The organism is Natronobacillus azotifigens (genome assembly GCF_026805325.1).
GTDB lineage: Bacteria > Bacillota > Bacilli > Bacillales > Amphibacillaceae > Natronobacillus > Natronobacillus azotifigens.
Genome location: NZ_JAPRAT010000003.1, coordinates 1 through 57,671, shown reverse-complemented (window position 1 = coordinate 57,671; position 57,671 = coordinate 1). Strand labels below are relative to the sequence as shown.

Annotated in this window: 52 protein-coding genes, 1 tRNA gene, 1 other RNA gene and 1 riboswitch (1 of these 55 running past the window's edge); of the genes, 40 read left to right on the top strand and 14 right to left on the bottom strand. The window is 36.9% G+C overall.

Annotated features, from left to right (window positions below; all coding sequences use genetic code 11):
* Both OWO01_RS02430 and OWO01_RS02425 read left to right on the top strand, forming a co-directional pair.
* Positions 1-647, top strand: partial view of a (S)-benzoin forming benzil reductase gene (locus OWO01_RS02430; protein ID WP_268778834.1) — the 3' portion only. 115 nt of this gene lie to the left of the window's left edge; only the last 647 of its 762 coding nucleotides appear in the window; its start codon lies beyond the left edge, outside the window; its stop codon occupies positions 645-647.
* Between the two features lie 119 nt (positions 648-766).
* Positions 767-868 (top strand): YjcZ family sporulation protein, encoded by a 102-nt coding sequence (locus tag OWO01_RS02425; protein WP_268778833.1) that lies wholly within the window; start codon positions 767-769, stop codon positions 866-868.
* Positions 869-951: 83 nt separating this feature from the next.
* Here the strand turns inward: OWO01_RS02425 and OWO01_RS02420 are convergent, their stop codons facing one another.
* Positions 952-1,815, bottom strand: a complete 864-nt coding sequence (locus OWO01_RS02420) for a helix-turn-helix transcriptional regulator (protein WP_268778832.1) — start codon at positions 1,813-1,815, stop codon at positions 952-954.
* Between the two features lie 141 nt (positions 1,816-1,956).
* Here OWO01_RS02420 and OWO01_RS02415 point away from each other — a divergent pair, with 141 nt between their 5' ends.
* The 4 genes from OWO01_RS02415 (at position 1,957) to OWO01_RS02400 (ending at position 6,623) form a co-directional block, all read left to right on the top strand.
* Positions 1,957-4,236 (top strand): beta-L-arabinofuranosidase domain-containing protein, encoded by a 2,280-nt coding sequence (locus OWO01_RS02415; protein WP_268778831.1) that lies wholly within the window; start codon positions 1,957-1,959, stop codon positions 4,234-4,236.
* A 313-nt stretch (positions 4,237-4,549) separates the two neighbouring features.
* Positions 4,550-5,305 (top strand): type I methionyl aminopeptidase, encoded by a 756-nt coding sequence (gene map, locus OWO01_RS02410; RefSeq protein ID WP_268778830.1) that lies wholly within the window; start codon positions 4,550-4,552, stop codon positions 5,303-5,305.
* A gap of 294 nt (positions 5,306-5,599) precedes the next feature.
* The gene (locus OWO01_RS02405) at positions 5,600-6,334 is read left to right on the top strand and encodes an AzlC family ABC transporter permease (protein ID WP_268778829.1); all 735 of its coding nucleotides are present in this window, start codon (positions 5,600-5,602) and stop codon (positions 6,332-6,334) included.
* The gene (locus OWO01_RS02400; RefSeq protein ID WP_268778828.1) at positions 6,327-6,623 is read left to right on the top strand and encodes an AzlD domain-containing protein; all 297 of its coding nucleotides are present in this window, start codon (positions 6,327-6,329) and stop codon (positions 6,621-6,623) included. Before OWO01_RS02405 ends, OWO01_RS02400 begins: the two co-directional genes overlap by 8 nt.
* Positions 6,624-6,845: 222 nt before the next feature.
* Here OWO01_RS02400 and OWO01_RS02395 read toward each other — a convergent pair whose 3' ends face one another.
* Entirely contained in the window at positions 6,846-7,718 is an 873-nt protein-coding gene (locus OWO01_RS02395) for a cation diffusion facilitator family transporter (protein ID WP_268778827.1), read from the bottom strand.
* 772 nt (positions 7,719-8,490) lie between these two features.
* On the opposite strand from OWO01_RS02395, the gene OWO01_RS02390 reads away from it, so the two are divergent.
* From OWO01_RS02390 to OWO01_RS02375, 4 genes are all read left to right on the top strand, one after another.
* Positions 8,491-8,736, top strand: coding sequence for an IDEAL domain-containing protein (locus OWO01_RS02390; RefSeq protein WP_268778826.1), 246 nt, complete (start codon positions 8,491-8,493; stop codon positions 8,734-8,736).
* Positions 8,737-8,893: 157 nt separating this feature from the next.
* Positions 8,894-9,697 carry a M15 family metallopeptidase gene (locus OWO01_RS02385; RefSeq protein WP_268778825.1) on the top strand — a complete coding sequence of 268 codons (804 nt, stop codon included), beginning with the start codon at positions 8,894-8,896 and terminating at the stop codon, positions 9,695-9,697.
* Between the two features lie 149 nt (positions 9,698-9,846).
* Positions 9,847-11,229 carry a class II fumarate hydratase gene (gene fumC / locus OWO01_RS02380; protein ID WP_268778824.1) on the top strand — a complete coding sequence of 461 codons (1,383 nt, stop codon included), beginning with the start codon at positions 9,847-9,849 and terminating at the stop codon, positions 11,227-11,229.
* 94 nt (positions 11,230-11,323) lie between these two features.
* Positions 11,324-11,524, top strand: coding sequence for an alpha/beta-type small acid-soluble spore protein (locus tag OWO01_RS02375; RefSeq protein WP_268778823.1), 201 nt, complete (start codon positions 11,324-11,326; stop codon positions 11,522-11,524).
* A gap of 63 nt (positions 11,525-11,587) precedes the next feature.
* On the opposite strand, the gene OWO01_RS02370 is transcribed toward OWO01_RS02375, so the two are convergent.
* Both OWO01_RS02370 and OWO01_RS02365 read right to left on the bottom strand, forming a co-directional pair.
* Positions 11,588-12,691: an ABC transporter ATP-binding protein gene (locus tag OWO01_RS02370; RefSeq protein WP_268778822.1), complete on the bottom strand. Its 1,104-nt coding sequence runs from the start codon at positions 12,689-12,691 to the stop codon at positions 11,588-11,590.
* 307 nt (positions 12,692-12,998) lie between these two features.
* Complete coding sequence (locus tag OWO01_RS02365; protein WP_268778821.1) at positions 12,999-13,892, bottom strand: PucR family transcriptional regulator; 894 nt, start codon at positions 13,890-13,892, stop codon at positions 12,999-13,001.
* Positions 13,893-14,115: 223 nt separating this feature from the next.
* On the opposite strand from OWO01_RS02365, the gene OWO01_RS02360 reads away from it, so the two are divergent.
* Positions 14,116-14,463 carry a YlbF/YmcA family competence regulator gene (locus OWO01_RS02360; RefSeq protein WP_268778820.1) on the top strand — a complete coding sequence of 116 codons (348 nt, stop codon included), beginning with the start codon at positions 14,116-14,118 and terminating at the stop codon, positions 14,461-14,463.
* Positions 14,464-14,529: 66 nt separating this feature from the next.
* On the opposite strand, the gene clpP is transcribed toward OWO01_RS02360, so the two are convergent.
* Entirely contained in the window at positions 14,530-15,111 is a 582-nt protein-coding gene (gene clpP / locus OWO01_RS02355; protein WP_268778819.1) for an ATP-dependent Clp endopeptidase proteolytic subunit ClpP, read from the bottom strand.
* A gap of 535 nt (positions 15,112-15,646) precedes the next feature.
* Here clpP and OWO01_RS02350 point away from each other — a divergent pair.
* The 7 genes from OWO01_RS02350 to OWO01_RS02320 all read left to right on the top strand — a co-directional run bounded on the left by OWO01_RS02350 (position 15,647) and on the right by OWO01_RS02320 (position 21,136).
* Positions 15,647-15,719 (top strand) — tRNA-Arg (locus tag OWO01_RS02350).
* 220 nt (positions 15,720-15,939) lie between these two features.
* A complete protein-coding gene (gene sspO, locus OWO01_RS02345) occupies positions 15,940-16,098 on the top strand; it encodes a small acid-soluble spore protein O (RefSeq protein ID WP_268778818.1) in 159 nt (52 codons plus the stop codon).
* Positions 16,099-16,271: 173 nt separating this feature from the next.
* A complete protein-coding gene (locus OWO01_RS02340; protein ID WP_268778817.1) occupies positions 16,272-17,786 on the top strand; it encodes a TIR domain-containing protein in 1,515 nt (504 codons plus the stop codon).
* A gap of 165 nt (positions 17,787-17,951) precedes the next feature.
* Entirely contained in the window at positions 17,952-19,565 is a 1,614-nt protein-coding gene (gene glgP, locus OWO01_RS02335; RefSeq protein WP_268778816.1) for an alpha-glucan family phosphorylase, read from the top strand.
* A gap of 257 nt (positions 19,566-19,822) precedes the next feature.
* Positions 19,823-20,149 carry a four-helix bundle copper-binding protein gene (locus OWO01_RS02330; protein ID WP_268778947.1) on the top strand — a complete coding sequence of 109 codons (327 nt, stop codon included), beginning with the start codon at positions 19,823-19,825 and terminating at the stop codon, positions 20,147-20,149.
* 160 nt (positions 20,150-20,309) lie between these two features.
* Positions 20,310-20,813: a YehS family protein gene (locus OWO01_RS02325; protein ID WP_268778815.1), complete on the top strand. Its 504-nt coding sequence runs from the start codon at positions 20,310-20,312 to the stop codon at positions 20,811-20,813.
* Positions 20,814-20,962: 149 nt separating this feature from the next.
* Complete coding sequence (locus tag OWO01_RS02320; protein ID WP_268778814.1) at positions 20,963-21,136, top strand: hypothetical protein; 174 nt, start codon at positions 20,963-20,965, stop codon at positions 21,134-21,136.
* Between the two features lie 167 nt (positions 21,137-21,303).
* On the opposite strand, the gene OWO01_RS02315 is transcribed toward OWO01_RS02320, so the two are convergent.
* The 3 genes from OWO01_RS02315 to OWO01_RS02305 all read right to left on the bottom strand — a co-directional run bounded on the left by OWO01_RS02315 (position 21,304) and on the right by OWO01_RS02305 (position 23,318).
* Complete coding sequence (locus OWO01_RS02315) at positions 21,304-21,789, bottom strand: Dps family protein (RefSeq protein WP_268778813.1); 486 nt, start codon at positions 21,787-21,789, stop codon at positions 21,304-21,306.
* Between the two features lie 94 nt (positions 21,790-21,883).
* Positions 21,884-22,612, bottom strand: a complete 729-nt coding sequence (locus tag OWO01_RS02310) for a potassium channel family protein (RefSeq protein ID WP_268778812.1) — start codon at positions 22,610-22,612, stop codon at positions 21,884-21,886.
* A gap of 43 nt (positions 22,613-22,655) precedes the next feature.
* Positions 22,656-23,318: a phosphatase PAP2 family protein gene (locus tag OWO01_RS02305; RefSeq protein ID WP_268778811.1), complete on the bottom strand. Its 663-nt coding sequence runs from the start codon at positions 23,316-23,318 to the stop codon at positions 22,656-22,658.
* A 386-nt stretch (positions 23,319-23,704) separates the two neighbouring features.
* Positions 23,705-23,870: riboswitch (M-box (ykoK) riboswitch) on the top strand.
* 207 nt (positions 23,871-24,077) lie between these two features.
* Here OWO01_RS02305 and mgtE point away from each other — a divergent pair.
* From mgtE to OWO01_RS02260, 9 genes are all read left to right on the top strand, one after another.
* Positions 24,078-25,442 (top strand): magnesium transporter, encoded by a 1,365-nt coding sequence (mgtE, locus tag OWO01_RS02300; RefSeq protein WP_268778810.1) that lies wholly within the window; start codon positions 24,078-24,080, stop codon positions 25,440-25,442.
* Between the two features lie 663 nt (positions 25,443-26,105).
* Positions 26,106-27,059, top strand: a complete 954-nt coding sequence (locus tag OWO01_RS02295; RefSeq protein WP_268778809.1) for an L-lactate dehydrogenase — start codon at positions 26,106-26,108, stop codon at positions 27,057-27,059.
* A 212-nt stretch (positions 27,060-27,271) separates the two neighbouring features.
* A complete protein-coding gene (locus tag OWO01_RS02290) occupies positions 27,272-28,300 on the top strand; it encodes a sugar-binding transcriptional regulator (protein WP_268778808.1) in 1,029 nt (342 codons plus the stop codon).
* Between the two features lie 34 nt (positions 28,301-28,334).
* The gene (gene gap, locus OWO01_RS02285; protein WP_268778807.1) at positions 28,335-29,336 is read left to right on the top strand and encodes a type I glyceraldehyde-3-phosphate dehydrogenase; all 1,002 of its coding nucleotides are present in this window, start codon (positions 28,335-28,337) and stop codon (positions 29,334-29,336) included.
* Between the two features lie 164 nt (positions 29,337-29,500).
* The gene (locus OWO01_RS02280; protein WP_268778806.1) at positions 29,501-30,691 is read left to right on the top strand and encodes a phosphoglycerate kinase; all 1,191 of its coding nucleotides are present in this window, start codon (positions 29,501-29,503) and stop codon (positions 30,689-30,691) included.
* Positions 30,692-30,731: 40 nt separating this feature from the next.
* Positions 30,732-31,490, top strand: a complete 759-nt coding sequence (gene tpiA, locus OWO01_RS02275) for a triose-phosphate isomerase (RefSeq protein WP_268778805.1) — start codon at positions 30,732-30,734, stop codon at positions 31,488-31,490.
* Positions 31,487-33,022: a 2,3-bisphosphoglycerate-independent phosphoglycerate mutase gene (gene gpmI, locus OWO01_RS02270; protein WP_268778804.1), complete on the top strand. Its 1,536-nt coding sequence runs from the start codon at positions 31,487-31,489 to the stop codon at positions 33,020-33,022. The genes tpiA and gpmI overlap by 4 nt, the downstream gene beginning before the upstream one ends.
* Before the next feature lie 43 nt (positions 33,023-33,065).
* Positions 33,066-34,355, top strand: a complete 1,290-nt coding sequence (gene eno / locus OWO01_RS02265) for a phosphopyruvate hydratase (protein ID WP_268778803.1) — start codon at positions 33,066-33,068, stop codon at positions 34,353-34,355.
* A gap of 767 nt (positions 34,356-35,122) precedes the next feature.
* Positions 35,123-36,190 carry a glycoside hydrolase family 11 protein gene (locus OWO01_RS02260; protein ID WP_268778802.1) on the top strand — a complete coding sequence of 356 codons (1,068 nt, stop codon included), beginning with the start codon at positions 35,123-35,125 and terminating at the stop codon, positions 36,188-36,190.
* 236 nt (positions 36,191-36,426) lie between these two features.
* On the opposite strand, the gene ptsP is transcribed toward OWO01_RS02260, so the two are convergent.
* The 4 genes from ptsP to OWO01_RS02240 all read right to left on the bottom strand — a co-directional run bounded on the left by ptsP (position 36,427) and on the right by OWO01_RS02240 (position 40,309).
* Entirely contained in the window at positions 36,427-38,142 is a 1,716-nt protein-coding gene (gene ptsP, locus OWO01_RS02255; protein ID WP_268778801.1) for a phosphoenolpyruvate--protein phosphotransferase, read from the bottom strand.
* A 6-nt stretch (positions 38,143-38,148) separates the two neighbouring features.
* Positions 38,149-38,418, bottom strand: coding sequence for a phosphocarrier protein HPr (locus OWO01_RS02250; RefSeq protein WP_268778800.1), 270 nt, complete (start codon positions 38,416-38,418; stop codon positions 38,149-38,151).
* Positions 38,419-38,642: 224 nt separating this feature from the next.
* Positions 38,643-39,560 carry a 1-phosphofructokinase gene (gene pfkB / locus OWO01_RS02245; RefSeq protein ID WP_268778799.1) on the bottom strand — a complete coding sequence of 306 codons (918 nt, stop codon included), beginning with the start codon at positions 39,558-39,560 and terminating at the stop codon, positions 38,643-38,645.
* The gene (locus tag OWO01_RS02240) at positions 39,557-40,309 is read right to left on the bottom strand and encodes a DeoR/GlpR family DNA-binding transcription regulator (protein ID WP_268778798.1); all 753 of its coding nucleotides are present in this window, start codon (positions 40,307-40,309) and stop codon (positions 39,557-39,559) included. The genes pfkB and OWO01_RS02240 overlap by 4 nt, the downstream gene beginning before the upstream one ends.
* Positions 40,310-40,546: 237 nt before the next feature.
* Here OWO01_RS02240 and secG point away from each other — a divergent pair, with 237 nt between their 5' ends.
* The 3 genes from secG (at position 40,547) to rnr (ending at position 44,232) form a co-directional block, all read left to right on the top strand.
* Complete coding sequence (gene secG, locus OWO01_RS02235; protein WP_268778797.1) at positions 40,547-40,777, top strand: preprotein translocase subunit SecG; 231 nt, start codon at positions 40,547-40,549, stop codon at positions 40,775-40,777.
* A gap of 367 nt (positions 40,778-41,144) precedes the next feature.
* The gene (locus OWO01_RS02230) at positions 41,145-41,888 is read left to right on the top strand and encodes an alpha/beta hydrolase (protein WP_268778796.1); all 744 of its coding nucleotides are present in this window, start codon (positions 41,145-41,147) and stop codon (positions 41,886-41,888) included.
* 43 nt (positions 41,889-41,931) lie between these two features.
* The gene (gene rnr / locus OWO01_RS02225) at positions 41,932-44,232 is read left to right on the top strand and encodes a ribonuclease R (protein WP_268778795.1); all 2,301 of its coding nucleotides are present in this window, start codon (positions 41,932-41,934) and stop codon (positions 44,230-44,232) included.
* 1,116 nt (positions 44,233-45,348) lie between these two features.
* Here the strand turns inward: rnr and OWO01_RS02220 are convergent.
* On the bottom strand, positions 45,349-46,206 hold the full coding sequence (locus OWO01_RS02220; protein WP_268778794.1) for a GNAT family N-acetyltransferase: 858 nt from the start codon (positions 46,204-46,206) through the stop codon (positions 45,349-45,351).
* Between the two features lie 282 nt (positions 46,207-46,488).
* Between OWO01_RS02220 and OWO01_RS02215 the strand changes: the two genes are divergently transcribed.
* From OWO01_RS02215 to ssrA, 3 genes are all read left to right on the top strand, one after another.
* The gene (locus tag OWO01_RS02215; protein ID WP_268778793.1) at positions 46,489-46,743 is read left to right on the top strand and encodes a hypothetical protein; all 255 of its coding nucleotides are present in this window, start codon (positions 46,489-46,491) and stop codon (positions 46,741-46,743) included.
* An 89-nt stretch (positions 46,744-46,832) separates the two neighbouring features.
* Positions 46,833-47,294 carry an SsrA-binding protein SmpB gene (smpB, locus tag OWO01_RS02210; protein ID WP_268778792.1) on the top strand — a complete coding sequence of 154 codons (462 nt, stop codon included), beginning with the start codon at positions 46,833-46,835 and terminating at the stop codon, positions 47,292-47,294.
* Positions 47,295-47,415: 121 nt separating this feature from the next.
* Positions 47,416-47,778: a transfer-messenger RNA gene (gene ssrA / locus OWO01_RS02205) on the top strand.
* A gap of 507 nt (positions 47,779-48,285) precedes the next feature.
* On the opposite strand, the gene OWO01_RS02200 is transcribed toward ssrA, so the two are convergent.
* A complete protein-coding gene (locus OWO01_RS02200) occupies positions 48,286-49,113 on the bottom strand; it encodes a hypothetical protein (RefSeq protein WP_268778791.1) in 828 nt (275 codons plus the stop codon).
* Positions 49,114-49,672: 559 nt separating this feature from the next.
* Here OWO01_RS02200 and OWO01_RS02195 point away from each other — a divergent pair.
* The 7 genes from OWO01_RS02195 (at position 49,673) to OWO01_RS02165 (ending at position 57,621) form a co-directional block, all read left to right on the top strand.
* A complete protein-coding gene (locus tag OWO01_RS02195) occupies positions 49,673-49,978 on the top strand; it encodes a hypothetical protein (protein ID WP_268778790.1) in 306 nt (101 codons plus the stop codon).
* Positions 49,979-50,154: 176 nt separating this feature from the next.
* Positions 50,155-51,147 carry a LacI family DNA-binding transcriptional regulator gene (locus OWO01_RS02190; protein WP_268778789.1) on the top strand — a complete coding sequence of 331 codons (993 nt, stop codon included), beginning with the start codon at positions 50,155-50,157 and terminating at the stop codon, positions 51,145-51,147.
* Between the two features lie 67 nt (positions 51,148-51,214).
* Positions 51,215-52,582, top strand: a complete 1,368-nt coding sequence (locus OWO01_RS02185) for a PTS transporter subunit EIIC (protein ID WP_268778788.1) — start codon at positions 51,215-51,217, stop codon at positions 52,580-52,582.
* 158 nt (positions 52,583-52,740) lie between these two features.
* Positions 52,741-53,724, top strand: coding sequence for a carbohydrate kinase family protein (locus tag OWO01_RS02180; RefSeq protein ID WP_268778787.1), 984 nt, complete (start codon positions 52,741-52,743; stop codon positions 53,722-53,724).
* 24 nt (positions 53,725-53,748) lie between these two features.
* Complete coding sequence (locus OWO01_RS02175; protein ID WP_268778786.1) at positions 53,749-55,212, top strand: glycoside hydrolase family 32 protein; 1,464 nt, start codon at positions 53,749-53,751, stop codon at positions 55,210-55,212.
* A 121-nt stretch (positions 55,213-55,333) separates the two neighbouring features.
* On the top strand, positions 55,334-56,104 hold the full coding sequence (aroD, locus tag OWO01_RS02170) for a type I 3-dehydroquinate dehydratase (protein ID WP_268778785.1): 771 nt from the start codon (positions 55,334-55,336) through the stop codon (positions 56,102-56,104).
* A 251-nt stretch (positions 56,105-56,355) separates the two neighbouring features.
* Positions 56,356-57,621 carry a C40 family peptidase gene (locus tag OWO01_RS02165; RefSeq protein ID WP_268778784.1) on the top strand — a complete coding sequence of 422 codons (1,266 nt, stop codon included), beginning with the start codon at positions 56,356-56,358 and terminating at the stop codon, positions 57,619-57,621.
* Positions 57,622-57,671 lie beyond the last annotated feature (50 nt).

The following is a 57,671-nucleotide window of genomic DNA, read 5'->3' as shown; positions in this document are numbered from 1 at the left end:
TAGAAGAACTTGCAAGTCAAGAGGGAACTACCTACCAACACTTTTGTTGTGATTTAACCGATGTAGATCAACTGAGAAATACCTTTTCGAAAATAACTACACAAGTTTTCACGAATAAAACATCTTATGTATACTTAATTAATAATGCTGCCACAGTGAACCCAATCGATACAGCAAATAATCATAAACTAGAAGAAGTGCAAACTCATATGCAAATAAATACGATTGCTCCAATGATGACAACAAGTTTATTGTTAAAGGAAGCAAACCAAAATAATACACAAGTTATCATAGCGAATGTTTCTTCAGGAGCAGCAGACCGATCGACGTTTGGTTGGAGTGCATATGGTGCATCGAAAGCAGGACTTAATCGCTATACAGAAACAGTTGCGTTAGAACAAAAAGCGTTAGGAACAAATCATAAGGTGATCCTACTTGATCCAAGTATTATGGATACAGAAATGCAAGGTGATATTCGTTCCGCTACGAAAGAACAGTTTGAAGAAATTGAACAATTTAAAAAATTTAAAGAAGAAGATATGTTGAGAGATACTGCGATTGTTGCAGGTGCTTTTTTTGATGTATTAAAAGATGTAAAAAATATCGAGAATGGTAAGTATTATCGAATAAATGATCTTTTGTCTTAGAACAATCGTTTTGAAAGTGTACTATTCACATGATAATAACCCAATTTTCTTTATTGCCCTTCCACTTCGAGTTGAGTTACATATTCTATAAGTGAAAAGATTAAAAGGAGGGAATAAAGATGGGTGCAGGTTATCATTATGGTTCAGGCTTTGCCCTAGTTGTGGTACTATTCATCTTATTAGTTATAATTGGTGCTTCCTGGGGTTACGGAGTATACTAAAGCCTATACAAAGAAAGAGGATTCCGTTATGGAGTCCTCTTTCTTTGTATAGAAATTTTTAGCCAAAGTGAGTTGAATGGAAACTAACTCTGGTACCGTTGATCTAAATATGCTGACGGACTAATACCAGTGACTTTTTTAAAAACCCTACTGAAATAAAATGGATTTGCAAAACCAAGTTGATCACTTACTTGTGCGACATTAAGTTCTGTTTTAGACAATAGTTTCATGGCACGTTCAATTAATAACTCATTTTGAAATTGACGAATACTTTTTCCTGTTTCTGTGCGAAAAATCGTTGAAATATAAGCGTAATTTCTATTTAAATGATTGCTAATTTCTTTTGAAGTCGGCTTAGTTTCTGCATTCCGACAGAAAGCAGTAATTTGAGCAACAATCCTCTCATGTCGCGGGTGATGATTTTCTTGTTTAGAATATTGATAAAGGTCAAGAAATAGTTGATAAGTTAATTGTGATAATATTAGTGGCCGGAACTCTTCGGAGTAGAGACTCTGATCCGTAATCTTATCCAATTGAAGCGTGAAGAAAGCAGTTTGTTGGACGAGCCCGTGTTTAGGTAATGTTAATTGTTGCATATACACATCTTCCATCATGAATGACGTCGCTTGAAAGTTCCGATATTCTGATAAAGGTTGTTCGGAGTTAGGGCCGTCATAAAAATGGATATAATACCAGTGTGTATTAGGTAGGTAGTTGTTAACTCCCCAGTGCTTTATTCCTTTCCTAAGAAAAAGATATCCCCCTGCTTTCACTTGATAATGGACATCATCTTCAATTACCTCAATTTGACCAGATTCAACAAACAGAAAGACATGAAGGTTTGGCATCAATCGATCTGGATGGCTCATGATTCCCTCACTATCCTCCATATATCCAACCTCACGAACGAGCGGTAACTGATAACCGAGAAGGTTTACTGAATGCATACAGAACAGCCCCCTTTTGTTTTTCATTATAGCATGTATCAATCTAAAAAAAAGATATGTTTTCTGTAATTCGGTGTATTCTCTTTTTCACCTAGCTCTAGCATACTAAAAGTAGACCTTCACACAGAAAGGAAGTATTGGATGGATACAACCGTTAAACTAAATGATGGATTATTTAAAAAATCGGAGCAAAAAGGTAAAGGGTACCTGTTATATCTTGATATTGATCGCTTAGTAGCTCCGTGTTATGAGGCGGCAGGGAAGGAACCACGCAAACCTCGTTACGGTGGTTGGGAGAGCATGGAGATTGCAGGTCACTCGATTGGACACTGGTTATCGGCGGCTTCCATGATGTACCGCGTAACCGGAGATCTATTATTAAAAGAGAAGATTGAATATGCGATGGATGAACTTGCATTAGTACAGTCTTATGATCCAGATGGATATGTTAGTGGTTTTCGTCGGGATTGTTTTGATGAGGTATTTACTGGTGATTTCCGTGTGGATAATTTTGGGCTTGGTGGATCATGGGTCCCTTGGTATAGCATTCATAAAATATATGCAGGCCTTGTCGATGCTCACCGTTTAGCAGGATGCAATAAAGCTTTAGAAGTGTTACGAAAGTTATCTGATTGGGCAGAAAGAGGTCTCTCTAAACTTACAGATGAGCAATTCCAACGGATGTTGACCTGTGAATATGGTGGTATGAATGAAACGATGGCTGACATTTATGAAGTTACAGGAGAAGAACGTTATCTGATTTTGGCAGAACGATTTAATCATCAAGCAATCTTAGAACCTTTAACCCAAGGAATAGATGATTTAGCAGGAAAGCATGCCAATACACAAATTCCAAAAGTGATCGGTGCAGCAAAATTATACGACATTACCAAAAAAAACGATTACAAGGAGATGGCAACATTCTTTTGGGATCAAGTAATTCATCATCGCTCCTATGTAATGGGTGGAAATAGTAACGGAGAACATTTTGGGATTGCTGACACAGAACCACTAGGCATCCTAACGACCGAAACATGTAATACGTATAATATGTTAAAGTTAACAGAGTATATATTTGATTGGAATCCGAATAGCAAGTATATGGATTATTATGAAAATGGTTTATATAATCATATTTTAGCTTCACAAGATCCAGACTCGGGTATGAAAACTTATTTCGTGTCAACAGAACCAGGACATTTTAAAGTGTACTGTTCGCCAGATGATTCTTTCTGGTGTTGTACTGGAAGTGGGATGGAGAACCCAGCGCGTTATGCGAAAAATATTTATACAAGAAAAGAAAACAATCTATATGTGAACTTATTTATTTCATCAACGATTACTTTAGAAGATAAAGAATTACAGTTTGTCCAAAAATCGAACTTCCCATATGAAGCTCACAGTGAAATCTTAGTGAAAGAGGCGAATGGAGCTAGGCTAGCAGTGCGTATTCGCGTACCGTATTGGTTAGCAGGTGAACAGAATATCCGTATTAATGGTGGAAAAGTCGATGCGGACATTATAGATGGATATGTTGTTCTTGATCGTGAATGGTTAGCAGGGGATCGTATTCAATTCGATTTACCAATGAAATTACACAAATATATCGCGAAAGATGACCAACTGAAACAAGCGCTTTTATACGGTCCAATTCTTTTAGCAGGTGCTCTTGGTAGAGAAAACTTCCCAGAAGAAGATATCGTTCCCGATCACCAATCACTAAATAATCATCCTCTGATTGATGTGCCCGTGCTTGTTACGGAAGAAGACGATCCGAATCAATGGTTGAAGTTAGTCGATGGTGATTCGTTAGTATTTGAAACGATGTCGATTGGACAACCGGGTGATCAAGTTGTAAAAATGATTCCATTTTTCGCACTCCATCACGAACGCTATACACTGTATTGGAATGTGATGAGTGAAGCCAGCTTTGCTACTTTTGTAGACGAAGAAAAAAAGGCGTTAGAAAATATCCGTCAGATGACGGTTGATTTTGTTCAACCAGGTGAGCAACAACCGGAAACAGACCATCAATTTCACGCGAAAAACAGTACAACAGGGTATTTGAATTTGGTTGATCGTCATTGGCGTGATGCACGTAACGAAGGGTTTTTAAGCTACCAAATGGCAATTGAAGATGATACACCTATGTATTTACTGGTCACCTACTTTGGCACGGATAACGCAATATTTATGGATGGAGTATGGAAAGAGCGAGCATTTACAATTCAAATAGATCAGCAAGAAATTGCGACTGTACTATTAAAAGGAGAACATCCTGGAGAATTATTTGATGTATGTTATCCGATACCAGAACAGTTAACCAAAGGAAAATCTCAAGTTGAAGTCAAATTTGTTGCTGGCAAAGAAAAAATTGCGGGTGGTATTTATGGTGTAAGAGTCATTAATCAATCGATCTAATAAAAAGAGAAGAACGTCACAAGTTGGCGTTCTTTTTCTTCATCCTAATAGTAGAATTTGTTTGTTGATTTACTAAGGGTTAGGATCTTTTTAAACTTGAAATACCGAAAAAAGAATCCAAAAAGAAAAAGAACTATAATTTGTTGATCTCTAAAGAGTCTGAACGCATTTCCTTATGTCCCTAAAAGACATTCTCTTCTTGACATATTTATCGATCTTTTGAAAACAAGATGATCTTTGCATACATCAGATTGAATAGGAAGAATTATTGAAAATATGTTATAGTATGAAAGGATAGAAAGGAGTAGATAGAATGATATCAAGAAAAAGTAAACGTGAGATAGAAATGATGGCAGAAGCAGGGAAATTACTTGCGAACATTCATAAAGAAATAGCGAAAATGATAAAACCTGGAATCACAACAAAGGAAATAGATGTGTTCGTTGAAAAATACTTAGCAGAACATGGTGCAACACCGGAGCAGAAAGGCTATAATGGCTATGAGTTTGCTACCTGTGCTTCAATCAATGATGAGATTTGTCATGGGTTTCCGCGTGAAGATGTGCTAACCAATGGAGATATTGTTACGATTGACATGGTTGTCAATCTTAACGGTGGTTTAGCTGATTCTGCTTGGACATATGTTGTTGGGGAAGCAGATGAACCGACTCAACGTTTATTAGATGTAACGAAAGAATCATTATATAGAGGTATTGAGCAAGCAAAAGTAGGAAATCGAATTGGTGATATTGGTCATGCCATTCAACAATATGCAGAAGCAGAAGGGTTTGCTGTTGTTCGTGATTTTACTGGTCATGGCATTGGACCTACGATTCATGAACAACCACACATTCCGCACTACGGGTTAGCTGGAAAAGGTGCGCGTCTAAAAGAAGGAATGGCAATTACGATTGAACCAATGTTGAATGAAGGTACATGGCACAGTAAAATGGATGACAACAATTGGACCGCAAGAACCGTTGACGGAAAAAGATCAGCACAATTTGAACACACGATCATTGTTACCAAAGAAGGACCATTGATTTTAACCGAACAAGAAGAAAGATAATTTTTTAGAAAAAGCTAGTCGTACTGTCTTTTTGATTCTACGTTAAGAAGATATAGTTTTTTAAAAATGTAGATTGGACACATAGCTTCTTATTGTTTTTTCAATAGGATTGGTTGGTGTTTGCCCGGTACTTAAATAATAATCTATCAATTGATACGGCAGTTTGACCAACTCAAGGTCAACTGTCGTTTTTGATTTTCAGCGAGATTATGTAATTTAGATCTGAAAATTCATTCTCATTTTTCCAAAAATGTGATATGGTGAAAAAATACAAAAAGACTTGGGGATGATCGGATGAATACATTAGAGGTAGAGGAAAGTGGCATCGCTCAAACAAAGAAGATTCAATTAAAGCAAGGAATCATGAGTGGTTTTCCTATCATGCTTGGATACTTTCCTATCGCGATTACTTACGGCGTATTGGCTGCTCAATCGGGATTGACCTTGTTGGAATTAACGGGAATGAGTATTTTTGTTTATGCTGGGGCGGCACAATTTATGGGAACGAATATGCTTGAGATAGGTGCAGGGGCAATGGAAATAATTATTGCTACATTTGTTTTGAATTTTCGGCATTTTGTCATGAGTTTATCTTTCATGAATCGAGCGAGGTCCTTTCCATTACGTTGGAAATTCCCAATATCACTTCTACTCACCGATGAATCTTTTTCGGTAGCTTCAGTGAAAACAGAACAAACGAGGCAGCCAAATGGTAGCTATTTTTATCTAGGAATGTTTATGACCGCTTATTTGTCCTGGATTATTGGTTCTGTTTTTGGTGGAATTCTTGGTGATATCATGCCTGATTCAATTAGTCAGAGTTTAGGAATTGCCTTATATGCTATGTTTATTGCTTTATTGGTTCCCTCGGTAAAAATAAAATACCGTTATGGCCTCATTGCTGGAATTGCAATGGTTTTTAATTACTTATTCAGTTTTTATCTTGATGAGGGTTGGTCGATTGTGGTAAGTACATTATTAGCAAGTTTTATTGGGATTTTTGTGATAAGGGGGATGACCTATGCCTAGAGCGTTTATCATTATCCTTTGTATGGCTTTGGTAACCATGATTCCCCGTATGATACCAGCCTTTATTGTGGAACGGGTACGTTTTCCTGAATGGGTTAATCATTGGTTACATGTTATTCCCTATGCAGCTTTAGGTGCACTAATCTTTCCCGGCGTACTATCCGTTGTACCAGAAAAACCTTGGATTGGTTTGGTAGGTGGAATAGTAGCCATTATCTTGTCTATTTTTCGTATCCACATTGTCGCAGTCGTTCTTGGTGCATCACTCGCTGTCTTTTTTCTTATATAATTTTGGATTAGACGAAAAAAATGATGATTAGCTGTTGTTTGTCGTTATGCTTATCCTAGAGCATCCATTCGTAAGACTCCCACTTCAACTTAACAAGAAAAATCAAATTTGTTTAAGTGGGAGTAACGGACGTTAGCACACCGAACGATTCAAGAGCCTTTAAGTCATCCTTTAGGGCTAACAATCAGTGGGGAATACCTAAAAACCCCATTGATTGAAGTTTTACTTTATTGGATTGGGTTCCACATGGATATGGGCATGGGGCACATTATGCTTTTTATTCAGTACTGCTTCAATCCGATCGGTTATTTCGTGCCCGTGCTCGACCGTAATTTTAGGGTCAACATAAATTACGATATCAAGCAATGTTTGATTTCCGTGAGATCGTCCTTTAATGTCTTTTACTTTAAGAACTTCCTCATCTTCACGTATGGTTTTACAAATCTCTAAAATTTGATCCTCATCGAATCCATCCGTTAAGGTATGGCTGGCATTTCGAAAAATTTCCCATGCCGTTTTGCAGATAATAATCCCAACAAGCAAACCAATAAATGGGTCCAACCAATAAACACCAAATTGAGATCCGATAATACCAATGAAAGCCCCAAAACTAACGAGTGCATCCGATTTATTATTTTGGGAAGCGGCGAATAAAGAGCTGCTTGCTATTTTTTTTGATAATTTTAAATTAAAAAGATAAACGCCAATCAAAATAATAGAGGAAGCTAATGCTGTCCATGCAGTCATCCAACTAGGTTGTTGATCGTTTGAATGGATAATGGTTTGAAACGAATCAAGAATAACTTGAATTCCTACAGTGACCATAATAAAAGCAGCCATTAAAGAAGCGATTAATTCAGCTCGAAAATGCCCATAGTGATGATCGCGATCAGGGGGTTTTCGTGAAATACGCAAACCGATTAGGACTGCTATACCAGCGATAACATCGGTAGCATTATTAATACCATCTGCACGTAAGGCCGAAGAACCACCAATCGTAGCAATTACTAATTTTATACTAGCTAAGGCTAAATATGTAATAATACTAACCCAAGCTCCTCTTTCTCCTTTTTTTAAATTATCATATGGATTCACCATCTTTTCTCCTGCCTTTCTTTTTTCACGCAAACCTTTGTTGGGTGATTTTAATCTAATATATAGAGCGCATCATGTTTATCCCGGAGCAACCGTCCGTAAGACTCCCACTTCAAAACAACGAGAATATCAAGTTGTTGCAGTGGGAGTAACGGACGCTAGCACCCCGAATGGTTCAACTAACAATCAGTGGGGGAATAGCTAAAAAACCCACTGATTGGAGTTTCACTTTATCCCGGAGCAACCGTCCGTAAGACTCCCACTTCAAAACAACGAGAATATCAAGTTGTTGCAGTGGGAGTAACGGACGCTAGCACCCCGAATGGTTCAAGGGCCTTTAGGTCATCCTTTAGGGCTAACAATCAGTGGGGGAATAGCTAAAAAACCCACTGATTGAAGTTTCACTTTATCCCGGAGCAACCGTCCGTAAGCCCCCCACTTTAAAACAACGAGAATATCAAGTTTCACTTTAGTATATTTGTGAACTCTTTTTGTACATTCGAATATAATAGGTTATATAAGCCAAGTTATGTCGTGTAGGAGAGCTTAACAAAACATAACCACGTCTATAGAAGAAATGTCGATAGGGAACATACATGTAATGGGACCATCATGTTCCATACGCGAAATGTCTACACATCTTTAGCATACCCCAAAAACGTTATTCATTCGTTTTAAAACTAGTTTATCTGTGCGGAATTGGGGTATATATAGATTAAATAATTTGCAAATTGATTTTATTTTATCAAGGGAATAAGGGGGCTATATTCCAATGAAGAAACATAAAGTGAATTATCGGTTAAAGCGCTATAATCTCGTCCCACATCATAAGATTAAGGCAAAAAGAGAAGTATCTTTTGAGATCCAATTAATGGCACAGTTATTGATGGATCAACTTGTTTCCGAACGAAACAAAATGGAGTTTGATCGGAAAATAAACGAGGCAATCGAAAGTAAAGATAAAGAATTGTTTATGCAATTAAGTAATCATTATCAACATTATTTATTCGAATATTAATGAATTACCTTATCACGAAGATACGATGTGAAAGATTGGATTATTTCTTTTACCTGGTAGAGTGATAAGGCTTTTTTTGTTAATGAAATAGTCCGGTTTCGTATGTTATAGTTAATATGATATTGGATCATTCATTAAAGAGATGAGGTTTTTGGATATGAGAATACACGGATTTATTCTCGTGCTTTTTTTATCTAGTTTATTATTGATGGGCTGCCAACCATTCGATTCTTTTTTCACAACAGAGAATGCCGTACAAAGAGAAGCAATTGATGTACCGAAAAGTATAGAGGAACGAACTAGTGAAAAAGTGTTATTTTCACTTGAGGTGGAGATAGATGAGCATATTGCTGAAATAGATGAAGAAACAGATACGGTTGTGGTAAGCAATCCGGATAGCATCGAAGTGATGGTGAACAAACAGAGAAGATTACCTGAAGGCTACGAGCCAACAGATTTAGTGGATCCAAATGTTTCGCATGCTGTTGGGCAGGGGGATCCTCGAAGGTTAATGCGAGCAGAAGCAGCAGAAGCGTTAGAATCATTATTTGCGCACGCAGAATCAGAAGGTTTAGAATTAGTAGCCGTTTCAGGGTATCGTTCTTATGATCGTCAAAAAGTAATTTACGAAAATAATGTAGCTGCGAGAGGACAGGAGCATGCAGATCAATTTTCTGCACGACCGGGTACAAGTGAGCATCAAACGGGTTTAGCCATGGATATTAGTGCGGCTTCTGTTGCGTTGGCACTAGATCAGGCTTTTGAACAAACAAGTGAAGGCTCTTGGGTAGCAGAGCATGCCCATTTACACGGGTTTATCTTACGTTATCCAGATGGGAAAACTGATATTACTGGGTATGCCTATGAGCCATGGCATTTTCGTTATGTAGGTGAGGAATTAGCAACAGAAATATACGAGAAGGACCTAACTTTAGAAGAATATTTTGGTTATGGTTATTAAAAGAAAAGCATTTGTCGAAAAAAGTGGCAAATGCTTTTTCTATAACTTATTACTGATCTATTTCTTAAAAAAGATTAGTTTTGTTAAGCAAATTATTTTGCATGGTATAATAGTTAGAAAAGTGTAAAAAAAGAAATGGAGTGGGGACAATGGATTTTCGATTTGAAAAGGATACACTGGGTGAAGTGAAAGTTGATGCTCGTAAATTCTGGGGTGCGCAAACACAGAGAAGTATTGAAAATTTTCCGATTGGACAAGAAATCATGCCGCTTGAAATTATCCGTGCTTTTGTGCAATTAAAGCGTAGTGCAGCAATAGCGAATGGTAATCTAGGGGGGCTAGAAAAAGAAAAAGTAGAAGCTATTGTTGCTGCTGCTGACCAATTATTAAACAATGATTTAAGCGAGCATTTTCCATTGGTTGTTTGGCAAACAGGTAGCGGTACGCAAACTAATATGAATGTCAACGAAGTGTTAGCTTATCTTGGTAATCAGTATCTAGCGACAAAAAAATGTTCGCTTATGTTGCATCCAAATGATGATATTAATAAATCGCAAAGTTCGAATGATACATATCCAACTGCCATGCATGTTGCTGCAGTTACAATTATAGAAGATCGTTTATTGCCAGTATTACAGCAGACTGAAAGTGTTTTAGCTAATAAAGTAGTGGAATTTCAAAACTTGATTAAAATCGGTCGAACACACTTGCAGGATGCTACTCCATTGACTTTAGGACAAGAAATAAGCGGTTGGCATCATATGATAGAAAAGATTAGGTCGATGCTTGCTAATGATCTTGTCTATTTAAGTGAATTGGCTATTGGAGGTACAGCAGTAGGTACAGGGATAAACGCAGATTCAAGTTTCGGTGATAAAGTTGCGACAGAAATTTCTCGTTTAACAGGAAAAAAATTTATATCCGCGTCAAATAAATTTCATGCATTAACAAGCCATGATCAAATGGTTCATGTTCATGGAACTCTAAAAGCACTCGCAGCTGATGTAATGAAGATTGCCAATGATGTTCGTTGGCTTGCAAGTGGACCACGAGCTGGATTTGCAGAATTAACTATTCCTGCGAATGAACCAGGAAGCTCTATTATGCCTGGAAAGATAAATCCTACACAAGCTGAAGCGGTAACAATGGTTGCGACACAAGTAATGGGCAATGATGCTACGATTGGTTTTGCCGCTAGCCAAGGAAACTTCGAGCTAAATGTATTTAAGCCTGTAATTGCCTATAACTTTATTCAATCAGTTACGTTGCTAGCAGATAGTTTAGAATCATTTACGCTCCGCTGTCTTGAAGGTCTTCAACCAAACGAAGAAAAAATTGCAGATTACGTAAATAACTCTTTAATGTTGGTAACTGCACTTAATCCGCATATTGGTTATGAGAATGCTGCAAAAATAGCAAAAAAAGCTTTTGTGGAAAAAACATCATTAAAAGAAGCTGCAGTAGGCTTAGCGTTGTTAACTGCTGAAGAGTTTGATCAATTGGTTGATCCGACTAAAATGATTGGTAAGTAAGTGGATAGAGAAAAATTATCCTGTCTTCCCAAGTATTCGTTCTGATAAAAAAACTATTCCTGTTCACACTATCAAGTAAGGAGGTGAACAGGATATGAGTGAACGTAATCAATCAAATCGTTTAGTAGTTCCTGGTGTAGAACAAGCTTTAAATCAAATGAAATATGAGATTGCCCAAGAATTTGGTGTGAATCCAGGTGCGGATGAAACTGCACGCGCTAATGGTTCAGTAGGTGGAGAGATAACAAAACGTCTAGTACAACAAGCAGAACAACAATTTGGATCTGGTCAATAATTATTGACTATTTAATAAAAAAAGCGTGGAATCTTAGATTCCACGCTTTTTGAATTCATTAAATTATTTAATACGTTCTTCTGTTTCAGCGTCAAAGAAGTGGCATTTGTTCATATCATATGCCAATTGAATCTTTTCTCCACCATGAATGTCTGTACGAGAGTCAACACGTGCAATGAAATCTTGATCTGCTAATTTAGAATATAGGTAAGACTCAGAACCCATTAATTCCGCAACTTCAATTTCTGCAGTAATTGTTGAACCAGGATTAGCATCAACGAATACTGGCTCGTCATGCATATCTTCAGGACGAACACCTAAAACAACTTCTTTTCCAACATAACCTTGTTCACGAAGTACTTTCATTTTTCCTTCAGGAACATCAATAGTCTGTTTTGGAGAAACTCTGAATTTTCCTTCTTCCAATGTACCAGTGAAGAAGTTCATTGCAGGTGATCCAATGAAACCACCAACAAAGATGTTTGTCGGTTTGTCATAAACTTCTTTCGGTGCACCTACTTGTTGGATAATACCATCTTTAAGTACAACAAGGCGTGTAGCCATTGTCATTGCTTCTGTTTGATCGTGTGTAACGTAAATAGTAGTAGTTTGTAAGCGTTGGTGTAACTTTTGGATTTCCGCACGCATTTGTACACGTAATTTCGCATCCAAGTTAGATAAAGGCTCATCCATTAAGAATACTTTCGCATCACGTACGATCGCACGTCCTAAAGCAACACGCTGACGCTGACCACCTGATAATGCTTTTGGTTTACGATCTAAGTAAGCCTCTAATCCAAGAATTTGTGCAGCGTTTTTCACTCGGCGCTCAATTTCGTCTTTTCTAAATTTACGAAGTTTCAAACCAAATGCCATATTATCATACACGTTCATGTGAGGATAAAGTGCATAGTTCTGGAATACCATCGCGATATCACGGTCTTTAGGAGCAACCTCATTCATTAATTTATCATCAATATAGAATTCACCAGAAGTAATTTCTTCTAGACCAGCAATCATACGTAGTGTAGTTGATTTACCACAACCAGATGGACCAACGAATACGATGAATTCCTTATCTTTAATACTAAGGTTAAAATCATCAACCGCTTTCACACCATCTTTTTCATATACTTTGTCAATATTAGTTAATTTCAATTCAGCCATTTGCGTAATCCTCCTTAAAAATTTGTAAGCGTTAACTTCATAGGTACAGTTTACAGAACTTTGCTTGCCTGGTAAATGGCAAACGTGCACAAAAAGTTTGTCTTGCTTTGTGCACGCTTACATAATTGCTAGAAAGTGAGCTTCACTTCTGCTTTATTTAAGATCATAACAAGAATCCAAGTAAGAGTTAGCTCACAAAATTCATCAATACAACCAATTGCCTTCGAAGCTAGTGCTTTATTTTTTCCTGGTCCAAATATTCTATGCAACTTTTTCTGAAAAAGAAAAAGCAGCCAAAATGTAATGGCTACTCATAACGATTTTTAAATAACAAGGTTAAGTAAACAGATAGTGCGCCTTCAAATTGCTTCACATCTATTTCAGTTTTCTCGATAAATTTATCAATTCGATATTGCAAGCTATTTCGATGCATATACATTTGTTTGGCGGTTAGACTTGTATTCGAGTTGCATTCTAAGAAGATTTGGATTGTCCGAAGTAGTTCTTCGTCTTCACTAGTCTCTTTAAGAATTGCTTGAATTAAGAATTGATGCTCTTTTTTTTCTAATGACGATGATAATAAATAGGGTACAGAACTTACATAGCTCATTACCGCTTTATTATTAAATTTTGTTAACGCATTAAATGCATGTACAATCCATTCGTAGTATTCTGGAGCTTGCTCAATTGCTGTAAGAAAAGGCCCAACAAATAATTTTAGATCAATAAAGAAGTCACTTGTGAATACTTCAATCATCTCTTCATAAGAAAAATCTTCATCCATTGTTTTCTCTTCTTCAATAATGATACCTTCTTGTTGATTGTTCCATATTATTGCCGTTTGATTTGGATAAACCCCAGCAATCGCTTCTCGAAAATCAGCAGGGTCTGATAAAGCTTCAGATAAACAAAAGTAGATAAAGCGGTAATGGTTAGGTCTTTTGGATAAGGCATCGGTTTGTTGATCGAATATAACCTGAGACCAATTTTTTTCTCGAGTTGTTACCGGGGGATGTGTGCCATGATATGGGGTAAGAAACAATTCGAGCAGTGTTTTCTCCTTGTGTTGAAGTTCTATCTTTTTAATTCCAATGACTTCATTTGTTTGGGTGATAAACCATTGATAATCGGCCGATGCTCTTTGTATATTATCCTTACTATGAATCAAGGATGGAAATATCTTTTTTAGTTGATTTATCATATAGCTTGCCTCTCTCTTAATAGGTTTCTTTTATTATAACAAATATAACAAACAATTCGAGTGGGAGAAGCTCTCCTTTTTACGGGTATTGTTTGGATATTGTGAAAAACTTTGTTATAGTTGAACAGAAGCAAATCGACAGTTATTAAAGAACGGTGATTTGACAGGCAGATCACTATTTTATTCAGTAGTGAGAGGCAATTATAATTTAGGAGGACTTTCAATGTCAACAATCCAAGAAAATGCAAATGCACTAGAGCAATCGATACGTAATAGTGAGGAATTTAACGATTTAAAAGCAGCTTATGATGCGGTAATGGGTGATGAAATTGCGAAAAAAATGTTCGATGATTTCCGAAACACGCAACTTGAGTTACAGCAAAAACAAATGCAAGGAATTGAGATTACGGAAGAAGAAGTAGACAAGGCACGAAAAGTAGTAGAGACTGTTCAACAACATGAGCAAATTTCTAAATTGATGGATCAAGAACAACGTGTAAATGAGCTAATTAACAATATTAGCCGTACGATTACAAAACCTTTAGAAGAACTTTATGGTGCTGAAGCATAAGAAAAAAATTCCCGCTATCTAGTGATAGCGGGAATTTTTTTCTAAGATTTAAGCTTAAACTTTAGATTATTTTTTCTCCATTACTTTATCAATTAAACCGTATTTTTGTGCTGCATCAGCGGTCATGAAATTATCACGATCGGTGTCTTTCTCAATTACTTCTAGTGGTTGGCCAGTACGTTCTGAAAGAATTTGGTTTAATTTCTCACGCATTTCAATGATTCGTTTTGCGTGAATTTGAATGTCTGATGCTTGCCCTTGTGTTCCACCAAGTGGTTGGTGAATCATCACTTCACTATTTGGAAGAGCATAACGTTTACCAGGTGCACCTGCTGCAAGCAAGAATGCCCCCATGGAAGCCGCCATACCTACACAAATTGTTGAAACGTTAGGCTTGATGAATTGCATCGTATCATAGATCGCCATCCCTGCTGTAATGGACCCACCAGGTGAATTAATGTAAATGGAGATGTCTTTGTCAGGACTTTCTGCTTCCAAGAAAAGCAATTGTGCAACAATACTGTTTGCCACATTATCATCAATGGCACTTCCTAACATAATGATACGATCTTTTAATAGACGAGAGTAAATGTCGTAGGCACGTTCCCCGCGGTTTGTTTGTTCAATTACTGTTGGTATTAAATTCATTTAAGATCTTCCTCCTTGAATCCGAATAAGATAATGATTTTCTTTCTTTATAGTACCTAATAGGTCAATAAAGGTCAAATGATTGCATTTGAAAAATCATTTTTTACGAAAAGTGTAGTTAACATGTATTTTTCCCAAACGCTTGGTAAAATAAACCTCCTTAATATTATAGCAGAGATTCCACGTTCTTTGCTAATAGAAGATGAGTAATTCCTTGCATATAAACATAAAAATACAAAACTGTTTAAACCAGATAAATGAACATAAAATGAAGGAAAAAAATGTCCGGATTTATCCCGTTGTAACCTTCCGTAAGACTTCCACTTCCAACCAACGAGAATCAAGTTGTTTACGTGTGAGTAACGGACACTAGCACCCCGTATGGCTCAAGGGCCTTTAGGTTCTCCATTAGGGCTAACAATCAGTGTGGGAATACCTAAAAACCCCCACTGATTGAAGTTTCACTTTATGATTGTATTTAAATCTGTTATCCGTTATAATATTGGTTGTCCTTTCTTTATGGAAGGAAATATGTGCGCTCGTAGCTCAGGGGATAGAGCATCGGTTTCCGGTACCGTGCGTCGGGGGTTCGAATCCCTCCGAGCGCGTCCCGCCTAAACTCTTTGGTATCAAGGGGTTTAGGTTTTTTATTTGATGAAATATAAACGGTCAATTATTGGTTTTGGTAACCATGTGGTAACACTAATAAGGAAGGAACTCGCATAAGATTAATACCGATTTTTTCTTAGACGATACGTTATCTCTGAAAGTTCCCATGAATAATTAAAGCACTTTCTACGCAAAATAGCAGTACGGAGGTGAGTTATGATGGATAAGAAAAAGAAAAAAGAACGCCAACATAGCGGAATTAGTGATGAGCAAGCAATAAGAGGAACACTGCCTACCGAGTTTGATCATGAATTTGCCAATGAACCATTAACACCAAACGAGAGACATCACAATAAAAAAACAAAAAAACGTCAATAACAGTTAAGAAATCGAAGCATCTTTCTTTTGAAGGATGCTTTTTTTCACGATAAATTATCCAATGACATATGGGAATAAGGATCATTCACCCATCACACCATGAGTCTATGTCCATACAACTCTTTCTTCTTCTACATACAATAGTATTGTAAGCAAAGAAAGAAGGTGAAAGAATGAAGACTATATTAATGGACTATACTCAAAAAGATAAACAGACCGCAGAAAAGATAACGTATGACTTAGAGCGTAAAGGTGTGCGCGTTTGGAATGATGAGTTTGATATTAAATTAGGCGACAATATTTTTGAGAAAAAAAAGGAATCAATAAAGTGTTGTCATTATATCTTGATTTTATTATCTGATCAGAGCAATCGAACTACAGAATATTATACTGCCATTACAAAAGCGAAGAAAGATATTGTAATTCTTTTGATTGATAACTGTAATATACCAAACATTTTAAAAGAATATCCCATTATTGATCTTCAGGAAGAGTATGATGATGGACTTTCAAATGTACTGGCACATTTAAAAAACAAACTTGAATCGAAAAAAAATCAGACAGAGAAGGAAGTGACTGTTTCATCGGTCGACCTAAAATCAGTTACTTTAAAAAATCCTATCTTGAAATCAATGCAAACCGTTAGTATAGAACAATTTTTTAATGAATTCTCTAATGGGAAAGAGTTGGAAAAATATAAAAAAGCGCTACTCTCTATCTTTGAATTTGCAAAAATGAGGGAAGCTGCTTATCTTCTATTTGGAGGATCGTTTGCCGTAGAGAAGGATAGCCCCTCCAACGTCACTTGTGTTATTGTATTTCGCCATCAATCAGATATCCCGCGCGATCATGGGCGATTTTTTCTTCAGGAAACAACTATCGATGTATATTTTGCCACCATCGAAGATCAAAACACATTATCTACTCATCAACAACTTTTATCCATGGCGAGTAACAACCAAGGTGCTGGCGTAATTAAGATAGATATAACTAACATCAGCATGGATCAGTTACAAAGGATCGATCACAATATTTCTGATAATAGCACTTCATTGATTGACTTGTATCAGCCAAGAGGAGTATTAGTTACACTTCATGGGTTATTATCTCGAGCAAAGTGGAATACAGAATTAGCTCCAATCGTAAGTAGCCAAGGTTGGATATTTGCGCCTTATGTCTATAAAAGTTGTGTCGATTTGTTATTTAGGGAACAAAAACGGAAGAGGGCTGTAGATGAATTTAGAAGTTGGATATTCGATATCCAGATGAGATACAAAGGAGTACCCATATCCGTTATTGCGCATTCTTTTGGAACCTATATTATTGCGAGTTATTTAGCAGGCTTTGATGAAGATATTCCTGTTCAGTTCCAGTCTGTTATTTTAACAGGGTCAATCGTTCATACGAATTATGATTGGAAAACAAAATATGAACAGTCAAAAATTATCCGTGTTCGAAATGAAATTGCCAAAAATGATAGTTGGGTGAAAAGAATGCCAGACGGTATTATACGGCTAAGCAAAAAGTTTGGTCAATCGGGTGTGAAAGGGTTCGCGCAAAACTGTGACATCCTAACACAGCACAATAATAAAATATTTGACCACAACAATGTAATTAAAAGAGATGTTGTTGAACAAATATGGTTGCCTTATTTAAATGCAAATAGTAACTTGGATTTTTTAGAGTAAACATTAAATTTTTTTCAAAATTAATGCAATCGTTTTCCTTTTTTACTAGAATTTTTTGAAAAAGTCTAGTATTATAGAAAATATAGAGAATAAAAAATTACAGTAATGTCTTTTTGTAGAAGTGGATGCAACACCAGTATTAATCATTCTAAGGAGGAGTTAGTAATGGCAAAGAAGTATCCAAATGTAGCTTATTTTTGCATGGAGTACGGCCTAGACGCTACTATGAAAACGTATGCAGGAGGTCTGGGTATTTTAGCAGGAGATTACTTGAAAGGTGCAAAAGATCATGAATTTCCGTTGGTTGGAATAGGTATTAAGTGGAAACAAGGATATACAGATCAAAGAATTGATGAAAACGGTAATCCTTATGATGCATACCACAACTATGATTATGATTACTTAGAAGATACGGGTGTAAAAGTTACTGTAAAGATTAGACAAAGAGATGTGGTTTGTAAAGTATGGAAAATAGAAAAGTTCGGCAATGTACCATTATATTTACTTGATACTGATATACCGGAAAATGAGGATGCATGGATTACTGGTCAATTATACGGTTGGTTCGGAGAAGAAAGAATTGCTCAAGAAATGGTACTTGGTATTGGTGGAGTACGCGCATTACGAGCATTAGGTCTTGATATTGATGTATACCACTTTAATGAGGGTCATGCTTTGTTTGCTGGATTTGAGCTGATGAAAGAAGAATTCGATCAAGGGGCAACATTTGAAGAAGCTTTAAATGCGACGAGAGCGAAAACCGTGTTTACCACGCATACTCCAATCATCCAAGGGAATGAATCACATCACCTTGATCGCTTGATGTATATGGGGGCAAACAATGGTTTAACGTTAGAACAGTTGGTTGAAATTGGAGGAGCACCATTCAATATGACAGTCGGAGCCTTACGAATGTCACGAAAGTCAAACGCTGTTGCTGAACTACATGGGGAAACAGCCAATAAAATGTGGGCACACGTAGAAGGGCGTTCAGAGATTATTCCAATTACGAATTGTATTCACAAGCCAACATGGGTAGACGAGAACATGATTAAAGTTGCTGAAGATGGCGGCGATTTATGGGAAGCGCACATGAAGAATAAGCGTGACTTAATCTCTTTTATTCATGAACGAAATGGTGTGACATTAAAAGAAAATAAGCTGATCATTGGATTCTCAAGACGTGCAGCCCCATATAAGCGTAGCGATTTTATTTTTACCGACGAATCAATAATTGGACCATTATTAGAGTCGGGTAAAGTACAGATTGTTTTTTCCGGAAAAGCACACCCACTTGATGATACGGGAAAAGGAATTGTTTCATCTCTAGTAAAAATGTCAAAAAAATATCCGGAAGCTGTTGTTTTCCTAGAAAATTACGATATGACAATCGGCGCTGCATTAACGCGAGGCTCTGACTTGTGGTTGAACAACCCTCGTAGGCCAAAAGAAGCAAGCGGAACATCTGGTATGAAAGCAGCTATGAATGGAGTACTCAATTTCAGTACACTAGATGGCTGGTGGCCGGAAGCTTGTAATCATGGGGTTAATGGATGGCAATTTGGTGATGGTATGGAATTTGAGGATGAAGCAGTGCTTGATACCCATGATTTAAAAGCTTTATATGATGTGTTGCAAAATGAAGTCTTGCCAACTTATTATGATAAGCATGAAAAATGGGTCGAAATGATGAGAGAAAGTATTTTAAGTACAAAAGAGCAATTTGCTGTAAAACGTATGCTAGAAAATTATTATGAAAAACTATATGCGATCGAATAATTATTTCGCAGTAACCGTCCGTAAGACTTCCGCTTAAAAACGATGAAAAATGTTTAACGGACGCTAACCCCGCAAATCCTTCAAGGGCCTTTTTAGCCATTCTTTAGGGCTAACAATCAGTGGGGGAAACCCAAAACGTCACTGATTAACGTTTCTATATAAGGAGCGCTTACCATTCATGGTAGCGTTCTTTTTCATGTTTACGTTTAGAGTGGATGGGAATAGCTTAATAAATTTACTGAAAAGGAGATGATCTTATCACCGATAAAAATTATCAAAAAGTTATTGAATCATTACATGCGTGCATGGAGGCTTGTAACCATTGTTATACCTCTTCTTTAGAAGAAGATGCGAACCATATGAAAGCATGTATTCGTCTGAATCGTGAATGTGCCACCATTTGCTCTGCTTTCGAACAAGCACTTAGTTATAATACAGCGTTTATTCAAGAATACGCAAAGCTTTGTAAGACTGCTTGTGTTGCTTGTGGTGATGAATGTTCCAAGCACAATCATGATCATTGTAAAAAATGTGCGGAATCTTGCTATGCATGCGCAAAAGAATGTGCACAATTGATTGCATAATCATTCTGTTCTAACTGATATAATGGCAAGAAAAAATATATCCCCTTTCTATTTCATCTAGAAAGGGGATTTCACTTTTTCAATGTAAAGGCGAATGAAAATTGTAGGAAAAAGTATTATACTTAGAGTTACTGTGGAAAATGTGGTAGGAGGGAAACGAATGAATAATAATGACATAATAACTAGACTCAGGTATGCTTTGGATTTAAAAGATACAGATATGACTGATATTTTTCGATTAGGCGGTTTTGAAGTAGATTTAGATGATGTGCGCAACATGTTGACAAAACAAAATAATGAAACGGAAACAAATACCTACACGGAGAATGTGTATGTAAATCAATGTGAAAATATCGAATTAGAAGCTTTTTTTAATGGGTTGATTATTTATAAAAGAGGAAGACAAGATAACCAAACGCAAGAAACACCTAAAAATGAATTAAACGATAGAAATGTTAATAATATCATGCTTAAGAAAGTGAAAATTGCGTTGGCTTTAACAAGCGAAGATATCCTTGAGGTATTAAGCAAAGCAAATGTGACAATATCAAAGAGTGAGTTAAGTGCCGTTTTACGGAAAGAAGGGCATCGAAATTACAAAGACTGTGGAGATCGTTATGCAAGAAATTTTCTAAAAGGATTGGCAATAGCGTACCGGGGGTAATTTCTGCATTCTACTTCCAGAAATTCTGGGATATTTTTGTTGAAATAATTAGGGGTGTTGTTAATATACAGGGACAAAAAAGTGGTTTATTTTTCATGGATAATTGATATCTCGGTTGTGCAAAATAGCTTCAGGGAGGTGAGTTAACCATGGCAAAACAACGTGCGAATAATGACAGAAATGCTCGTCGGAATGGCCCAGAACGAGGAGTAAACGAAAATGCTCAAGTTCAATACGAGTTTGCTGATGAAACCTTGTCAGCAACAGAAAATAACAAGGAAGAAGCAAATAACAACGACAATAACGGTTGTCGCGACGAATAAGTAATTAAACAAAGATCCCACATGATTGAATCAAAAGTGTGGGATCTTTTATTCTTGCCTAAGTAATTAAAATTTGTTAGCTGTGAATAACTTTTCGAACCACAATATAGCTACGTCTGAAGCTAAGCGCCAAAACTTAGGTAACCGTAGCTCTGCGATTTTGTTCGTTAGGAAAACGATGATTCAGCATAAGAGCAAAACATCCAATGGTATTTTTCAAAAAATGTAATACTGTTACGTATTACTTCACCTGCATAACTAGATAGCATCTCTTCTATTTCTCGTAGTTCAAGAAGCATTTGCCTACAATCATAAACAAGAATCATTGCTGCTGTTTTTCGATCGAATGTTCTATTTGGTAATTCATGAATTGTTGAGATGCTTAAAGCTTCTTGTAAAGAGCCAACCGGAAAAAAACCGAATGCCTTTATTTTTTCCGCAACCAGGTTAATGTAGACAGCTACTTCTTTCGTTAATATCTTTGTTTTATCACGTATGTCAAAAAAACTTTCTCCGCCTATATTCCATTGAATATTGTGTAATTTAATATAGAGAACTTGCAAGTTGGCTAAGTATTGATTTAGATTTTCCACTGCTTGTTGGGCCTTTGCTTGAGTCAATCCAATGCTTTGAGGGTTAATGTTACATTTCATTTGCTCACCCCTATTGCCTTTAATGATTACCACTGTAGTCTATTCAACATATGGGCAAAAGGTGCGGATGAAATTTCCGATATTAATCAAGCTACTATTCATCTTTTTCCTGTCTTAATTGTTCTAGCAAAACAATCATTTCCCCTATCTCTTGAGAACTTAATTGATCTACACGCTCTAGTTGTTCTTGAATAAAGAGAACAGAGGCGCGTTGTTGGGGTTTATTTCTTACAAAGAAAGTAGTAATGGACCCCGTTAACATCCCAATTAGTCCTATACCTACCAACATAAGAATAATGGCTAAAACTCTTCCGAATATCGTTTCAGGGGAAATGTCACCATAGCCAACCGTTGTTGTTGTAACAATTGACCACCAGACCCCATCAGAAAAATCTCTTACATTAGGTTCTACAATCGATACTATAAATGCAGAAACAATGATTAATACAACGGAAGCAGAAAGCACTTTATCCAATCCATTTGTCTTCAAGATTCCAAAAATAGGATGTTTGCTATTTTTGGACAAGACAAAAACTCGTACGAACTTAAATAATCGTGCGAAACGAGCGGTTTGAAAAAGTGCATCTAGTGGAATTGCTGCAATCAGATCAAAAGGATTTGTTTTAACAAAGTGCCATTTGTTTTTCGTTCGGATAAATCGAATCGCTACGTCTAAAAAGAGAATGAACCATACGATTTGATTAAGAAAAACATAGGAGGAATTGTTCACCCATATCAATACCACAGATAATATTGCTAGCAGAACTAAAATGATCTCATATAGTAATTGAATGGTTTGTTTGTGTTTGTTATAAAAATCCATTAAGAAAGGCTCCCTATTATTTAGTTTTTAGTAGTCTGTTGTATCAATAGGAGTGAGGATGTCTTTTAGCAATTGTATATCTGATGAGCAACAACCAAGCTGAAAACCAAAATAATGAGCTACTGATTGCTCCAATAATATCTGTAAAATAGTGAGCTTCTAGAATGATCCTACTTAGACTTACACCTGTAATAATGATGATAAAGAGCGATGTTAAGGCAATTGTAATGCCTTTATTTAATCTTAGCCTCCAGATTAAATAAATGAGGAAGATAAAGAAAATAGTTACTCGCATCGTATGGCCACTTGGGAAACTATAAGAAGCCAATTCAAATTCATGTCCAAAGAAAGCGATAACCCTTTCTTCACCTGGGCGTGTTCTTTGAAAAATAAATTTTAATACATAATTAAGTACGATACCTCCCAAAGAAAGTCCTGCAAAGAAAAAGCTAGTAATCCAATCCTTTTGGAAAACGAAAATAAGTAACGTTAAAGAAGATAGAAGGAAAATAGCTTCAATAGAGCCAAAGATTGAGAATGACTCAATAACCATGATGATCGTAGGATTCGCGATAGATGAAATTTGATCACCTACCCAGTCATCTAACCATAAGTATTCAGTGTAAATCGATAAAGTAGTAGTTGTAACAAATAAAGTTAAGCTAATCACTGCAAAAACATAAAGTAGAGTATTGTTTCGTTTCATGATGTTCACACCTCTTCAAAAATTAACATAATCTTAACATATAAATCATTCTCATGCGATCTATTTTTTAAACCAACATTCTCACTTGAAACAAACGTTCGTCACCCTTTTCAAAACAACAAGAATACCAAGTTGCTTAAGAGGGAGTAACGGCCGCTAAATGCTTCAAGGGCCTTAGGTCATTCTAGAGGGCTAACAATCAACGGAGGAATACCTAATAACTTCCACTGATTGAAGTTTCACTTTATTAAAAATAGGTAAATTGTTAGGAAGGAAATTATCCACCCCCGACAATTTATATAGTGGTAAAATAACCGGTATGAACGAGTTTCTTTCTTCTCTTGACATTCCTTGTTCTGTACTTTACCATTGTCCATGAGAATAATATAAAACCTCGTTAGGTGAGGCTCCTGTGATGGAGATACGCTACTGCCCAAAAACGTCCAAAGACGCCAATGGGTCAGCAGAAACTATCGACTTAAGGTGGTTTTTAACGTAGCTGGATTAATCCTATGCCACACAGTGCTAAAGCTCTACGAATGGAGGATGTTGTGATTCTTTGAGATGCTCTTTTATGAACATAATAGTGCAACCCGCCTTCATTGGAAGGTGGGTTTTTGTTATTGAGACAAAAAGGGGGATGCGGAATGGACAGGTCTGAACCAGACTCGAGGCGTTTAAATAAACACATATTTGAACCGAATAAAATAATGATGAGTTCATCCGCATCGTCGTGGTGACTCAATTGGAGGTATACTAATGATTAATTTTGATGAAGTGAATAGAGAAGAATATGCAGCAGATGTAATAGATGCATTGAAAAAAAGTAATAAAGACCGATTTTTAGAATTGTTTTTGGACTTACATCCTACAAACCAAATTGATATCTTTGTTCAGCTTAATCGTGAATTGAGAGATCGTGTTTATGAATTTATTGAAGCTTCAGACTTCGCGGAGTTATTTGAGGGATTAGAGTTAGACAAACAAAAACAAGTTATTGAGGAATTAAAAGATACTTATATTACTAAACTTTTTAATAATATTCCTACAGATGAGATTGCTGACTTTTTACCAGAATTAGATGCTTCAGCCTCTAACAAGATTTTAGTTTCGATGGAGAAAGAACGCGCAAACGTTGTTAAAGAATTACTTACCTATACAACAGAAACTGCCGGGGGAATCATGGTGAAGGAATTTGTCACTGTGAAGACTACGGAAAAAGTTAGCGAGGTAATTGATAACTTACGGGTTTCTGCACCTGATGCAGAAACTATTTACTACCTATATGTAATTGACAAAACCGATAAACTTGTGGGTGTGCTGTCTTTACGAGATTTAATCATAGCGCCATCTTCTGAATTAGTAGAAAATATAATGGGAACGGATATTGTTACGGTAAATATTAATGCGGACCAAGAAGATGTTGCTAAGCTAATGAAGAAATATGATTTTCTTGCTGTACCGGTTGTGACAGATGAACAAGAGCTAACGGGTATTATTACGGTTGATGATGTGATGCATGTCATGGACGAAGAGGTAACAGAAGATTTTGATGAATTCATTGCAGCAAAAGGTGCAATTGATGTAAACATTAGTTCTTTTCAAGCAGCAAAAAAACGCGCTCCATGGATCGTTATGCTTATTTTCTTTGGTTTTCTTACTGGTGGTGTAATTGGCCAATTTGAAGATACTTTAGAAGAAATTCTTGTATTAGCAGCCTTTATCCCATTAATCATGGACTCAGCGGGTAATGCTGGTACACAGTCTTTGGCTGTTGTAGTTCGTGCAATAGCTACTGGTTCTTTCGAAAAGAAGGGGCTTTGGAGTGCGGTTAAGCGAGAATTTGGGACTGGTTTAATGCTAGGGGTGATTACAGCAATTGTTTTATTGATCGTAATTCCTATTAGATACCCAGGTAATTTTGCTTTATCTTTTATTGTTGCAGCTTCGTTGTTTTTAACATTAAGCTTCTCAACGATCATTGGTGCAGTGGTTCCGGTCGTAATCAATAAGTTTAAGTTAGACCCAGCAATTGCATCAGGTCCCTTTATTACTACAGTTAATGATATTTTAGGTTTAATCATCTATTTCACGATTGCAACTACATTTATAAATTACTTGTAATTAAATAATTTATGAGAAAAACACTCTTGAACATGAGTACTTTTTCATCTGGAGCCCAACGCCCCTTATTTTTAGGACTAACAATCAGTTGGAGAATGCCTTCACCCCGCCGGAGTAAGTTTCATTTCATTTTGTATTTTCATTTGTGAAGAAATGGTATATAATGAAAAAATATTATTCGATGTGATGTGGGGGTATTGCTTTGAAATATGTATATTGGCTTTTATTATCCATGTTTGTATTGTGGGAAATTCATGCACTACAAGATATCTTTGGGTTTTCAGTGCGATGGCAATACCTGGCGAACGTGGTGTTTGTCATTTATTTTGCATATTTATTTAACATTAATTTTCCTGCCAGTAAGCTATTACGATTACTTTCAGTAAATAAAAGGGCAGCATAGGCAAAAGATCCAGAGGCATTTAGTCTCTGGATCTTTTGCGTTTGATTAAAATCCCGGTATTTATTCAGTAAATTCAATAGTTAAATCTGTTATGATACTTCAAAGCTGTTGAACAGGTATAATACCATATATTCATATAAATGAACTTTAAATTGTTTGAAAATCAAAACATATTAAAGTTCATTAACGGGTAATGTATCTATATACTGAAAAGGTCTTATGGTATAGAAGAAACATGAATTAGATAGGAGGATTTATTTATGACAGTAGAAAAAACAAAAACACGTAAAGTAGTGATTGTTGGTACTGGATTTGTTGGGGCTAGCTATGCCTATGCACTATTAAACCAAGGGATTGGTAGTGACCTTGTTTTGATTGATTTAGATAAAGAACGAGCGGAAGGAGAAGCTCGTGATTTAAATCATGGCATGCCATTTCGATCACCAATGAAGATTCGTGCCGGTGATTACGATGAATGTAAAGATGCAGATATGGTGGTGATCACTGCTGGGGCAAATCAAAAACCTGGTGAAACACGCTTAGACCTTGCTACCAAAAATGCTAAAATAATGAAAGGTATCGTTACTCAGATTATGAAAAACGATTTTAAGGGGATCATTTTGGTAGCAACAAACCCAGTAGACGTTTTAACGCACGTTGCTTATGATGTCTCTGGGTTGCCGAAAGAACGTGTGATTGGATCAGGGACTATTTTAGACACCGCAAGATTTCGCTATTTGCTAAGTGAATATTATCAAATTGATTCTCGTAATGTGCACGCTTATATTATCGGTGAACATGGAGATTCTGAACTACCCGTATGGAGCCACGTACAAATTGGTGGTGTGCCATTGAAAAAGTACGGATGCATGGATGATGTGGCAGAAGATCCGGACATGAAACAGATTTTTGAAAATGTTCGTGACGCAGCCTATCATATTATTGAAAGGAAAGGTGCGAGTTATTATGGAATTGGTCTAGGGCTTGCACGATTAACAAAAGCAATTCTCTATGATGAGAATTCGATTATAACCGTATCTACTTTGTTTGAAGGCGAATATGGAATTGAAAATGTATATCTAGGTATTCCGGCAGTAGTGAATGAAAACGGAGTGCGAGAGATGATTGAATTAGACCTGAACAAAAAAGAATTAAATGAATTGCATGCTTCCGCAAAGATTTTAAGGGAAATGACGGAAAAGGTATTAGAGTAGAAGGATTAACTCGGGTCTTCTCATTAAAAAAAGACTCGAGTTAATATTTTTTACAAACACTTAACACGGAAAGATAAATAAATTTCTTGAGCAAAGTGAATACTTCTGCTACAATATCTCTTGTGAGAGAATTTTTTTGTCGTGCGTGGGACACTATGTGATTAAGAGGGACGTTTTTAACCCCGATAGATTAAAGAAAAAGGAGTTAAAACATGCGAGCAATCGTTGATTTGCAAAAAAAATTATTCCCGGATATATTAGAAGTCGTCCAACGTCGATATAAAATTTTACACACGATTCAATTGCTCCAACCTATTGGACGTCGAAGTTTATCAGAAAAGATCGATATGAAAGAACGTGTTGTTCGTAGCGAAATTGATTTTCTAACCAAGCAATCTCTATTAGATGTGACGAGCAAAGGTGTTATCTTAACCAACGCTGGCAAGGAATTGTTTATTCAACTTAGTGTTTTTATGGAAGAACTTTCAGGGTTTCATGCATTAGAAGATCAAATCAAGGACACATTAAAGCTAGATCGTGTCATCATCATCCCGGGAGATAGTGATACACAAACCTGGGTGAAACAAGATTTAGGCAAACGTGCTGTTGAGTATTTATTATCCATAATAACATCAGATCAAACAGTTGCAGTAACGGGTGGGACGTCGATGGCTGCTGTGGCAGAAATGATGCACTCTTCTCCAAATGTGAAAGATTGTATGTTTGTTCCAGCAAGAGGTGGGCTTGGAGAACGTGTGGAGAATCAAGCGAATACAATTTGTGCCGAAATGGCTAAAAAAGCAAATGGTGATTATCGCCTGTTATACGTGCCAGATCCATTGAGTGAAGGGACTTATCAGTCTATTATTCAAGAACCTGGTGTCGAAGAAATTTTACATATTATTCGCCAAGCAGATGTAGTCATGCATGGTATAGGCAATGCGTTAACCATGGCTACTAGAAGAAAAACTCCATCAGATGTTTTAATGAAGCTTGAATCGGGAAGAGCAGTAAGTGAGGCTTTTGGTTATTATTTTGATCATATCGGACATGTTGTTCATAAAGTTCGAACAGTAGGAATGCAATTAGAAGACTTGTCTAAAATAAAGACAGTGATTGCGATAGCTGGTGGGAAATCGAAAGCTGAAGCAATTGACTCGTACTTTAGACAAGGGAAAAGCAATGTCCTCATTACCGATGAGGCTGCAGCAAAAGCGTTAATAAAGGGTTTTTCCCTTTAAATAAATTATATGTATATACAAGGAGGAAACAAGAATGACTGTAAAAGTAGGTATTAATGGTTTTGGTCGTATTGGCCGTTTGGCTTTCCGTCGTATTCAAGAAGTAGAAGGGATCGAAGTAGTAGCGATCAACGATTTAACGGACGCTGATATGCTTGCACACTTACTAAAATATGATACAACTCAAGGCCGTTTCAATGGTGATGTTGAAGTGAAAGATGGTTACTTCAGTGTTAACGGAAATGATGTTAAAATCCTTTCTAACCGTAACCCAGAAGAATTACCTTGGGGAGACCTAGGTGTTGAAATCGTGCTAGAATGTACTGGTTTCTTTGCAACAAAAGAAAAAGCTGAACTACACCTTAAAGGTGGAGCGAAGCGTGTCGTAATTTCTGCTCCAGGTGGAAATGACGTACCAACAGTTGTATACAACGTTAACCACGATATCTTAACTGGTGATGAAACAGTTATTTCTGGTGCTTCTTGTACTACGAACTGTTTAGCTCCAATGGCTGATGTATTAAATAGCGAATTTGGTATTCATGAAGGTCTTATGACTACAATTCACGCTTACACTGGTGACCAAAATACATTAGATGCGCCACACCCTAAAGGTGACTATCGTCGTGCTCGTGCTGCAGCAGGTAACATCGTTCCTAACACAACTGGTGCTGCGAAAGCAATTGGTCTTGTAATTCCTGAATTACAAGGAAAATTAGATGGTGCTGCTCAACGTGTTCCTGTAGCTACTGGTTCATTAACAGAGTTAGTAACTGTATTGAATAAAGAAGTAACTGCTGACGAAGTAAACGCAGCAATGAAAAAAGCAGCGAACGATTCTTATGGTTACACAGAAGATATGATCGTTTCTTCTGATATCATTGGTATCACTTACGGTTCACTATTTGATGCTACACAAACGAAAGTAATGAGCATTGATGGGAAACAATTAGTGAAAACTGTTGCTTGGTATGACAATGAAATGTCTTATACTGCACAATTAATTCGTACTCTTGAGTACTTCGCTAAATTATAATTTTAACTGAGCTTAGTTTAGATAGTTTAAAACAGACAAGCGGGGAGCGATCGCGCTTCCCGCTTCTGTTTTATGTGTGAACATTATTTTACTAAAGTATAAGGGGAACTAAAGATTATCTTAGGATGATCTAAGTTTTTCTAATCGTAATGGGGGATTATAAAATGGCTAAAAAAGTCGTAACTGATTTAGATGTAGCTGGAAAAAAAGTTCTCGTTCGTGCTGACTTCAACGTACCAATGAAAGACGGAAATATCACAAACGATGATCGAATTGTTCAAGCACTTCCAACGATTAAACATTTAATCGAAGAAGGAGCTAAAGTGGTTCTTTTCTCTCACTTAGGTCGAGTAAAAGAAGAAGCAGACAAAGAAGGTAAATCATTAAAACCTGTAGCTGATCGTTTAGCAGAATTACTAGGTAAAGAAGTCTCATTTGTTCCAGAAACACGTGGCGAAAAATTAGAAAATGCGATTGCCGGTTTAGGCAATGGCGATGTTCTTGTGTTCGAAAACACACGTTTTGAAGACATTGATGGCAAAAAAGAAAGCAAAAATGATCCAGAACTAGGCAAGTATTGGGCTAGTCTTGGGGACTTGTTTGTTAACGATGCTTTCGGTACGGCACACCGTGCGCATGCTTCAAATGTTGGTATTGCATCAAATATTGAAACAGCAGCTGGATTCTTAATGGAAAAAGAGATCAAGTTTATTGGTGAATCAGTTGATAATCCAAACCGTCCATTCGTAGCAATCTTAGGTGGGGCAAAAGTTAGTGATAAGATTGGTGTAATCGAAAACTTACTTACAAAAGCAGATAAGATTTTAATTGGTGGCGGAATGGCTTACACATTCTTTAAAGCCCAAGGAAAAGAAATCGGAAAATCTTTACTAGAAGCAGATAAAGTAGATTTAGCAAAAGATCTTCTTGCTCGTGCAGACGGTAAAATTATCCTTCCGGTTGATTCAAAAAACAACAAAGAGTTCTCTAATGATGGTGACATTACAGAGACTTCTGTAGATGCCATCCCTACAGATGCAATGGGTCTAGACGTTGGTTCGGAAACTGTTCGTCTATTTGAAAAAGAACTGTCTGATGCGAAAACCGTTGTATGGAACGGACCAATGGGAGTCTTTGAATTATCTAACTTTGCAAAAGGTACAATTGGCGTTTGTGAAGCAATCGCAAACCTTGATGACGCGAAAACGATCATCGGTGGTGGGGACTCAGCTGCTGCAGCAATGCAACTAGGTTTCGCTGAAAAATTCTCACACATCTCTACAGGTGGCGGTGCATCTTTAGAATATTTAGAAGGTAAAGAATTACCAGGCTTAGCTGCTATTAGTGATAAATAAAGATTGCAGAAAAAAGTAAAAGTTAGAAAGGGAGCAGATTATGCGTAAACCAATTATTGCAGGGAACTGGAAAATGAACAAAGTGTTGGCAGAGGCGGAAGCTTTTGTTGCTGATACGAAAGACAAAGTACCAGCACAAGACAAGGTAGAATCGATTGTATGCGCGCCTTTTCCTTACTTACAAGCGTTAGTATCGAAAAGTGCGGGCACAGATCTAGAAATCGCTGCTCAAAACATGCACTTTGAAGAAAGTGGTGCTTTTACTGGGGAAGTTAGTCCAGCAATGTTGAAAGACTTAGGGGTAACGTATGTTGTACTTGGTCATTCAGAGCGTCGTGAATTATTCGCTGAGACAAATGAAACAGTAAACAAAAAAGCTCATGCAGCTTTCGAATATGGCATTACTCCGATTGTATGTGTCGGTGAAACGTTAGAACAGCGTGAAGCGAATCAAACGATGGATATTGTTGAAGTTCAAGTGAAAAAAGCATTAGATGGACTTACAGAAGATCAAGTGAAGCAAACAGTGATTGCTTACGAGCCTATTTGGGCAATTGGAACTGGTAAAACAGCTACATCGGAACAAGCAAACGAAGTATGTACACATGTACGTAAGGTCGTTGCTGCATTTGTATCTGCAGACGCAGCAGAAGCTGTTCGAATTCAATATGGTGGTAGTGTGAAACCAGCGAATATTGACGAATTATTAGCACAATCAGATATTGACGGTGCATTGGTCGGTGGTGCTAGCCTTGAGGCAGATTCTTTCTTGCAATTAGTGGAGGCTGGTGCAAAATGAGTCAAAATAAATTAGCAGCACTAATTATTTTAGACGGGTATGCTATTCGTGACGAGGTAGTTGGTAACGCGGTAAAGCAAGCAAATACACCTAACTTTGATCGATACTGGAATCAGTATCCACATAATCAATTAACTGCATCTGGAGAAGCTGTTGGACTTCCAGAAGGTCAAATGGGTAACTCAGAAGTAGGTCATTTGAATATTGGAGCTGGTCGGATCGTTTATCAAAGTTTAACACGCGTTAACTTATCGATTCGTGAAGGAGATTTTTTCACTAATGAAGAGTTGGTGAAAGCTGTTGATCATGCCTTGAACAATGATAAAGCCTTGCATATATTCGGTCTTTTATCTGATGGTGGGGTTCATAGTCACATTGAACACTTATATGCCCTATTACAATTAGCAGCAGATAAAGGGTTGAAAAAAGTATTTGTACACGGTTTTCTTGACGGACGTGATGTTGGTCAAAAATCAGCCAAACAGTACATTAAAGCTGTCCAAGCAAAAATGGATGAAATTGGCGTTGGTGAATTTGCTACAATTTCAGGGCGATATTACGCAATGGATCGTGACAAACGTTGGGATCGTGTTCAAAAAACGTTTGATGCAATGGTTTATGGACAGGGACCAACAGCAAAAGATCCTTTGGCTGTTGTCGATGCGGCCTATCAGGAAGAAATTTATGATGAGTTTATTCTTCCTACTGTCATCACTGATGACAACGGGGAGCCAAAAGCAACGATCGGATCAGAAGATGCAATCGTATTCTATAACTTCCGTCCAGATCGTGCGATTCAGATTTCACAAGCGTTTGCAAACAACGATTTTTCAGAATTCAATCGTGGAGAAGCTGCACCAAAGGACATTCATTTCGTTTGTTTAATGAAGTATAGTGATACAGTAGCAGGTAACATCGCATACAAACCAAATGATTTGAAAAATACTGTAGGTGAAGTTTTATCTAATCATGGTTTAAATCAGTTAAGAATTGCCGAAACTGAAAAATATCCTCATGTTACTTTCTTTATGAGTGGTGGTCGTGAGCAAGAATTTGAAGGGGAGAAACGTATTTTAATTGATTCTCCAAAAGTCGCAACGTATGACTTGAAACCGGAGATGAGCGCTTACGAAGTGACTGATGCACTATTGAAAGAGTTAGATGAAGGAAATCAAAATGCAATCATTTTGAACTTTGCTAACCCTGACATGGTAGGGCACTCGGGTATGCTGGAGCCAACAATTAAAGCGATTGAAGCTGTTGATGAGTGTCTAGGAAAGATTGTGGATAAAATCATAGAAAAGGGTGGGCAAGCGATCATTACCGCTGATCACGGTAATTCAGATGAAGTTGTTTCCCTTGATGGCAATCCAATGACTGCACACACTACAAATCCAGTTCCAGTTATCGTAACTAAAGAAAGAATTGAAGTGCGTGATGGAGGAATTTTAGGTGACTTAGCACCTACCCTTCTAGACTTATTACAAGTTGAACAGCCGGAAGAAATGACAGGTAAGACCTTAATTAAGTAATACTAAATTACAATAAATATATTCAAAAAAGGAGATTTTAATTATGCCATACATTACAGACGTATATGCACGCGAAGTCATGGACTCTCGTGGAAACCCAACAGTTGAGGTAGAAATCTATACAGAATCAGGAGCATTTGGTCGTGCATTAGTACCAAGTGGTGCTTCTACAGGTGAGTATGAAGCAGTAGAATTACGTGATGGAGACAAAGACCGTTACCTAGGTAAAGGTGTTCTTAAAGCAGTACAAAACGTAAATGAAGTAATTGCACCAGAACTTTTAGGTTTTGACGTTACTCGTCAAGTTGTCATTGACAAACTTCTTATTGAATTAGACGGTACACCAAACAAAGCTAAACTAGGTGCTAACGCTATTCTTGGAGTATCTATGGCTGTGGCACGCGCTGCTGCTGACCACTTAGGTGTTCCATTATACACTTACTTAGGTGGATTTAACGCTACTGTACTTCCAACACCAATGATGAATATCTTAAACGGTGGGGAACATGCGGATAACAACGTTGATATTCAAGAATTCATGGTAATGCCAGTAGGAGCGCCTACATTCAAAGAAGCATTACGTATGGGTGCTGAAATCTTCCATAACCTTAAAAAAGTTCTTTCTTCAAAAGGTTACAACACTGCAGTTGGTGATGAAGGTGGATTTGCTCCTAACTTGAAATCAAATGAAGAAGCACTTGCTACAATTATTGAAGCAATCGAAGCAGCTGGTTACAAACCAGGTGAAGAAGTTAAATTGGCAATGGACGTTGCAGCTTCTGAAATCTATGAAGACGGTAAATACAACCTGAAAGGTGAAGGCGTTGTTCGTACTTCTGCAGAAATGGTTGATTGGTACGCGGAAATGGTTGATAAGTACCCAATCATCTCTATTGAAGATGGTCTTGACGAAAACGACTGGGATGGTTTCAAATTACTTACTGATCGCCTAGGTGATAAAGTACAATTAGTTGGTGACGACTTATTCGTTACGAACACGGAAAAACTTGCTGAAGGTATTGAAAAAGGTATTGGTAACTCAATCCTAGTTAAAGTTAACCAAATTGGTTCTTTAACAGAAACATTTGAAGCAATTGAAATGGCTAAGCAAGCTGGTTACACTGCTGTTATCTCGCACCGTTCTGGTGAAACAGAAGATACAACAATTTCTGATATCGCTGTTGCAACAAATGCAGGACAAATCAAAACTGGTGCACCTTCACGTACGGACCGTGTTGCGAAATACAACCAATTATTACGTATTGAAGATGAATTAGTAGAAACAGCTAAATATGCAGGAAAAGCTGCATTCTATAACTTAAACAACAAATAAGGATAAGTTATCAAACCCCTAGTAGCACTTACGCTACTAGGGGTTTTGTCTTTGTTTAGGAATAAAACTCGTTAACTATGGATAATTTTTCCGAACAGATTATAGCCTGGTTCAGCTTCGAGCACCAAAAACTAGACTACTTCACGAAGCAATCTGTGATAAGTCATCATCAGTTCGCAAGCAAAACGTGATTCCTTTTACCGCAGCGCGGGGCTTCAACTCTCACTTTTCCTGATGTAGTGTCGCCAATTTCTGTTGATACGCTAGTTTGAGCGCATAGTTGGTTTTTACACAAACTAGTTTATAAACATTGTTCTTCGATAGTTTCTTTTGAAAATCTAAAAAAGTGTTATTGATTCTCAAACAATAAAACATCACAATCCAATTTTGTATCCATATAACAATTACATCATTCATGTATTACTTTAATATGCTTGAACAAGCGGAGTAGGTTACTATTCAGCTTACTTACTGGCCAATACTGAAAATAGACATTTTAAAACATTACGAGCCTTTCTGTCAGGGTAAACCACAAGGGGTCAAATTAAAAACAGTTAATCTACTAAAGTGGCTGGCTTAAAAAAACATCTATAGTTTTTAGGGTTGTATAATATGAAAAAATTGTTAATATATAAGTGTACATCCAATATATAACAAAGAATAGAGGTGAATAATTAAACAGTTAGATGTTAGGGAGGCACTGATTGCTACAGCTGCTAAAACATCAGGATTAAACCTAATTAAAAAAATTAATGGAGGTTTTAAAAATGAAGTTGTTAAGAAAAACGAAGTACTTGCTCATTGGCTTTTGCTTTATCAGTTTATTAATAACAACGGGCGTTTTTGCAGCAGTAACTAGTAATGAACTCGGCACACATGGTGGCTATGACTATGAATTTTGGAAGGATAGTGGTGGTTCTGGATCGATGACATTGGGTGATGGCGGAACTTTCAGTGCTCAGTGGAGTAACGTTAACAATATTTTGTTTAGAAAAGGACGACGATTTGATGAGACGCGCACTCATCAACAAATTGGAGATATATCCATTGATTTTGGTGTCAATTATCAGCCAAATGGAAACTCGTATTTAACCGTCTATGGTTGGAGTGTTGACCCTCTTGTAGAGTATTATATTGTTGATAGTTGGGGAACTTGGAGACCACCAGGAGCATCTTCAAAAGGGACGATTCATGTGGATGGTGGCACTTACGATATCTATGAAACTACGCGTGTCAGTCAACCATCAATCAGAGGTACGCAAACATTTCAACAATATTGGAGTGTTAGACGAGACAAAAGAACAAGTGGAACGATTTCAGTAAGTGAACACTTTAAAGCATGGGAACGTTTAGGTATGCAAATGGGGAACATGTACGAAGTTGCTTTAACCATTGAAGGGTATCAAAGTAGTGGACAAGCTAATGTTTATCGGAATAACTTGATCATTAATGAAAGTGGATCGGGCGGATCAGGACCAACACGAGTTGAAGCAGAATCGATGAATCTAAGCGGACCTTATGCTAGTCGAACTTACTCGCCATTTGATGGAGTTACATTATATGCTAACGGTGATGCGGTTTCGTATACGCAGTATTTTGCAAGGGATACGCACAACTTTTCATTACGAGGAGCCTCGGATCAATCTGCTTTGGCTAGTGTTGATTTGAGGATTGGTGGTGAATACAAAGGTACGTTTTACTTTGGAGATGAACACCCAGCCACTTATACGATTGAAAATGTACGTCACGGAACAGGTCCTCAACTGATTGAGTTAATTGTTACGAACGATAATGATACGTGGGATGTGCTTCTTGACTATTTAGAAATTCATTAATTCAATACTTTATAAATGCCAGTTTCTTAATAGAGAAACTGGCATTTTATCCTAGAGCAATCATCCGTAAGACTCCCACTTCAAAACAACGAGAATATCAAGTTGTTTAAGTGGGAGTAACGGACGCTAGCACCCCGAATGGTTCAACTAACAATCAGCGGGGGAATACCTAAAAACCCCCACTGATTGAAGTTTCACTTTATAGTATTAAACTAAGATGGACAAGTGCATCAAAATTATTGGTTTGTTTTTTCACGAATAAATGCTTCTACTTCATCAGCCGTTGACATGCTTAATAATTCTTCTTTATAAGAAGCCATTTCAGCTTTTGATAAATCCTTAATTTGTGTACGTGCTGGTAAAATAGAGGTTGCACTCATACTGAATTCATCGAGTCCAAGTCCAAGTAAGATTGGAATAGCAATGGGGTCGCCAGCCATCTCTCCACACATTCCTGCCCATTTTCCTTCTGCGTGAGCCGCTTCGATAACGTTATTCACTAAGTTAAGGATAGCCGGATGATATGGTTGGTAAAGATAAGAAACACGTTCGTTCATTCGGTCAGCCGCCATTGTGTATTGAATCAAATCATTTGTTCCAATGCTGAAGAAATCAACTTCCTTCGCAAACTGACGAGCAATTACTGCAGTGGACGGAATCTCAACCATAATACCAACTTCGATATCATCAGATACGCTCACACCATCATTCACTAAGTTTGCTTTTTCTTCTAATAGCAATGCCTTTGCTTCACGAAATTCATTTAACGTTGCAATCATCGGGAACATGATTTTTAAGTTACCATAAGCACTTGCACGTAGTAGTGCACGCAATTGCGTACGGAAGATATCATCACGTTCAAGACATAAGCGAATTGCTCGGAATCCTAAGAATGGATTCATCTCATGAGGAAGATCTAAGTAACTAAGTTCTTTATCTCCACCGATATCGAGTGTACGAACAACAACAGGCTTATCACCCATTTGCTCTAGGACAGATTTATAAGCTTCGAATTGTTGATCTTCAGTTGGGAAGTCACTGTTTCCCATATAAAGAAATTCTGTACGATAAAGACCTACACCTTCACCGCCATTATTAAGTATACCTTGTACATCGTCTGGGGTACCGATATTTGCGACAAGCTCGACGTGTGTTCCATCACTGGAAACAGTTGGCTCATCTTTTAATTTGGCCCAGATTTGCTTTTGTTTTGCAAAATTATCTTGTTTCTTTTCATAAAGTGCAATTTCCTCTACAGTTGGATTAATGATGACATCACCATCAATACCATCTACGATCAGGATATCGCCTTCTTTAACATCCTCTGTAATTGTCTTCGTTCCAACAATTGCAGGGATCTCTAAAGAACGAGCCATTATTGCTGAATGAGAAGTACGTCCACCGATATTTGTGGCAAAACCTTTAACAAATTGTTTGTTTAGTTGTGCAGTATCAGAAGGCGTTAAATCTTCAGCAATGATGACAACTTGTTCGTCAATAAGAGCAGGATCAGGGAAAGAAACCTGTAACAAATGCGCCATTACACGTTTTGTTACGTCCTGAATATCAGCTGCACGCTCACGCATGTATTCATTATCCATTGCTTTAAACATGTTAATGAACATCGTTGCTGTGTCGTGTAGTGCTGCTTCTGCATTAACGCTTTCATTTTTAATCTTGTCCTCAATAGGCGTAATCAATTCTGGATCACTTAAAACAAGTAAGTGAGCAGAGAATATTTCTGCGTGTTCATCACCGAGTGTTTTGCGTGCGTTTTCCTTAATTTTTTCTAGTTCTAACTTGGAAATATCAAGCGCAGCTTCCAGGCGTTTAATTTCCGAAGCGACATCCTCTACTTTCTTAGTCTCGAAAGAAAGGTCAGGTGTCTCAAGCTTATACGCTTTTGCGATAGCAACACCATTGGATGCCGCAATACCTTTGATCATACTCATATGATATTACTCTCCTAATCCTTCTTGTTTGATTACGTCATAAATAGCTTCTACTGCTTCTTTTTCATCTGAGCCTTCTGCAACGATTTTCAACTCTGCATCTTTAGGGATTCCTAAAGACATTACACCCATAATTGATTTTAAGTTTACGGATTTACCATTGTATTCAACCGTAATGTCTGCTGCGAATTGACCTGCTTTGTTTACTAATACTGTTGCTGGACGTGCGTGAACTCCTGTAGCGTCTGTAATTGTTACTGTTTTTTCAGCTGCCATGAAAAAAACCTCCTAATAAATTAAATTTTTTGAAAAATAGGTATACCTAAGTACAATTGTACTTTGTTTAATGGAACTATTTCAAGCAAAACATGAAACAATGTTATTGTACCCATCAATTGTATAAGAAAAGTTTATGCTATACCTCTCTTTTTCCTATATACCAATATCACAATATCATTTTCTAAACATGAAGTCCAATACCTTTTTTGCCATACCTCATGCTAAAATTCAGCTTTTTTTAGTTCTACCAATTGAAGAAGCGTTTCCACATTTTTTTTCTCACAAAGATCTGCTTGAAAAGCTGTTGCACTCCCAGTTGCCACTGCATAACGAAAAATATCATCTTGTTCCAATCCTTTGTTATACGCTGTCAAAAAACCAGCAACCATAGAGTCTCCAGCCCCGACAGTATTGATCACTTTTCCTTTGGGTGCTTTAGCGATGAAACAATTGTTATCAGAGATATAAACGGCACCATCACCACCCATGGATACAATGACGTTTTCTGCTCCTTGTTGCTGTAGTTGTTTGCCATAGTATACTGCATTTTCTATCGAATCTATTCGTACATCAAACAATTCACCTAGTTCATGTTGATTAGGCTTTACGAGAAATAATTTTGTTCCTAGAAGTTCTTTTAAGGCTTGACTTGATGTATCCGCAATCATTTTCACCTTGTTTTCGGTGCATATCTCAGCGATTTTCACATAAAAATCATTGGGAACAGAAGCTGGAATACTACCAGCGACAACAAGGATGTCATTTGGCTGTAATTGACGAATCTGATCAAAAAGTTGTTGCAAGTCTTTGTCTGAAATATTCGGGCCAGCCCCATTAATTTCTGTTTCTTGATTAGATTTGAGCTTCACATTAATTCGTGTTGTTCCATTAACTTCGATAAAGTCTGTTCTTATCTTTTCTTTTAATAGAAAGGACTTGATAAAATCACCGGTAAAGTCACCAAGAAACCCAAGAGCAGTATTGTCTATCTCTAGACGTTTTAAAACACGAGAAACATTTATTCCTTTGCCACCAGGATAGTAGTCTGTTCGTTCTCCACGGTTCAATTCTCCGTACATAAAATCGCTTACTTGTACAATGTAATCAATGGATGGATTTAATGTGCAAGTGTAGATCATTCGTTCACAACCTTTATCTCTGTTTTCTGTTTTAGCTCTAATAATGTATCTTCATTCATTTCATCAATGATGAGCGTTGCAGCATCTAAATTTGCAATTTTAGCAAAAGCAACTTGATGCAATTTAGAATGATCTGCTAGAATATAACGTTGTTCAGAGCATTCTAATGCTTTCTGTTTGATTGCAGCCTCTTCTGGGTCAGGCGTAGTATACCCGTGATTTAAATCAAGCGCATTTACGCCAATAAAGCATTTGTTAAAGTGGTACTCACCCAAACTTGTTAATGCTCTAGCTCCAATGAGTGCTTTCGTTGTTTCTTTGACAAAACCACCAAGCAAATATGTTTGGATATGCAATTGACTTAGTAAATCTAGGTGTGTTAATCCATTAGTTACAACAGTAATATTTCGATCAACGAGATGGGGAATCATTTCGTACGTAGTTGTTCCAGCATCAAGGTAAATAAAATCATGTTCTTCAATGACAGTAGCAGCAAGCTTCGCGATCGACTTCTTTTTTTCTACATATTGAATAGATTTTTCTGGATAACTTAATTCTTGTCGTGTAGTATGTCGTAAAGAAGCGCCACCATGCACACGAATAAGACGATTTTGTTTCTCTAACTCACTCAAATCACGTCGGATCGTTGATTCAGAAACACCAGTTGTATCAACTAATTCCTGAATCGTAATGTATCGTTTTTTTTCAAGCAACTCTTCAATCAATACATGTCGTTTTGGAGTTAACATTCATTCTCCCTCCTTTGTAAGGGTTCTCTCTTATGATAAAGGAACTAACAATTATTTTCAATCAAAATCATTCAAAAATAATCAAAACATTCCAACTTAGGAGAAAGCGATTGTAAAAAATAAGATTAATGATGTGCTATGAAGAATTATACAAAAATTCACTTGCAGGTAACTAGGTTTTTGTGCTAAATTAACTATAGATAATAGATTGAGTTCGTCTAGGAGGTGTACGCAACCATGCTAGGAGTTGCGATTACGTTATTAATCATTGCTGCTGTTTCTCTTATTATACTTGTTCTTCTTCAATCTGGTAAAAGTGAAGGGTTATCTGGGGCGATCTCAGGTGGTGCTGAACAATTATTTGGTAAACAAAAGGCTCGAGGTCTTGATGCGGTTTTACAACGTGCGACGATTATAGCTGCTGTGTTATTCTTTGTTTTAACATTTGCAGTTGCTTATATACTATAAGTTCATGAAGTAAGCTCTCTCATTAGTTAGTACTAGTGAGGGTGCTTTTTTCTTTTTTAAAAGATAAAGTTTAAAAAAACAGCTTTATGGTGATATTTTTTTAGGTGTTTTATCTTTAAATAGGTATAAAAGATTTTCTAGAATAACAGTATGGTCTGATGGCTACTTTCTAATAAGTAAAACGGTATAGCTTGTCACTATCAGCCCTGTACAAAATATAGCTTCTTACCATTTTTTAAAAGGATCGGGTGAACATTCCCGGTTTTTCTTATGATTCGAAACATATAGAGTGCATGGTGTGTCTAATTTTGGTAAGATTAAGCCATTATAATAAGATAGAGATAGATTTGGAGAAAGGACGATCACAATGAACATACGAACACCGGAGCCTTTTACGTTTAAAGAAGGGGAAAGAGCGGTATTATTATTACATGGATTCACAGGACATAGTGGGGATGTCCGGATGTTAGGGAGATTTCTGCAAAAAAAGGGCTATACATCTCATGCCCCTATTTATCGAGGACACGGCAAAACACCTGAAGATCTATTAGAAGGTAGTCCTGAATATTGGTGGGAAGATGTATTAGCGGCTTATGAAGTGTTAAAAGAACTAGGACATAAAAAAATTGCAGTTGTTGGCTTGTCATTGGGTGGTGTACTCGGTTTGAAATTGGCATACTCTCAACCAGTGGTAGGGGTCGCACCAATGTGTTCTCCGATGTTTTTTGACAATCAAAGCCAGTTGACAAAAGGTTTTCGATATTTTGCCTCTCAATACAAAAAACAGGAAGGGAAAACAGAATCTGAGGTCGATGAAGAGGTAACAAATTTACTTGAAAACGCAAAACCATTATTTGAACAACTAGCGGATCTTTTTGACGATGTAAGAGCGCATGTGGATCATATTTATGCACCAACTTTAGTAGTTCAAGCAGAAGATGATCATATGATTAACTCCGATAGTGCTACGTATATTTATGATAATGTTGAAGCAGAACAGAAAGATATTAAATGGTATCAGGAAGCGGGGCATGCGATAACATTGGGACCAAAAAAAGAAGCGGTCCATGAAGATATTTATCAATTTTTAGAATCATTAGATTGGTCTTAACCAATAATAGAAAAGACCAGTCTAATAGGAAGAAGGTGAAGAAATGGAACAAGCAGAAATGAAAGAAAAAATCCTCACATTTATCCATGAAAAAGCAGTTAAGCCTGTAACAATCCATGAGATCGAAGCTGAATTGGAATTAGAGGATGCCGATCAGTTTAAAACATTAGTAAAGACATTAAATGAAATAGAAGAAAGTGGCGATCTCTTATTAACACGGAAGAATCGTTATGCATTACCCGAACGTATGGGTTTAATTCGTGGAAAGATTCAGATGCATAAGAAAGGGTTTGCTTTCTTACTTCCAGAGGATGAATCGCGAGCGGATATTTACATTAATCCGAATGATTTAAAAGGCGCGATGAATAATGACAGAGTAATGGTTCGAATTGAAGCAGAGCAGACAGGTGATAAGCGGCTAGAAGGTGTAGTAGAGCAGATTATCGAGCGTTCTTCCAATCGTGTGATTGGTACGTATCAAGACAAGGGTAACTTTGGTTTCGTTGTAGCCGATGATAAGCGAATCCCGAATGATATTTTTATTAAAAAAGAGGACAGCAAGGGTGCTGTATCTGGTCATAAAGTAATTGTCATGCTTACAAAATTCCCTGAAGGAACCATGCTAGCGGAAGGAGAAGTCGTTGAGATACTGGGCCATAAAAATGATCCTGGAATGGATATTCTCTCGATCATCTATAAATATGGTATTACAATTGACTTTCCTAATGAAGTATTAGAACATGCAGAAAGCGTTCCAGATCAGATTAACCCAGATGAGTTAAAAAATCGACGTGATTTACGTGATGAACAAATTGTTACGATTGATGGTGCGGATGCGAAAGACTTAGATGATGCGGTTACGGTACAGAAATTACCGAATGGCAATACAAAACTGGGAGTATATATTGCGGATGTTTCCTATTATGTGGAGGAAAAGTCTCCAATCGATATGGAAGCATATGAGCGATCTACGAGTGTTTATTTAGTCGATCGTGTCATTCCAATGATTCCACATCGTCTCTCAAATGGTATCTGTTCGTTAAATCCAAATGTCGACCGCCTGACGCTTGGTTGTGAAATGGAAATTAATGACCAGGGTGAAGTGGTTAATCATGAAATTTTTCAAAGTGTCATTAATACAACAGCACGCATGACGTACCGTGATGTGAATAAAATTCTAGTTGATCAAGATGAACAGCTGCGAAAAGAATATAGTCAACTCGTTCCGATGTTTGAGGAGATGGAAAAGTTAGCTGCTACGCTTCGAAAAAAACGATTTGGGCGTGGAGCAATTGATTTTGATTTCAAAGAAGCGCAAGTACTGGTGGATGATGAAGGTCATGCAAAAGATGTTGTATTAAGAGAACGCTCCGTTGCTGAGCGATTGATTGAAGAATTCATGTTGGCAGCAAATGAGACCATTGCTGAACATTTCCATTGGTTAGATCTACCTTTTATTCATCGTATACATGAAGATCCTGATGAAGATCGTTTGCAAAAATTCTTTGAATTTATCGGGCAGTTTGGTTATTCGGTAAAAGGAACTGCTAATGAAATTCATCCACAAGCATTGCAAAAAGTGCTTGAAATGGTAAGTGGAGAACAAGAAGAAATGATTATCGGAAAATTAATGCTTCGTTCTATGAAACAAGCGAAGTATGATCCCGTGAGTGTTGGGCACTTCGGCTTGGCTACTGACTTTTACACCCATTTCACTTCGCCAATTCGACGTTATCCCGATTTAATTGTTCATCGCTTAATCCGTACTTATTTAATTGAACAAAAGGTCGATAACAAAACACAAGCACATTGGCGAGATAAACTACCTGAAATTGCAAAACATACCTCAGAGAAAGAGCGAACAGCAGTTGATGCAGAACGAGAAACAGACGATTTGAAAAAGGCAGAATATATGCAAGACAAAATCGGGGAAACGTTCGATGGAGTTATCAGTTCTGTTACTGGCTTCGGTTTGTTTGTTGAGTTAGAGAATACGGTAGAAGGTTTAATTCATGTTAGTGAATTAACCGATGATTATTACCATTATGATGAGCGCTCCTACGCGATGGTAGGGGAACGAACAGGTACAGTTTTCCGAATAGGTGATGCGATTACGGTAAAAGTGACAAATGTGAATCTGGAAGAACGCGCAGTTGACTTCGAGATTGTTGGTATGAAGAAACAAGGGAAAAAACCAAGATTAACTCAGGGAAAATCAAATGGTGAACGTCCACGAAAAGAAAAAGAATTTAGCGAGAAAAAGAAAGGCAAAAAGAAAGGCAAGAAAAAAACTAAAGGCAAAGTAGCACCTCCAAAAGCAACGAAAAAGAAAAAGAAGAAATAATATAAAAAAGGTCGTCAATATGTGATGGCCTTTTTTGCTTTGTGGGGGGACGTACGTAGCGTTTAAAAGACGCAGGCTATTCAGAAAATGTAATTGAAAAAGATGCGAACAAAACGCGGAGAATGCGAACAAATCACGGAGAATGCGAATAAATCAGAAAAGATGCGAACAAAACGTGGAGAATGCGAATAAATCAGAAAAGATGCGAACAAAACGTGGAGAATGCGAATAAATCAGAAAAGATGCGAACAAAACGCGGAGAATGCGAATAAATCAGAAAAGATGCGAACAAAACGCGGAGAATGCGAATAAATCAGAAAAGATGCGAACAAAACGTGGAGAATGCGAATAAATCAGAAAAGATGCGAACAAAACGTGGAGAATGCGAATAAATCAGAAAAGATGCGAACAAATCGCGGAGAATGCGAATAAATTGGAAAAGATGTGAACAAAACACGGAGAATGCGAATAAATCAGAAAAAATGCGAACAAAACGTGGAGAATGCAAATAAATCAGAAAAGATGCGAACAAAACGTGGAGAATGCGAATAAATTGGAAAAGATGCGAACAAAACGCTGAGAATGCGAATAAATCGGAAAAGATGCGAACAAAACGCGGAGAATGCGAATAAATCGGAAAAGATGCGAACAAAACGCAGAGAATGCGAATAAATTGGAAAAGATGCGAATAAAACGCGGAGAATGCGAATAAATTGGAAAAGATGCGAACAAAACGCAGAGAATGCGAATAAATCGGAAAAGATGCGAACAAAACGCGGAGAATGCGAATAAATCGGAAAAGATGCGAACAAAACGCAGAGAATGCGAATAAATTGGAAAAGATGCGAACAAAACGCAGAGAATGCGAATAAATTGGAAAAGATGCGAATAAAACGCAGAGAATGCGAATAAATTGGAAAAGATGCGAATAAAATTCCGAAGAATGTAAATAAATCGAAAAGTTATTCGCAAATAAGTGATTTTACTGTAAATATGGCTATTGTTAAGAAAAAAATAGCCAGAATTGATATTCGTGAGTCTTTGAAAAAAGTGTTGGACAGTGGTTATGGGGTTACAATCATAAAACTGTAAAAAATATACCACAGCTATTTGACCCTACACCCAATCTCCATATAATACCCATCCATCGGAGACCTCAAATGCAGTTAAATCAGGAATCTTTTTATATCCTTTATCTGTGAAATCAAACCAAGGTCGTGGATGTTCCTCGTCATTTGCCACAAATTCATCAATCGTTTCAAATAATCCTGCTTGCTCAAAATGATCATTCCAAAAATACTTGACCTGAACGAAGGCTTCTTTTTTAAAATCTTTCTTTAAGATTACCCAGCGATCAGCAGAAGGATTTTGAAAAAAATGCGATTCTGCCAAATCTTCATCTGTTACTAACTCTTGGCGAAACGGAAATGGATAAAAGCACTCATAAGGGTAGATTTTTAGTATATTGCTTTTTGCTAATTTTGTTAGGAGTGCTCTTTTTTCTTGAACAGAATGAACCTGTTGCCAAATAGGTCCAGGTACATTATTTATTCGTTCGCGCTTTTGAATAGGTAACCCGTAAAAGGTTTTTAATTCAGAGAATCCCAATTTTGAAAGTACACGTCGAGCTGAAGAGTTTTGGATATTGGTATTGCCACCTATCCAAACGATTTTAGGGTTTAGCTTTAATTGCTTAATAAGGTACAAAAGTAGTTCTGTTGCATAGCCTTTTCCATGTACACGAACGTCACTTCTTAATCGGCCAAGCATTGCATAACCGCCTGGAAAGATTGTATATCCTGCGATGGTAACTAGCTCCTCATCAATAAATAGTCCATAGAGCGATTGGTTCTCAGAAGTAACTAATCGTTCGAAAATTTCAATGACGTAATCATCCGTTATATTTGTTTTCATTTTTTTTGCAATTGGTAAGTCTCGTAACTGTAATTGCCTCATCATTTTTTCTGTCGTCAATCTGGATGCTCCCTTCTATCACTATATCCGATATCTATCTTCGCATAATCAGGTTGTTATTGTCTATAAAAAAAACTAGAGAAACTTTAGATGAAAAAATGCTCAAAAAATATGGTATAGTTATTTTATCTTAGTGAAAATGTCGTAAACATTCGGGTTCAAAATAATTTCTACATAACACGGATGATTAGGTAGTTAGTCTAAGCCAAAACTAGACGTATTATTGGTAAAGCCTTATTGATTCAAGAAGAAATAAAGAGAGAATAAGAAAGGTGTGGGGAAATGTCTAAAAAAACAGTCGGGATATCTGCAGGGTTAGGGGTGGCTTTAGCCCTCTATTGTTTGCTTGTATTATTCATTGTTACCGTTGATACAGTACTTTTAGCGGTTATTGCTCTTTTGCTTATCGGAATAGGTGTTATGGCTACAAAACTCTTGTTTATACGGTTAATTAATGATCGGAATGCTTTTGTGTTTTTACCTTTTCTACTTACTTATGGTGTGGTTAGTTTTCTTGTTCTATATTTTATAGCCTGATTGAAGTATTAGTATTCCGGCTTGTGGCGTTGTTTTGAATGATTAAACCTGTTAAAATGAAGATTGCGTAAGTGAGAGGAGGCAAGCGGATGCCAAAGGGTAGTGGAAAGGTACTTGCACAGAATCGGAAAGCAAGTCATGATTTTTTTATCGAAGAAACTTATGAAGCTGGATTGGTTTTAAAAGGAACAGAAATAAAGTCGATTCGTAATGGACGTGTGAATATGAAGGATAGCTTTGCCAGAGTAGAACGAGGTGAAGTATTTTTGCATAATATGCATATTTCTCCATATGAGCAAGGAAATCAGTTTAATCATGAACCAACCCGCACAAGAAAATTACTATTACATCGAAAAGAAATTAATAAATTGATTGGTGAGACACAACAAGCTGGGTATTCTCTTGTGCCTTTAAAAATGTATCTGAAAAACGGTGTAGCTAAAATATTGATTGGCCTTGGTAAAGGGAAGAAAAAGTATGATAAGCGTGATGACTTAAAGCAAAAACAAGCAAAACGTGATATCGAGCGTGCGATTAAAGATAGTTATTAATTGGTAGTTATCGTCAATAACTTGATTTTTTCTGTAGATTTGATATAATTAATTTTGTAATACTGACAACAAAATATGATATCGGCTCAATATTCGCCGTATCCGTTTTTGTTCCTTTCATGGGGACGTTACGGATTCGACAGGGGTAGTTTGAGCTCAAGTTGCGTGCCGAGGTTACGACTCGTAAACCGTTACCCGCCAATAATAACTGGCAAAGAAAACAATTTCTCTTTAGCAGCTGCCTAAGCAGCACTAAAGGATCCTTCCTATCATCGCCCGTGTGCTAGATGAAGGGTCTCAAATGAAGCGGGATACGCTAAACATTCACCGTCTGCGGATGTTTAGAGGAGATTAATCAGACTAGCTGCTAGGAAGCCTGTTGATAGGCTGAATGGCAAGCGAAATGCGAATATATCAACTACGCATGTAGACGCTTGAGTGGCAATATCTCTGGACGTGGGTTCGACTCCCACCGTCTCCACCATACATATCAAGCACTGATAAGACAGTGTTGCTATCATGGTGGTAACCTTATACATTTTAAACGAAGTCATTTCCTATGGGAGATGGCTTTTTTGCCGCTCTATTATATATGTTCGGGTCTGAAAAAATTCAAGCAAAATAAAACACGCAAGCTCCTATATCCTTTACACTTGAATTAACTAGAAACAAATCAAAGGGATGGGAGATGCGTGTATATGCAGTTTACCATGAAATTACCTGGATTAGAAAGTGTAATGATTACAAAGATGGAAGAACTAGTAACTCGAAAGTATGAGCTAAAGGCTTCTAAACTATAGCGTTTGTTTACTCAAGGTAAAATGGTTAACAGAATTCTGATTAAAGTAATTTGAAAAAGTATCACCTTTTTCCTTAATATTATTTATCCCGGAGCAACCGTCCGTAAGACTCCCACTTCAAAACAACGAGAAAAACAAGTTGTTTAAGTGGGAGTAACGGACGCTAGCACCCCGAATGGTTCAACTAACAATCAGTTGGGGGAATAGCTAAAAACCCCCACTGATTGAAGTTTCACTTTATTATGATTAGCTAAAATCAACTCAATCTTTTCTTCGTCTGGTCTAAACATTCCATAGATCATTCCATGCATAACAGCTGTTTGATGTGTTTGATCGTACATATAGTTCAGAAGGGGAGTCAAGGTATGAAAATCATAGGATTCCACTTCGTCTGCAAAGTCAATATCAATCTGATACTTTTGGTTGGATTGAATCTGTTCCTCTGGCTCAAATGAATAGCTTATTTGGTTCGCTAAATCTGTAATACCTGTCAAAACAATATCTTCAGAAGAAACATTATGAATCTCCATATTAAGGCTTAGATAAGGATAAGAGACAGTGATTTGATTAGGAAAATCAATGATTTCATTATCAGCATTAATGTTTGTTACCACTGCTTTACCAAATTCATATTCTCTACTTTTCCCATCTTTAAACGAAATAATGAATCGATCAGATGATTCAATTTGATTGGAAGAACTTTCGACATTTATTAATAAGTTAAATAATTGATAGTCACCTTGTGCTTCAGCTTGATCAAAGTGATAATCGACAATGCTCATATTCGTGTTGTTAAACGCTACGTCTGTGATGAGTTGATCTAACGCTTCCAGATTTCCTCCGTTTTCTAGTACACCAAATATATTAAAGCGCACATCTTCATTGTCTAAATTGTAACTAATATAATTTCTACCGAATATAAGCGCATAATCCAATCCTGGATCATCGGTAGGTTTGAGTACAATCCACCCAAAAAGAATTAGCAAAACCATACTACCTGTTACGATTAACTTCTTCAAGTTTCTATTCCTCTATTCGTATTTATTTATCCCGGAGCAACCGTCCGTAAGATTCCCACTTCAAAACAACGAGAATATCAAGTTGTTTAATTGGGCGTAACGGACGCTATCACCCTGGATAGTTCAAGGGTCTTTAGCTCATCCTTTAGGGCTAACAATCAGTGGGGGAATACCTAAAAAACCCTTACTGATTGAAGTTTCACTTTATACAACTTCTAAATAAGTATTTTCCCTTGGTTTCTGTCACTTTTTAAGTTAAAACATATTTCATTTCAATTTTAACTCTTCTTTTATTAAAATCAGTAAAAGAGCACCTGTATAAATAATGCAATATTTTCCTTTAATTTGCAACATTTTTTTTGACAATGGAGAAGATGAATAAATTGGTGTTAGTATACTTTGTTGAAGCTAATAAAATTGATTTTTTCAGAGGGAGTTACTTGAATACAAAATCAATTAAAGATAAAGAGAAGAATGTCCAATAAACTTTTGGATATAATAAATAAAAAATGAATTTATGAAACAAGCTAGAACTAATGAATTTTGGAGGTATGATTACATGGGATTATTCGGATCAAAAGACGATGATAAAAAAATGACGAAAGATGAAAAGCAGATGCAAAAATTCATGGAAAAGTATCAGCTGGAAGATTTGGATGAAAAAGATTTACAAGTGCTAAAGCGAGTGGCTAATGATTTGGTAGGGAATGGCTTATTCAAAATGGGCATGGCGTTAAGTTTTGCGAAGGCAGAGGAGCAGGCAAAAGTTACGTATCTATCTGCGATTGTTGAACAAAATTGGATGATGATTAGACAATTGGGAAGGCTTAATAAAAACATTGAAAAATTGAATAAGAATGGTTAAGTGTTTGTTTAGGAATGTAGAAATTTTTCTATGCGTAACTATAAAAATAAAAAGCAAAGTCATTTCTTTTAAGAGATGGCTTCTTAATAAACACCTAAAAAGAAAGCGCTTGACATTTTACTTAAACTTGTTATACTTAATCTGAAATCGATTTCAGATTAAGTTAGGTGAAACCAATGAAAATAAAAGATATTGCTAAACTAGCAGGGGTTTCTCCAGCTACGGTATCTCGTGTGATGAATAATTCAGGTTATGTCATTGATGAAAAAAGAAAAGCAGTGGAGAAAGTTATTGCAGAAGTTGGCTATACACCGAATGAAATTGCTAAATCTTTAAAAAATCGTAAAACAAATATTATTGGTGTTATCGTTCCAAAAATTAGTACGGAAACTGCTAGTCGTGTTGTTGACGGTATTACAGAGGTTGCAAAAGCGCACGATTGTCAAATATTAATTGCAAATACAGATTTGCAAATTGAAGAAGAAATCAAGTCTTTAAAATTTCTAAGTAACCGTCTCGTTGATGGCATTATTATGATGGCAACGGAAGTGACGGAGCAACATTATAAGGTAGCAAAGGGTATTTCTGTACCGATCGTGATGGTGGGTCAGCAAGTGGATGGTTATCCTAGTATTATTCATGATGATTACCATGCAGCCAAAGCAATGATGAAACACATTTTAGCAAAAGGTCATCAAGAAATTGGATTCATTGGTGTCAGTCCGCATGATATAGCTGTTGGGATCAAGCGAAAGCAAGCATATCTCGATGCATTGTCAGAAGCAAAATTGGAAGTGGATGATCAGCTGATTGCAATCGGAAATTTCTCCATTGAATCTGGTTACGAACAAATGGAGAAGATTCTGGCACACAAACAACCAACAGCTGTTATGGCAGTTACAGATCAGTTAGCCATCGGAGCGATTCATTGTATACGTGACCATCGATTAACTGTTCCAGAAGACATTTCTATTACAGGAATGGGGGACGGTAAGTTATCGAAATACTTTATTCCGCCTTTAACAACGGTACGTTTACACCATAAAACAACTGGGATTATGGCTGCAAAAAATTTGTTTACATTAATTGAGAACGGGTATGTAAAGAATGAAATGGTAGTAGATTTTAGTTTGCGGATTAGAGAAAGTGTTGATGAAAAGGAGAAGTGATTCCTTATCATCAACAAAAAACAAACACCATGAAATCGATTTCGGATATTGTATAGGAGGAAATGTAATGAAACATAAACAAACCATTGAAAAGCTGTTGGAGGTTATTGGTGGAGAAGATAACATCAAAAACTTTGAGCATTGTGCAACTCGATTACGAATCATCTTAAAGGATGATACTTTAGTTGACAAAAAACAAGCAGAAGAGATTCCAGAATGTAAAGGTTACTTTTTTAATACTGGCCAGCACCAATTTATCTTTGGTACTGGAAAAGTAAATCAAGTTTATGAAGAAATGAACCAAGTATTGGATTCCGATCAAAAAGATGATGGTTTTAAAGATGATGTGTACAAAAACTTAAACCCAGTACAAAGAGTAGTGCGTACATTAGCAGATATTTTAGTACCGCTTATCCCCGCACTAGTTACAACTGGTCTTTTGATGGGTATACGAGGTTTATTGTTGGAATTAGGAATGGATTTAACAGATACTGGATTGATCCTCTTTGAGATGTTAACAGATACTGCTTTTGCTTTTCTACCAGTATTGATTACTTATAGTGCTACGAAGAAATTCGGTGGTAATCCGATTATTGGTATTGTTGTCGGTTTGATGATGGTTGCCCCTCAACTTCCGAATGCATGGGTAGTTGCCGAAGGTGGAGCGGATCCATTATATGTTTTTGGAATACCGGTTGTTGGTTATCAAGGATCTATTATTCCTGCAATTGTTGCCGGGTACTTGATTTCAAAACTTGAAAAAGGATTACGTAAATTTGTGCCACAAATGATGGATCTTGTTGTTACTCCATTTGTAAGTCTAACTGTAACGATTGGAACCATGCTATTTATCTTAGGTCCTATATTACAAGCGATTGAAACTGGAGTTATTGACTTTATTGTATATATTTTAGAAGCACCGCTTGGAATTGGCTATATTATTTTTGCAGCATTTCAGCAATTACTTGTTATTACGGGTCTCCATCACTCATTAAGCATTATTGAAATTAGCTTAATAAATGATACTGGTTCGAACGTTATTCAGACTCTAATGACAGCAAGTATGGCAGGTCAGTTTGGTGCAGCAATTGCAACAGGTTTATTAATGACAAACAAGGTAAAACGTAGTAATGCTTTATCTTCCTCTGCTTCCACTTTATTCGGAATTACAGAGCCGCTCTTATTTGGTGTTAACTTACGCCATTTCCGAATTTTTGTATCTGGAATGATCGGTGGAGCCGCTGGTGGATTAGTTACGTCGCTTTTAGGATTAGCGGCAACAGGGATGGGAATTACGTTTGTTCCCGGTTTACTACTATACACAACAGATATTTGGACTATGACTCAATATCTTTTAGTAATCGCCGTTTCATTTAGTGTAGCGTTTCTAATGATACGTATCCAAGCGAAAACAATCAGAAAAGAGTTAAACTAGAATCGATTGAATAAAAGAAAATAGTGAAACCTGATCATATTTATGAATAATTTTTCAAAAAATAGTAATCAGGTATGTTCAAAATTCAGTCAGTGGGGAAACGTAATAATACCCCACTGATTAACATTTTTCGTCAATATTATAAGGATGTGATCTTTTTGCCGAATACAATCTATACAATAGGAGAAGCATTGATTGACTTTATACCAACCATTACAGATACAGAGTTAAAAGACGTCCCACAGTTTAAACGTGTTATGGGCGGTGCGCCAGCTAATGTAGCGGTAGCTGCAGCCAAGTTAGGTGGACAAACTAGTTTTATCTCAAAGCTTGGGGATGATGCCTTTGGTAATCATATTACAGAGCAACTAGAAAAACACGCAGTAGATACGCGTCACTTAGTGAAAACAACAGAAGCCAATACTGGTCTAGCGTTTGTTTCGTTAAAAAAAGACGGACAACGCGATTTCTCCTTTTATCGAAAGCCAAGTGCAGATATGTTATTAACCGCGGATGAGGTTAAAGATATTCCTTTTGATTCTAGTGATATTCTTCATTTTTGTTCGGTTGATTTGATTGATGCACCTGTAAAAAAAGCACACCAACAGGTGATTGAACAAGCAATTGCTGCTGGTGGTTTAGTAAGTTTTGATCCGAATGTTCGCTTGCCATTATGGGACTCATCAGAAGCGTGTCGAGAAGCTATTAATGAATTTTTACCTTATGCTCATGTAGTAAAAGTATCGGACGAGGAATTAGCCTTTATTACTGGTATAGAAGATGAAGAAGAAGCATTAAAAAGCTTATTTACGGGTAATGTAGAATGTATCATCTATACTTTAGGAGCAAAGGGAGCGATAATGCTGCTGAAGAATGGAGAAACATTCAAGCATACTGGTTTTCAAGTACAAGCAATTGATACGACAGGAGCAGGTGATGCATTTGTCGGGGCAACACTATTTCAATTGCAAAAGTTTGCAATCACTCAAACAAAAGTAAACCAGATAGAGCTAGAACAAGGGACAGATATTCTTGCGTTTAGTAACAGTTTTGCTGCGTTAACAACATTGAAAAATGGAGCTGTTGATGCACTGCCAAGTTATCAAGAGGCGGAACAGTTCTTAGCAGAGAAAAAGAAATAGTTTTACATCAAGGAGAGGAAACAGTTGAATCAACGTGCAAAAAGATTAAAAGATACGATAGAGTCAGAAAGTGAAAACTTCAGAGAGCAGGTTCAAGCAGATCATTGGCGCTTGCATTATCACGTAATGCCTCCAACGGGTTGGCTGAACGATCCGAATGGTGTTTGTCAGTTTCGTGGACTTTATCATTTGTTCTATCAGTATTCTCCGATTGATGCAAACGGAGCATTGAAATATTGGGGACATAAAACATCGAAAGATATGGTTCATTTTGAAGACCAAGACATCGCACTGTATCCTGATCAGCCATACGATATAGATGGTGTCTATTCAGGAAGTGCTTTTATTGAAAATGATCAACTTCATTTCTTTTATACAGGAAATGTTCGACATAAGGGAGATCATAATTATATTACGAGTGGGCGAGAACAAAACACAATTCATGTGACAAGCCCTGATGGTTTTACTTTAAACAAACAAGGGGTAGTAATTGGTGCAGATCAATATCCCGAACGATTTACGCAACACATCCGTGATCCTAAAATTTTTAAGAAAGATAATCACTATTACATGATTTTGGGAGGCAGAAATCTGGAGGACCAAGGTGAGGTTTTACTATATAAATCAACGGATCTAAAGAGTTGGAGCTACCAAGGCATTTTTGTTGAACACCAGGCTAACATGGGATACATGTGGGAATGTCCTGATTTCTTTGAACTCAACGGTCAAGAGGTTTTACTAATTTCGCCACAAGGAATGGATCCTTTAGAAAATCAATTTCATAATGTGTATCAATCTGGTTATTTTATTGGAAATACAGATTGGGAACAGCAAACGTTTAAACCATCAGAGCCATTTGTGGAGTTAGATTGTGGCTTTGATTTTTATGCTCCACAAACCTTTGAAGATGAGTCTGGTCGTAGAATCTTGTGGGGATGGATGGGGTTACCTGATATTGAACCGGAATATTCTAATCCAACTATTAAGCATGGTTGGCAACATGCGATGACATTACCAAGAGAGTTGATATTCGAAAAAGGAAAACTTTTGCAACGTCCATTAATTGAATATGAGAAACTTAGAAAAGAGTTATCCGAGATGAATATCCATGTCGATGGAAAAACAGAAGTAAATGAATTGCAAGGAGAAGTGTACGAAATGTTCCTCACTTTCCATGAAATAGGAGAAATATTCACTGTTCAGTTAAGAAAAGATATGACGATTAGTTATCATAAAGAAGATCAGTTATTAACATTATCCCTTGGTGCATCAGGGTATGGAAGAAAAGAAAGAAAAACAACAATAGAGAATTTAACGAATTTACACATTTTTTCAGATGCTTCTTCTCTAGAGTTGTTTGTCAATGATGGAGAGAAAGTTTTTACAACAAGAACTTATCCAACCCCAAAAAAAGGGTCTGATATCATTTGTTTCGGAGGATCAGCCAAAATAAACGTTAAGAAATGGTCGTTACAAAAAACATCATAATCTTAGAAGCGAAAAGTCACGGTTAAATATACGTGGCTTTTTTTGGTTGATTCAAATTATTCAAAAAAATCTAGCTAGACCATGTTATAATATAGCAATACATAATAAAAGGGTGATATCTTTGAATAAAACAGTGCAAGTGAAGGGGTTAGATATTGGATTAGATCGTCCAAAAATTTGTGTCCCACTAGTGGGAAGAACCACAGATGAACTGGTGATAGCTTCGAAAAAAATCACTACTTATGATATAGATTTAGTAGAGTGGCGTGTTGATTTTTTCCAAGAAGTAGAGCAGCTAGATCAAGTGAAGAAAACATTGGTTAAGCTACGCTCCGTTATCTCGAAAGTTCCCATTCTTTTTACGTTCCGAACAGCAAAAGAAGGTGGGGAAAAAGCGATATCTGATGAGTACTATTTGGAGTTAAATAAGGAAATCATGCAGACTGGACAAATCGATCTTGTTGACATTGAACTATATACTCCTGCTCCGATTCGCGAGCAACTACTGAAAAAAGCACAGTTGTACGACGTTAAAACCATTGTTTCCAACCATGATTTTGATAAAACACCTCCAAAAGAGGAAATAATCGCTCGATTACAACAGGCAGAAGTGCTTGGAGCCGATATTAGTAAAATAGCTGTAATGCCGAATAAACCACACGATGTCCTCACATTGTTATCAGCAACAGAAGAAATGCACCGAATACACACTAACATTCCTATTATAACAATGGCAATGGGGGGGATGGGACTGATTAGCCGGTTGTCTGGAGAGTTGTTTGGCTCTTGTCTTACTTTTGCAGCAGTTGATCAAACTTCTGCACCTGGTCAAGTAAGCGTAAATGAGTTACTACCAATTTTAAACATAATCAATAAAAACATAGGTAATTAGTATGAAAAACGAGAAAAGAGGTTTAATTCTCGTTTTTTCTTTTTTGATAATAGGAAAATACTTAACTCTTTTAAAATTGAAATGTAATTGTAATATTTCTATCATCTTTCTGTCATTTTAGGATGTTATACTGACGTTGCTGGCAAATTAGCAGCGTTTTTCTTTTTGAAAAAGTTATTTTTTTAATGAATTTAATAGTTTTTCAATCATATAAGTATAGTAGATTATACATAGAAAGCGAGTGGATACGCGTGAGTAGGAAAAAAGTAGTAGTAAGCTTAGCATTATCTTTGGGGATTATTTTTGCTGTTCCAACTGTCGACGGTGTTGTGCAGGCCAATACAACAAGCCAAATTGAAGCAGAACGTTCTTTATTGCAATCCGAGATTGAAGAGAAAAAGCAAGAATTACAAGAGGTGCAAGCAGAATTAGTAGAGTTAAACGAAGAAATTCAGCGCGTAGACGAAGCGATAGAAGCAAATGAAATGATGATTGAAGAAACAGAAGAAGAAGTTACCGAAAAAGAAGAAGAGATTTCGAGACTAGAAGAAGAGGTCTCGGAGTTGGAGGAAGATATTGAGCGTCGAAACGATCTATTAAAGGATCGTGCAGCTTCTATCCAAAGAAATGGTGGTTCAGTTGGCTACTTAGAAGTATTATTTGGTGCTGAAAGCTTTGGTGACTTCATTAATCGAGTATCGATGATTACGAAAATAGCACAAGCGGATTCGGATCTGATTGAGAGATTCCAAGCAGATCAAGAAAAGCTAGAAATACAAAAAAAAGAAGTGGAAGATAAATTAAAAGATTTAAAAGAGGTTCAAGAAGAACTAGAAATGATGCAAGCAATGATTCTTACTCAAAAAGAAGAACATGAAGCAAATAAAGCGATATTACAAGAACGCGAAGCTGAAAGTCAAGCATTAGTAGAAGAATTACAATTAGAAGATAATGAATTAGCTAGAGTGCTTGAAGAAGCTCGTGCAGAAGCAGCAAGACGTGAAGCGGAACGTAGAGCAGAAGCACAGAGACAGGCTGAGGAAACTGCTAGAAGTGTTGCTGATACAGGAAATAATGATTCTAGTGGTGAAATTCAGCAATACAGTGCAAGTTCATCAGGGAGTGGAAGCATTAGTAATGTCATTTCTGCTGGCTATAAATATATTGGAAGATCATCTTATCGATTTGGCGCAGGTCGTAATGCGTCAGATATAGCAAATGGTTACTTTGATTGTTCTTCATTTGTTCAATGGGCGTTTAGTACAGAAGGAATTAGTATTCCGACTAGTACATCAGGACAATCACAGATTGGTAGCAGAGTTTCAACAAGCCAGATGCAACCAGGAGATTTAGTATTCTTTGATACAGTTCGTGGACGTTCAAACAGTCATGTAGGTATTTATATTGGTAATAATAAATTTATTGGTGCACAAACTTCAACAGGTGTTGCAGTAGCGGATATGAGTAGTGGTTACTGGGCAGATGCGTTTAAAGGCCATGTAAGACGTGTACAGTAAGCATAATATATAATATATGGAGCTTTGATTGAATGAATAATTCGATCAAA

Excerpts from the sequence above, each read along its gene's own strand:
- OWO01_RS02425 (WP_268778833.1), top strand. The coding sequence starts at position 767 with ATGGGTGCAGGTTATCATTATGGTTCAGGCTTTGCCCTAGTTGTGGTA.
- OWO01_RS02420 (WP_268778832.1), bottom strand. The coding sequence starts at position 1,815 with ATGCATTCAGTAAACCTTCTCGGTTATCAGTTACCGCTCGTTCGTGAG.
- OWO01_RS02415 (WP_268778831.1), top strand. The coding sequence starts at position 1,957 with ATGGATACAACCGTTAAACTAAATGATGGATTATTTAAAAAATCGGAG.
- map (WP_268778830.1), top strand. The coding sequence starts at position 4,550 with ATGATATCAAGAAAAAGTAAACGTGAGATAGAAATGATGGCAGAAGCA.
- OWO01_RS02405 (WP_268778829.1), top strand. The coding sequence starts at position 5,600 with ATGAATACATTAGAGGTAGAGGAAAGTGGCATCGCTCAAACAAAGAAG.
- OWO01_RS02400 (WP_268778828.1), top strand. The coding sequence starts at position 6,327 with ATGCCTAGAGCGTTTATCATTATCCTTTGTATGGCTTTGGTAACCATG.
- OWO01_RS02390 (WP_268778826.1), top strand. The coding sequence starts at position 8,491 with ATGAAGAAACATAAAGTGAATTATCGGTTAAAGCGCTATAATCTCGTC.
- OWO01_RS02385 (WP_268778825.1), top strand. The coding sequence starts at position 8,894 with ATGAGAATACACGGATTTATTCTCGTGCTTTTTTTATCTAGTTTATTA.
- fumC (WP_268778824.1), top strand. The coding sequence starts at position 9,847 with ATGGATTTTCGATTTGAAAAGGATACACTGGGTGAAGTGAAAGTTGAT.
- OWO01_RS02375 (WP_268778823.1), top strand. The coding sequence starts at position 11,324 with ATGAGTGAACGTAATCAATCAAATCGTTTAGTAGTTCCTGGTGTAGAA.
- OWO01_RS02370 (WP_268778822.1), bottom strand. The coding sequence starts at position 12,691 with ATGGCTGAATTGAAATTAACTAATATTGACAAAGTATATGAAAAAGAT.
- OWO01_RS02365 (WP_268778821.1), bottom strand. The coding sequence starts at position 13,892 with ATGATAAATCAACTAAAAAAGATATTTCCATCCTTGATTCATAGTAAG.
- OWO01_RS02360 (WP_268778820.1), top strand. The coding sequence starts at position 14,116 with ATGTCAACAATCCAAGAAAATGCAAATGCACTAGAGCAATCGATACGT.
- clpP (WP_268778819.1), bottom strand. The coding sequence starts at position 15,111 with ATGAATTTAATACCAACAGTAATTGAACAAACAAACCGCGGGGAACGT.
- sspO (WP_268778818.1), top strand. The coding sequence starts at position 15,940 with ATGGATAAGAAAAAGAAAAAAGAACGCCAACATAGCGGAATTAGTGAT.
- OWO01_RS02340 (WP_268778817.1), top strand. The coding sequence starts at position 16,272 with ATGAAGACTATATTAATGGACTATACTCAAAAAGATAAACAGACCGCA.
- glgP (WP_268778816.1), top strand. The coding sequence starts at position 17,952 with ATGGCAAAGAAGTATCCAAATGTAGCTTATTTTTGCATGGAGTACGGC.
- OWO01_RS02325 (WP_268778815.1), top strand. The coding sequence starts at position 20,310 with ATGAATAATAATGACATAATAACTAGACTCAGGTATGCTTTGGATTTA.
- OWO01_RS02320 (WP_268778814.1), top strand. The coding sequence starts at position 20,963 with ATGGCAAAACAACGTGCGAATAATGACAGAAATGCTCGTCGGAATGGC.
- OWO01_RS02315 (WP_268778813.1), bottom strand. The coding sequence starts at position 21,789 with ATGAAATGTAACATTAACCCTCAAAGCATTGGATTGACTCAAGCAAAG.
- OWO01_RS02310 (WP_268778812.1), bottom strand. The coding sequence starts at position 22,612 with ATGGATTTTTATAACAAACACAAACAAACCATTCAATTACTATATGAG.
- OWO01_RS02305 (WP_268778811.1), bottom strand. The coding sequence starts at position 23,318 with ATGAAACGAAACAATACTCTACTTTATGTTTTTGCAGTGATTAGCTTA.
- mgtE (WP_268778810.1), top strand. The coding sequence starts at position 24,078 with ATGATTAATTTTGATGAAGTGAATAGAGAAGAATATGCAGCAGATGTA.
- OWO01_RS02295 (WP_268778809.1), top strand. The coding sequence starts at position 26,106 with ATGACAGTAGAAAAAACAAAAACACGTAAAGTAGTGATTGTTGGTACT.
- OWO01_RS02290 (WP_268778808.1), top strand. The coding sequence starts at position 27,272 with ATGCGAGCAATCGTTGATTTGCAAAAAAAATTATTCCCGGATATATTA.
- gap (WP_268778807.1), top strand. The coding sequence starts at position 28,335 with ATGACTGTAAAAGTAGGTATTAATGGTTTTGGTCGTATTGGCCGTTTG.
- OWO01_RS02280 (WP_268778806.1), top strand. The coding sequence starts at position 29,501 with ATGGCTAAAAAAGTCGTAACTGATTTAGATGTAGCTGGAAAAAAAGTT.
- tpiA (WP_268778805.1), top strand. The coding sequence starts at position 30,732 with ATGCGTAAACCAATTATTGCAGGGAACTGGAAAATGAACAAAGTGTTG.
- gpmI (WP_268778804.1), top strand. The coding sequence starts at position 31,487 with ATGAGTCAAAATAAATTAGCAGCACTAATTATTTTAGACGGGTATGCT.
- eno (WP_268778803.1), top strand. The coding sequence starts at position 33,066 with ATGCCATACATTACAGACGTATATGCACGCGAAGTCATGGACTCTCGT.
- OWO01_RS02260 (WP_268778802.1), top strand. The coding sequence starts at position 35,123 with ATGAAGTTGTTAAGAAAAACGAAGTACTTGCTCATTGGCTTTTGCTTT.
- ptsP (WP_268778801.1), bottom strand. The coding sequence starts at position 38,142 with ATGAGTATGATCAAAGGTATTGCGGCATCCAATGGTGTTGCTATCGCA.
- OWO01_RS02250 (WP_268778800.1), bottom strand. The coding sequence starts at position 38,418 with ATGGCAGCTGAAAAAACAGTAACAATTACAGACGCTACAGGAGTTCAC.
- pfkB (WP_268778799.1), bottom strand. The coding sequence starts at position 39,560 with ATGATCTACACTTGCACATTAAATCCATCCATTGATTACATTGTACAA.
- OWO01_RS02240 (WP_268778798.1), bottom strand. The coding sequence starts at position 40,309 with ATGTTAACTCCAAAACGACATGTATTGATTGAAGAGTTGCTTGAAAAA.
- secG (WP_268778797.1), top strand. The coding sequence starts at position 40,547 with ATGCTAGGAGTTGCGATTACGTTATTAATCATTGCTGCTGTTTCTCTT.
- OWO01_RS02230 (WP_268778796.1), top strand. The coding sequence starts at position 41,145 with ATGAACATACGAACACCGGAGCCTTTTACGTTTAAAGAAGGGGAAAGA.
- rnr (WP_268778795.1), top strand. The coding sequence starts at position 41,932 with ATGGAACAAGCAGAAATGAAAGAAAAAATCCTCACATTTATCCATGAA.
- OWO01_RS02215 (WP_268778793.1), top strand. The coding sequence starts at position 46,489 with ATGTCTAAAAAAACAGTCGGGATATCTGCAGGGTTAGGGGTGGCTTTA.
- smpB (WP_268778792.1), top strand. The coding sequence starts at position 46,833 with ATGCCAAAGGGTAGTGGAAAGGTACTTGCACAGAATCGGAAAGCAAGT.
- OWO01_RS02195 (WP_268778790.1), top strand. The coding sequence starts at position 49,673 with ATGGGATTATTCGGATCAAAAGACGATGATAAAAAAATGACGAAAGAT.
- OWO01_RS02190 (WP_268778789.1), top strand. The coding sequence starts at position 50,155 with ATGAAAATAAAAGATATTGCTAAACTAGCAGGGGTTTCTCCAGCTACG.
- OWO01_RS02185 (WP_268778788.1), top strand. The coding sequence starts at position 51,215 with ATGAAACATAAACAAACCATTGAAAAGCTGTTGGAGGTTATTGGTGGA.